Origin of the sequence: Burkholderia sp. PR2 (assembly GCF_052372875.1) — a bacterium.
Classification (GTDB): Bacteria; Pseudomonadota; Gammaproteobacteria; order Burkholderiales; family Burkholderiaceae; genus Burkholderia; species Burkholderia diffusa.
In genome coordinates this window covers 2554966-2598486 of record NZ_JBQRWH010000001.1, presented here as the reverse complement: position 1 = coordinate 2598486, position 43521 = coordinate 2554966, and the positions used below count along the sequence as shown (strand labels likewise).

Here is a 43521-nt window from a genome sequence, read left to right as displayed (position 1 = left end):
GCTCCCGGCAATCGCGCAAGGGGTTTCGTAAAAAATATAAGGCCCCGCACGCTGCCGTGTACGGGGCCTTATATAGAAGCAGCCGAATCGTCAGGCCACACGCACTTGGCGCGCCACTATCTCCATATAGTGATCGAGGCCGGGCGTCACCTTGCCCTCTTCCTTCGCCGTATCGTCCCAGCGGCGCAGACGAAGCGCGTCCTCCGCAAACGGGCGCTGCAGGAATGCCACCGTCTCATCTTCACTGAAGATACCGCCCTGCAGCGCGAGGCTACGCACCGAATCCGGAGACAGGCTCTCGAAGTAGCCGACGTCCGTGCGGCACAGGCAACGCTTCGCGTCGACATGCAGCCGGATCGGTTCCAGCACCGCGTCCGAAAACAGCGGCCGCAGGAACGGCAGCACGAAATACTGATGCAGATCGTCGATACCGCGCGCACTCGGCGTCTCGCCCTGTCGATTCAGCAGATGCCCCAGGTCGTGCAGGAACGCGGCCGCAACCAGCGCTTCGTCCGCGCCCGCCTCTTCCGCCAGCAACCCGCTTTGCAACGCATGCTCGAGCTGCGTGACAGGTTCACCGCTATAGGCCACATGGCCGTGCTCGCGATAAAGCCCATGAATCTCTTCCACCGTCAGTGCCATCCGCTCACTCCCAAGGCAGCGAAAACGTCTTCAGGTTCGTGAAGCTCTTCATCGCCTCCTGAACGCCTTCCTTGTAACCGAGCCCCGAATCCTTGATCCCGCCGAACGGAGAAAGCTCGATCCGGTATCCGGGCACTTCCCATACATTCACGGTCCCGACGTTCAGCTCGTTCACGAAGCGCACGACGGCCGCCGTGCTGTCCGTACAGACACCCGACGACAGCCCGAATGCCGTCCCGTTGCTGATCCGGATCGCGTCGTCGATCGTGTCGAACGCGATGACGGGCGATACGGGGCCGAAGGTCTCCTCGCGCACGATCGTCATCGACGGATCGACGTTGTCGAGCACGGTCGGCGAATAGAGCGCCCCCCAACGCACGTTCCCGATCAGCAAGCGCGCACCCTGTGCGACCGCCTCGCGGACCCGCGCCTCGAACAGCCGCGCCGCCGCGCCGTCGATCACCGTGCCCATTTCGTTCGCGGGATCGAACGGATCGCCATATTTCCATGCACGCGTCTTCTCGACGAGCAACTCGGTGAATGCCGGCGCGATCGAGCGCTGTACCAGGATCCGCTTGACGGCCGTGCAGCGCTGCCCCGAATTCCGGTACGAGCCGAGCACGGCCAGCGATGCGGCACGCTCCAGATCGGCATCGTCAAGGACGATCAACGGATCGTTGCCGCCGAGCTCCAGCACGATGCGCCGGTAGCCGGCCCGCGCAGCGATCGCCTTGCCGATCGACACGCCGCCCGTGAAGGTAATCAGCGATGCGTGCGGATGCGTGACGAGCTCGTCCGCGATTTCGCGCGGGTCGCCGGTCAGCACCTGCAGCATCGGCTCGGGCAGGCCGGCCTCGTAGAGCAGGTCCGCCAGATAGAACGCCGACAGCGGCACCTTCTCCGACGGCTTCACGATCACGCGGTTGTTGGTCGCGATCGCCGGCGCAATCTTGTGCGCGACCTGATTCATCGGATGATTGAACGGCGTGATCGCGACGATTACGCCGTCGAGCGGCTGTCGCTGCGAAAACACGCGGCGCGCCTTGCCGTGGGGCGTCAGGTCGCACGAGAAACTTTGCGCGTCGTCGCGCAGCGCCTCGACCGACGCGAACTTCAGCACGTCGGCAACGCGGCCGATCTCGTAGCGCGAATCCTGTTTCGACAGCCCCGATTCGAGCGTGATCAGGTCGGACGCTTCCTCGGTACGTTCGCGCAGCAGCGCCGCCGCGCGTTCGAGAATCTGCGAACGCTCGTAACGCGTGAGCGCAGGCCGGTACGCCATCGCATAGTCGAACGCGGCGCGCACGTCGTCGACGCTCGCCAGCGGCACCGTGCCGACACGCATGCCGGTGTACGGATCGGTAACGTCGAGAACTCGATCCCGCGTCGCACGCGTGCCGCACCAGCGCAGCGCCTCGGCGCGAAAGGCGAGGTGATCCTGTCGGGGATGAGCCATCATGACGCGACCCGGTTCAGCACGAAATCGAAGACGTCGAAATTGCGCGGACGACGTGCAGGATCGTCCCGCTCGATCCGACGGTTGAACAGCAACGGCACTTCCTGCTCGGACACGCCGCCGTGCGAACGCAGCGGCACGGTCAGGCCGGACAGGTCGTGTTCGCGCTCGCGCGTGCCGAGCGTCATGTCGCGCCGCGCGATCACGACGAGATCGCCGATCCGGTCGGCCGGCAATTCGAAGCGCGCGGCGGCTTCCGCGTTGTCGAGCACGAGCTCGACGCCGTCGATCCCGCCGACGCGCCACATCGCTTCGGTCCGGTCGACGCCGGGTGCCAGGTAGACGGTCGCGAACGAGCCAAGCGCGCCGTGGTGCACGACGTACGGATCGGTGATCGGCAGGATCACGCGCGCGGCCTGCGCGCCGTACCAGCCGTCGAACGCATCCTGCAGATAGATCACATTCGGGCGACCGGTTGCGGGATCGTGCTTCGCGTTCATCCCGTGGTCGGCCGTGAGCCCGATTGCCCAGCCGAGCGCGTCGAGCTGCGCGAGATAGCCGTCCATCATTGCGTAGAACGCGTTTGCGCCGGCACTGCCCGGCTCGCACTTGTGCTGCACGTAATCGGTGGTCGACAGGTACATCAGGTCGACCTGCCGCGTCTGCGCAAGCCGCACGCCGGCCGCGAACACGAATTCGGAAAGCGCCGCGCTATAGACATCCGGCGACGGCAGGCCAACCCAGTCGAGTACGTCGACGATGCCGTTTTCCGCGAGATTCGCCTGCGCGGCCTTCTCCGCGGAAAAGCAGATGCCGTTCATCTGCCAGCCTAGCAACCGGCGCAGCTTGTCCTTCGCCGTCACGACGGCCACCCGCGCGCCGGCGTCGGACGCCGCCGCCAGCAGCGTGCCGGCACGCAGATAGGCCGGGTCGTTCATCATCACTTCGGCGCCGCGCCCGCCGTCGGCGGCCGGATCCCAGAAATAGTTGCCGCAGATCCCGTGGACCGACGGCGGCGCGCCGCAGACGATGGACAGGTTGTTCGGGTTGGTGAAGGTCGGCACGACGCAATCGGCGCGCCACGCCGTGCCTTCCGCGATCATCCGGCCGATGAACGGCGCAACGCCCGCTTCCACCGCACGTTCGAGATAGTCGTACTCGCAGCCGTCGACACAGACGACCACGGTCGGCTCGACCGGCAGCCGGTAGCGCCGGCCGTTGACGTCGACGGAGCGTCCCGCGAGATTCGGCGATGCGCCGCTCGCCGACGCTTCACCCGGATGGCGCAATGCAAACGCGGCGTTCATGATGCCGCCCGCTTGCCGCGCGGCACCCGCGCGGCGATCAGCAGCAGCGCCGCGAGCGACGCGCCGAGCATAAGCAGCGACAGCGCCGATGCCGGAAGGTAATAACCACGCTCGACCTGGCCGATCACGACGATCGGCACGGTCGCGAAACCCGGCGGGTAGACGGTCAGCGTCGCGCCGAGCTCGCCTAGCGACAGCGCGAAGCCGAGCGCGAGGCTCGCACGCAGCGCCGGCACGAGCTGCGGCAGCAGTACGCGGCGCAGCACCATCGCGGGCGGCGCACCGAGGCTCGCCGCGGCTTCGCGCAGCACGGTCAGCTCCGGGCGCAGCGCGGCGGCCGCGCAGCGGTAGCAGAACGGCAGAATCAGCGCGAGCTGCACGAGCACGACGATCGCGGCGGAACTCGACAGGTCGAGCGGCTTCTGGTGATACGCGATCAGCACCGCGAGTCCGAGCACAACGCTCGGCACGCCATTCGGCACCATCACGAGCGCATCGACAACAGCGCCGAGGCCGCGCCGGTCGCGCCCTTCGAGCGCGAGTGCAAGCCACAGCCCGAGGATCGTGCCGATCGCCGACACGCCGAAGCCGATCTCGAGGCTCGTCAGCAGCGCGTCGTATTCGGGCGAACCGAGCCGCTCGAACCAGCGCAGGCTGTAGCCGGCCGGCAGGATCGTGCCCGACCACTGCGTCGACACGCTCGACAGTGCAACGACGATGACCGGCAGCACGAACAGCCAGAAGCACGCGAACGCGGCCAGCGCGAGCGCCGCGCGCGACGCATGCTTGAGCAGCGTGTCGCCCCAGCCGATCTGATGGCGCGGCACGGCTTGCCCGATACGGAATTCAGCGGACATCGTTCCCTCCCGCCGCACGCCGGTTTACCCGACGATAAACCGCATAAAGCGCCAGCGACAGCGCGAGCATCACGACCGCGCCGGCCGACGCGGTCGGCAGGTCGAGGTCGACGGTCGCGCTGCTGTAGATTGCGACCGGCAGCGTCACGAGCCGCGCGCTGCCGAGCACGAGCAGAATCCCGAATTCGTTCAGCGTCAGCAGGAAGCACAGCACGGTGCCGGCGGCGATGCCCGGCCACGCGATCGGCAGCACGACGCGACGTGCAAGCATCCAGCCCGACGCGCCGAGGCTGCGCGCGGCTTCGATCAGGCGCAGGTCGAGCGTCGCGAACGACGCGAGCGTCGGCCGCACGACGAACGGCGTATAGAACACGGTCTGCGCGAGAATCACGCCGCCGATGCCGAACAGGAAATCGAGCGGCGCGCTCTCGAGATGGAACAGGTGCTGCAGCGCGATGCTGATCGAGCCTTGCGAGCCGTACAGGAAGATCAGCGTGAACGCGACGAGGAACGACGGGAACGCGACGTACAGTTCCAGGAAGCGCGTGACGAGCGACGCGCCCGGAAACGGCTTGAAGAACAGCAGCGCGGCCAGCAGCACGCCGAGCACCGATGCGGTGCCGGCACTCGCGAACAGCACGCCGAGCGTCGTCAGCAGCACGTTGCGCGTATCGGGGTTGCCGAAGAACGTCCGGTACGCGGCAAAGCTCAGCCCGTGATCGCCCGATACGCTCAGCAGCACGAGCCGCACCAGCGGATAGACGACGAGCGGGCCGAGCACGACGATCGCGAGCACGGCGAGGTGCAGGTCGCCCATGCGCTTGCGGCGCCGCGCGGCAGCGGCATGCGCGGCGGCCGACGCGAGCACATGCGGCGGCAGGCCGGCTTCAGGGCTCGATAAGGACGACATCGTCTGCCTCGCAATGCAGGGAAACGCGCGCCCCGCGCTCGGGGGCCGCGCCGCGGCCGCGTTGCATCGTCACGCGCACGGGTTCGTCGGGCGCCGCATCGATCACGACCGCGATCGACAGGTCCGCGCCCTGCCATTCGACGGAAGACACCGTGCCGTGCAGGCCGCCCGCCGCGAGCGGCATCACGGTCAGGCGCTCGGGGCGCACGCACGCGACCTTGTCTCGCACTTCGTGACGCGGATCGCCGAGCGGAAAGATCACGTGCGGCGGCAGCAGGTTCGCCGGGCCGAGATAGCGCGCGACGTAGCCGTCCTGCGGCGCGTCGTACAGTTGTTGCGGCGTGCCGAGCTGCGCGATGCGGCCGTCGCGCATCAGCAGCGCGCGGTCGGACAGCACGAGCGCGTCGTCGCGGTCGTGCGTCACGCAGACGACGGTCAGGTTCGGCAGGCGCTCGTGCAGCGCCTTCAGCTCGCTGCGCACCGACGCGCGCAGGTTGGCGTCGAGCGCCGACAGCGGTTCGTCAAGCAGCAGCACGTCCGGCTCGATCACGAGCGCGCGGGCCAGCGCAACGCGCTGCTGCATCCCGCCCGACAGTTGCGCGGGCAGGTGGTGGCCCGCATCGCCGAGCTGCACGAGCTTCAGCGCGTCGGCGACGCGACGTGTCACTTCGGACGAGGCCATCCCGCGGGCGCGCAGCCCGAATGCGACGTTCTCGAACACCGACAGGTGCGGGAACAGCGCGTAATTCTGGAACAATAGACCGAGATTACGCTTGTGCGGCGGCGCATGGGTCAGGTCGCGTCCGGCCACGGTCAGCGTGCCGGTCAGGCCGTCGGCCTTCACGAACCCGGCGATGAAGCGCAGCAGCGTGGTCTTGCCGCAGCCGCTCTTGCCGAGCACGGTCAGAAATTCACCGGCGCCGATCGACAGCGACAGATCTTCCAGCACAGTGCGTGCGCCATAGCGCACGCTCAGGTGTTCGATCTGCACACCGCCCGGCGCGCCGGACCGCAGCGTGGCGTGCGGTTCGGCGGCGCCGAATGCGCCGGGATGGGTCAGGGTGGTTTCCACCGGGTTCATCCTCTTGCTCGCTAATACAGGCGGCGTGTGCCGATCACTTCGGCTTGACGACGTCGAGCTGCTTGCCCGAGCTGCCGATCACGTCCTTCTTCCAGCGCTCGATCCACACCGGCTTCTTCGCCATCACCTGGGTCCAGTCGACCGGGATCAGCTTCACGCCCGCGATCGCCTTCTTGACCGCTTCGCCGTTCTTGCCGGCCAGCGGCACGTCGGTGCGGCCCGGGATGCCGTACATGTCCGGCACCTTCGACTGCACTTCCGTCGACATCAGGTAGTCGATCAGCTTCTTGCCGGCGTCCTGGTTCGGGCCGCTCTTGATCAGGCCGATGCCGTACGGCAGCTGGAACGTGGTCGGCTGGTCGCCGTCCTTCGCGGACAGGAAGATCGGCTTGACGGACAGCGCCCCGTGTTCGGCGTCGTCGAGGTCCATCTGCAGGTCGCCGTTCGCGACGCTGATCTCGTTGCGCGACAGCAGCACGTTCAGGTAGCCCGTGCCCTTCGTGTGGAACTTCACGCTCTGCGACAGCTTCGCCAGGTAGTCGAACGCCTTGTCCTCGCCCATCAGCGAGGTCGTCAGGATCAGCACGGCCATCCCGTCGCCGGCCGTGGCCGGGTTCGAGTACGCGACCTTGCCCGCGTAGGCTGGCGACAGCAGGTCGGCGAACGTCTTCGGCTGGTTCTTCACGACGTCCGGGTTGATCGCGAACGAGAAGTAGTTGTTCACGAACGTCGCCCATGTGCCGTCCTCGGCCTTTGCGATCGCCGGCACGTTCTTGTAGTTCACGCTCTGGTACGGCTGCAGCAGGCCCATCTGGCCGGCTTGCTGAATGAACGGCGGCAGCGTGACGATCACGTCGGCCTTCGGGGAATTCTTCTCGATGTTCGCGCGGTTGACGACCTCGCCGCTGCCCGCCGTCACGATGTTGACCTTGACGCCTTCCTTCTTCTCGAAGGCCGGCAGCACATCGCGATAGAGATTCTCGAGACCGTCCGCCGTATACAGCACGACCGCGTTTGCCGCATGTGCGGGCATCGCGGCGCCTTGCAGCAGACCGGCGGCGCAGGCGGCCAGCGCGAGCTTGCGGAACGCGCCGGCAGCGGCGCGCGAGGAATTCTGCAGTGTCATCTCACTTCTCCGTAGGCGGAACACCAAACGGCCGGGGCACGATCCGGCTCCTTTCAGTCGGACAGACCGACAACCGGCCTGCCTCGCTGCCGCGCTGCGGGTGGTCTCGCGCGGCAACCGAAGGATCACAGCGTTCGATGACAACGCCGTGACGAGTGCCACAATTTCCAAAAAATGACACATTTTGCCAATATCATGCAAGTCACCCGGAAATGCCGCCCCGGCGTTTCGCCCGACCTTTGCTGGAGAAAAAGCCATGCCCGACCCGATTCTGCTCACGCCCGGTCCGCTCACCACGTCCGCCACAACACGCCACGCAATGCAACATGACTGGGGCTCGTGGGACGCCGCTTTCAATCAATTGACGGCCAGTGTCTGCGCGGATCTCGTCGCGATCGCGCGCGGCGGCAACGAATACGTGTGCGTGCCGATGCAAGGCAGCGGCACGTTTTCGGTCGAGGCAGCGCTGGGCACGCTCGTGCCGCGCGACGGCGTCGTGCTTGTGCCGGACAACGGCGCGTATTGCGCGCGCATCCTGAAGATCCTCGGCCGGCTCGGCATCGCGGCGATCGCGCTGCCGTTCGATGAGGACGCCGCGGTCGACCCGGCGGCGATCGAAGCCGCGTTCGCGCGCGAGCCACGCATCACGCACGTCGCGCTGGTGCACCTGGAAACGAGCGCCGGCATCCTGAATCCGCTCGACGCGATCGCGGCCGCGTGCCGACGGCACGGCAAGCGGCTGATCGTCGACGCGATGAGTTCGTTCGGCGCGTTGCCGATCGCGCTGGCGGACAGCGGAATCGACGCGCTGATCTCGGCAAGCGGGAAATGCCTGGAAGGTGTGCCGGGGATGGGGTTCGCGATCGTGCGGCGCGATGTACTCGACGCGAGCGAAGGCAACTCGCCGTCGCTCGCGCTCGACTTGCATGATCAGTACGCATACCTGCGCAAGACGGGCCAGTGGCGCTTCACGCCGCCGACCCACGTGATCGCCGCGCTGCGCGCCGCGCTCGACCAGTACCTGGCCGAAGGCGGCCAGCCGGCGCGCGGTGCGCGCTATGCGGAGAACTGCCGGACCTTGATCGAATCGATGCGCGCGCTCGGCTTCACGCCGTTCCTCGACGCAAGCGTGCAGGCGCCGGTGATCGTCACGTTCCATGCGCCCGACCATCCGGCTTACGATTTCCGCCGCTTCTACGATGCAGTGCGCGACGCGGGCTTCATCCTGTATCCGGGCAAACTGACGCAACTCGAGACGTTCCGCGTCGGCTGCATCGGCGCGATCGGTGCCGGCGACATCCGGCGTGCGGTCGCGGCGATCGCGCAGGCGGTCGAATCGCTCGGGATTGCCGTGCAGCGCGCGTGAGCGCTGACGCATGCCCCGGCCCGCAAGCAGGGACGGCAGAAACAAAAAAGCCCGGCGACCCACAGGTCGCCGGGCGAACGCACCGAGTGTGCGTGGAGCCGGTACTTACAGTTCGATCCGCTTGATGTCGCCGACGACGAAGATATACGACAGCGCACCGATCAGCGCGATCACGCCGATGAACACGAGTGCGCCGACGAACGATCCGGTCGATGCGACGATGAAGCCGACGACGAGCGGCGTGATGATGCCGGCGAGGTTCGCCGCGAAGTTGAAGATGCCGCCGGTCACGCCCAGCAGGCCGTCCGGCGCGATGTCGGACACGAGCGTCCAGCCGAGCGCCGCCATCCCCTGCGCGAAGAATGCGACCGACATGATCGCGATCACGGCTTCGTTGCTCTTCACGTAGTTCGCGAGAATGATCGTCGACGCGAGCAGCAGGCCCGCGATGATCGGCAGCTTGCGCGCGAGGTTCGCGGACTTGCCGCGGCGCAGCAGCCAGTCGGAGAAGATCCCGCCGAACATCACACCGACCGACGCGGCGATGAACGGCATCACCGCGAAGAAGCCGATCTTCAGCCAGCCCATATGGCGCTCGGTCGCGAGATAGGTCGGGAACCAGGTCAGGAAGAACACGAGCGTCGAGTTGCCGGCGAACTGGCCGAGGCAGATACCCGCGAGCTGACGCTTCTTCAGCAGCCGGCCGGCCATCGACCAGCTGAACTTGGCCTGTGCGGGCTTGCCGCTCTTGTCCCCATCCTTGCGCGCGCCGTGCACGAGACCGCCGCCCGCTTCGATGTACGCGAGTTCTTCCGAATTGGCGGCCGGATGGTTGCGCGGCTCGTGATAGAACTTCCACCAGACCAGACCAAACACGATGCCGATCGTGCCGACGACCCAGAACAGCGAGCGCCAGCCGAACGCACCCATCAGCGCGAACAGCACGGGGCTGAAGAACGCGAGACCGATGTACTCGCCCACGGTGTAGGTGCCGGTCGCCATCGCGCGCTCGTTCTGCGGGAACCACGTCGCGACGACCCGGCTGTTGGTCGGGAAACACGGCGCTTCCGTCACGCCGAGACCGAGCCGGCATGCGAGCAACGTCCCGATACCGGGCACGAAGCCCTGCAGCAACGTGCACAGCGACCACAGCGTCATGGACCAGTAATAGGTGATCTTGCTGCCGAAGCGGTCGAGGAACAGCCCGCCGGGCACCTGCATCGCGACGTACGTCCACGAGAATGCCGAGAACATGATGCCCATCACCGCCGCGTTGATGCCAAGCTCCTTGGTGAGCTGCGGCGCAGCCACCCCCAGCACGGTACGGTCGAGATAGTTGATCATCGTGCCGATCGCGAGCAGCGCGAGGATCTTGTAGCGCGCCGAGGTCCGCCGGACCGTGCCGGCCGCCGCGGGCGCGGCGTTCGTGTGGGTGGTGTGCTGCATGGTCGTCTCCTGGTCTCTTTTTCAGCTAGTCGGTAAAAGGTCAGCGCGCGACGAGCGACTGAAAGTGTTCGAACATTCGCTCGTCGTCCGGCGTGCGTCCGGTGAAGATCTCGAACGCATCGACGGCCTGGTACACGGCCATCCCGCCACCCGGCAGCGTCGCGCAGCCGGCCGCGCGCGCGGCGCGGATCAGTTCGGTTTCGAGCGGGAAATACACGATGTCGGCAACCCACATTCCCGCGCGGAGCAACTCGGCCGGCAGCGGCAGGCCCGGATGCTTGGTCATGCCGGTCGGCGTGGCGTGGATCAGGCCAGTCGCGACATGCATCGCGGCCGCGAGATCGCTGCCCGGTGTAACCCGGGCGGCCGGGAAGCGCTGCTGCAGTTCGCCCGCGAGCGTGGCGGCACGCGTGCCGTCGACGTCGAAGATCGTCAGTTCGGCGGCGCCCATCTGCAGCGCAGCATGCGCGACGGCCGCACCCGCGCCGCCCGCGCCCAGCTGCACGACACGCTCGAGCGACACGTCGTGCAACCCGCGGCGGAACGACTTCGCGAAACCCGACCAGTCGGTGTTGTGGCCGATCCGCTTGCCGTCCTTGAACAGCACGGTGTTCACCGCGCCGAGCGCGCGCGCGTCGTCCGACAGCGAGTCGAGGTGCTCGATCACGCGCTGCTTGCACGGATGCGTGATGTTGAGCCCGTTGTAGCCCATCCGCTGCGCGGCATCGAGCAGTTCCGGCAGCGCGTCGGCGGTCACGCCGAGCACATCGAGATCGATGCGCCGGTACACGTAGCCGAAACCCTGGCGGAAGCCTTCTTCCTCATGCATCGCGGGCGACAGCGAACCGCCGATGCCCTGGCCGATCAGGCCGATCAGAAAAGACGGGCGGCTCATCGTGCGGCTCCCTGCGCAAAAAGGGTCGACAGGCGCTGCAGCGCGAATACGTAGCCTTCGGTGCCGCAGCCGCAGATCACGGCTTCGGCCACCGCCGACACATACGAGTGGTGACGGAATGCCTCGCGACGATGCACGTTCGAGATATGCACCTCGATCACGGGTTTCGCGATCGCGGACAACGCGTCGGCCAGCGCGACCGACGTGTGCGTATACGCGGCCGGGTTGATCACGATGCCGTGCGTATCGTGACGCGCGGCATGCAGCCAGTCGATCAGCTGGTGCTCGGCGTTCGACTGGCGGAAGTCGATCTCCAGCCCGAGCCCTTCAGCCGCCGTGCGGCAACGCTGCTCGACGTCGGCAAGGGTTTCCGCGCCGTAGATATGGGGCTCGCGGGTCCCCAGCAGATTCAGGTTCGGGCCGTTCAGTACCAGCACCTTGTGCTTGCTCATGGTGTTTCTGCTCCTAAAACAGGGGCGAATCGCTAGCCGACTGCGCCCCTTGACGTCAAGATTTGGCGCTAGTGTGCGCTTGCGCAAGCGCAATGTCTTTTCGGGTTTTCGCTAATTTGTACCATCTAGTTAGTTTGTATAATTCGCCATACTCCCATAGTAAATTCGGGATGTGGCGCCCGCAGGTAATTCAACGACTGGTTCATTCCGGCCCGATCCGGCCGACGCCACGCCCCGCTCATCCGCAGGATTCGCCCATGCAGCGCTCGATCGCCACCGTGTCACTGTCCGGCACGCTCGCCGAGAAGCTCGCCGCCATCCAGGCCGCCGGCTTCGACGGCGTCGAAATCTTCGAGAACGACCTCGTCTACTTCGACGGATCGCCCGCCGACGTGCGGCGCATGGCCGCCGATCTCGGCCTCGACATCGTGCTGTTCCAGCCGTTTCGCGACTTCGAGGGCGTGAGCCCGGCCCAGCTCGCCCGCAATCTCGACCGCATCCGCCGCAAGTTCGACGTGATGCACGCGCTCGGCACCGACCGCATCCTGGTGTGCAGCAACGTGTCGCCCGACACGATCGCGGACGATGCTTTGCTGGTCGACCAGCTCGGCGCGCTCGCCGAAGCCGCGCGGCAGGCCGGCGTGGTTGCCGCGTACGAGGCGCTCGCGTGGGGCCGCGTCGTGAACCGGTACAGCCACGCATGGCAGCTCGTGAACGCGGTGAACAGCCCGCATCTCGGCCTCGCGCTCGACAGCTTCCATACGCTGTCGCTCGACGATTCGCCGGACGCGATCGCCGACATCCCCGGCGACCGGATCGCGTTCGTGCAGATCGCCGACGCGCCGAAGCTCGCGATGGACGTGATCGAATGGAGCCGCCACTTCCGCTCGTTCCCCGGCCAGGGCGACTTCGACCTCGCGCGCTTCACGGCCCGCGTGATCGAGTCCGGTTATACGGGGCCGCTGTCGCTCGAGATCTTCAACGACGGCTTCCGCGCCGCGCCGACCGCGATCACGGCCGCCGACGGCCACCGCTCGCTGCTTTATCTGGAAGAGCTGACGCGCGCGCGGCTCGCACAGGACGGCCACGCGCCCGCCGCCGGCCAGCCACTGTTCGCGCCGCCGGCGCCGCCCGCGCACGTCGGGTTCCAGTTCATTGAATTCGCGGTCGACGCGCAGGCGGCGGCCACCGTCGGCGAATGGCTCGGCCGGATGCGGTTCCGGCTCGCGGGCCGTCATCGATCGAAGGACGTGACACTGTTCCAGCACGGCGCCGCATCGATCGTGCTGAACGCCGAGCGCGACTCGTTCGCCGACGCATTCTTCCAGCAGCACGGGTTGTCGCTGTGCGCGTCGGCGTTCCGCGTCGACGATGCGAAAGTGGCATTCGAACGCGCGGCCGGCTTCGGCTACGCGCCGTTTTCCGGGCGCGTCGGCCCGAACGAGCGCGTGCTGCCGGGCGTGCAGGCGCCGGACGGCAGCCTCGAATACTTCGTCGACGAGACGCCGAACGCGCCAACGCTATATGAGTCGGATTTCGTGCTGACCGACATCGACGGCCCGACCGAGGTCGGCCCGCTGACGGGCATCGATCACGTCTGCCTCGCGCTGCCGGCCGACGCGCTCGATACGTGGATCCTGTTCTTCAAGACCGCCTTCGGCTTCGAGGCCGAGCGCAGCTGGCTCGTGCCCGATCCGTACGGCCTGATGCGCAGCCGCGCGGTGCGCAGCGCCGACGGCTCGGTGCGGATCGCGCTGAATGCGTCGGTCGACCGCCATACGGCCGTCGCCGAATCGCTCGAACGCTATCACGGCACGGGGCTGAACCACGTCGCGTTCCGGACCGACGACATCGTGCAGACGGTCGCCACGTTCGCGGCCGACGGCGTGCCGTTCCTGCGGATCCCGCCGAACTATTACGACGATCTCGCCGCGCGCTACGCGCTGCCGGACGAGCTGATCGACACGCTGAGCGCTCACCATCTGCTGTACGACCGCGACGAAAACGGCGGCGAATTCCTGCATGCGTATACGGAACTGGTCGACAACCGCTTCTCGCTCGAAATCGTCGAGCGGCGCGGCGGCTACGACGGCTACGGCGCGGCCAACGCGGCCGTGCGGCTCGCCGCGCAGGCCCAGCGCAGGAAATAAGGGAGCAAGCGAATTTCGCGCAGGGGCGAATCGAACGAGAAAACCACGACGACCCTGCGACGTGCGTCGCGCGGACGCACCATCGTGGTGAATGCCGCGGCGGTGCCCCGCCCGGCAAGGCAGGCCGCTCGGGGCCGGAAACGGGGCCGGAAGCGGCCGCCCGACTGGGGTTACATCCCGTAACGCACGCCGCGCTGCAGCATCCGCTCGGCCACCGCGGTTTTAAGAATCGCTTAAGTCTTCGACGGCACCATCCGCTACCAGTACCCGATGGTTATCTCGAAAAGGAGGAAAGCGATGAGCGCCGTAGAAGCACCCGCGGGCCGCCCGGCCGCGCCCCCTGCAAAGAAGACGATGCTGCGCCGCCTGCTCAGTCATCACGAAATCGCGACGTTGCTCGTGCTGCTGCATGCGCCGATCGGCGCGAACGCCAAAGCCGAATTGCCTGCGCTGCAGGAAGCCGGTCTCGTCGAGATGGTCAGGCTCGACCCCGATACGGCCCCCAGCTTCCGGCTGACCGAAGACGGCACGGCCGTCCTGAAAGGGCTCGGCTACCGCTGAGCCACGGTTTTCACCGCTTCCCCGCATCGCCCCGATCCTTCAGACCCGCCGGCCCGCCCGGCGCGACACTTCACCCTGCCCGATCCTGCAGCATCAGCCGGTATTCCGTCGGCGTCATGCCGACCGTCGCCTTGAACTGGCGCGTGAACGCGCTGTGATCCGTATAACCGCATAGCGCCGCGACGTCGGTCACCTTGTCGTGCGTGACGAGCAGCGCCGTGGCCGCGTCGAGCCGCGTTTTCAGCAGCACCTGGCGCGGTGTCAGGTGAAACACCTTGTGGAAGTAGCGTTCGAGCTGCGCGACCGACATCCCGGCCATCTGCGCTAGCTGCTTCAGGTTCAGCGGCTGCACGTAGTGATCCTGGATGTGCTGCACCACGTCGGCGAGCTTGCTGTAGGCCGGATGCGAACCCTCGTGCGCCTTCAGGTCGCGCGAGATGCCCGCGAGACCGACCACCTTGCCGGCCGCGTCGCGCAGCGGCTCCTTGCAGGTCAGGCACCAGCCCGGCTGGCGGCCCGGATACAGATGCAGCTCGAGCTGGTCCATCAGCTGCTGGCCGGCGGTGATCGTCGCCATGTCCTGCTCGAAATAGGTCCGGCCGAAACGGCGCGGAAACACTTCGTCGGTCGTCTTGCCGAGCAGGTCGCGCTTGTCCTTGTAGCCGCAGCGCATTGCCAGCGTGCGGTTGACGAGCGCGTAGCGGCCGTTCGCGTCCTTCACGAAGAATGCGACGTCGGGCAGCGCGTCGAACACCGGCTCGAGCAGGCGGAAGTGCGCGAGCATCGCGCCGAGATCGGCGTTGTCGGGCTGGTAGCGCAGCGTGTCGGACAGGCTCATGGGCGGTGCGGCAAGGAAGGTCGTCATCCCGGCATCTGCGAAGGGAGTGGCTGATGGCGTCGATTATAGGAGCGCGCCCGAGAACACGTCGTGGCGATCTCGGGCAAGCGATCGGGCGGCTCGGCGAACGGCGGTCCGCGCAACGCGCCGCCGATCGGCGACGATCGGCGACGATCAGGTGGCCGCATGCGTCGGCGCATCGTACGCCGTGCTGTTGTGCGCGCAACCACTGCGCCGCGCGCTTGCCGGGCGGCGTCGAATACGCATCGGCCCGCTGCATGGCGCCGGGCATCGGTCGGCAACGTCGGCGATATCGATGCACCCAACTGACGCCGAGACAACCTGCGCCGGACCCGCCATCCTAGAAATGCCGGCGCGTCACGTCTTGGCGCGACTGCGCGTTCTACATGACGATTTCGGCATATATCAGGGTTATCGACGATATGCCGAAATCGTCGCCGGTCGCGCACCGAACGCGCAAGACGCGCGCATTTTCGCTACCTAGACTTCAATCAACGGTTACGAGACGACATCCCGCCAACACCACGCACGCCGATTCCGGCATAACCCGCGCGGCGCATGGCACACCCCGCACGGCTGTCGCACAGGCCTGCAGACCGATACGTCTCGCCCGGTTTACCGCACCGGCCCGCTGGCCGGCGGCGGCCCAACCACGCCATCAAGGGGAAGTGAAAGTGAAGCTGAAGGTATCGCACGTCGCGCTGGCCGCTGCCTGCGCACTGTCGGGCGCACACGCCATCGCCGCCGACGTCGTCAAGATCGGTTTCGCCGCACCGCTGACGGGGCCGCAGTCGAACTACGGCACGGACATGCAGAAGGGCGTGCAACTCGCGATCGCCGATTTCAACGCGACGCATCCGACGATCGGTGGACAGCCGGTCACGTTCCAGCTCGACTCGCAGGACGACCAGGCCGACCCGCGCACCGGCACGACGGTCGCGCAGCGGCTGATCGACGACAACGTCCGCGGCGTCATCGGCCACTTCAACTCGGGCACGAGCATTCCGGCGTCCGACCTGTACGATCGCGCGGGGCTGCCGCAAATCTCGATGGCGACGTCGCCGCAATACACGGCGCGCGGCTACAAGACCACCTACCGGTTGCTGACGAGCGACGCGCAGGCCGGCCGCATCGTCGGCACGTACGCGGTGAAGACGCTGCGCTTCAAGCGCATCGCGATCATCGACGACCGCACGGCCTACGGCCAGGGCATCGCCGACGAATTCGCGAAGGCCGTGCAGGCCGCGGGCGGCACGATCGTCAAGCGCGACTTCACGAACGACAAGGCGCTCGACTTCTCGGCGATCCTGACCAACCTGAAGGGCATCAACCCCGACGCGATCTTCTACGGCGGCGGCGACGCGCAGTCTTCGCCGATGATCCGCAAGATGCGCCAGCTCGGGATGAAGTCCGCCTTCGTGACCGGCGAGATGTCGCGCTCGCCGACGTTCCTGAAGGTCGGCGGCGACGCGGCCGAAGGCGCGATCGTCTACATGGGCGGGCTGCCGAAGGAAAAGATGCCGGGCTTCGCCGGCTACGCATCGCGCTACAAGGCACGCTTCAATGAAGACGTCATCACCTATTCGCCGTACTCGTACGACGGCACGATCGCGCTGCTCACCGCGATGAAGAACGCGAACTCGACCGATCCGAAGGTCTATACGCCGTATCTCGGCAAGGTGTCGATCAAGGGCGTGTCGGCGCCGAGCATCGCATACGACGCGAAGGGCGACCTGAAGGATGCGCCGGTGACGATCTACAAGGTCGAGCACGGCGCGTTCAAGCCGGTCGATACGATCGCCGGCAACTGATCGCGCAGTCCCTGTCACGTGCGGCGCGGCATGCGGTTCACCCGCCTGCCGCGCCGCGTGCGTTTCGGTTCGACGAAGTCCGAAGCATTCCTCGGCGCGGCACCGCGCGCGCGCATTTCGCGCTCCTGTAGAATCCCCCCACCCGCTTTGACGCTTCGTCTGCGTCGTGCCCCATCCCGGTGCGACGGTGCGTGTCGCGTGCCCCATCCGGCGCTCGGCACACGCTCGACGACGCAAGCCGCGCCTTGCCAGTCCATGCCGATAGCGGGTTCTGGAGACGCAGCACCGACAACAACATTCGAAAACCGATCGTCCTGACCATGCAAGCTTCCGAATTGAGCGGCGTGCCTCGCGCCGCCGAACGCGCGCTCACGCGCAGCGACTATAAAACTCTTGGCCTTGCCGCACTCGGCGGCGCCCTCGAGTTCTACGACTTCATCATCTTCGTGTTCTTCGCACCCGCGATCGGACAGCTGTTCTTCCCGCACGACATTCCCGACTGGCTGCGCCAGCTGCAGACGTTCGGCATCTTCGCGGCCGGTTATCTCGCGCGTCCGCTCGGCGGCGTGATCATGGCGCACTTCGGCGACCTGTTCGGCCGCAAGCGGATGTTCACGCTGAGCGTGCTGATGATGTCGGTGCCGACGCTGCTCATGGGCCTGCTGCCGACCTACGACTCGGTCGGCATCCTCGCGCCGGTGTTGCTGCTGCTGTTCCGCGTGCTGCAGGGCGCGGCGGTCGGCGGCGAAGTGCCGGGCGCATGGGTATTCGTGTCGGAGCACGTGCCGTCGCGCCACATCGGCTATGCGTGCGGCACGCTGACCGCGGGCCTCACGGCCGGCATCCTGCTCGGCTCGCTGGTCGCCGCCGGCATCAACAGCCGTTACTCGGGCGCCGAAGTCACCGCATTCGCCTGGCGCATTCCGTTCCTGCTCGGCGGCGTGTTCGGCCTGTTCTCCGTCTACCTGCGCCGCTGGCTGCACGAGACGCCGGTGTTCGCCGAGATGAAGGCGAAGAAGGCGCTCGCGGCCGAGATTCCGCTGAAGGCCGTGCTGCGCGACCACGGCCGCGCGGTGATCGTGTCGATGCTGCTCACGTGGATGCTGTCGGCGGCGATCGTCGTCGTGATCCTGATGACGCCCGCGCTGCTGCAGAAGCAGTTTCACCTGACGCCCGCGACCACGCTGTTCGCGAACAGCGTCGCAACGCTGTGCCTGACGGCCGGCTGCATCACCGCCGGCTCGCTCGCGGGCTGGATCGGCGCGAAGCGCGTGCTCGGCATCGGCGGCCTCGTGCTGGCCGCGTGCTACTACCTGCTGTTCGCGCAGGTCGCGGCCGACGCGTCGACACTGCCGCTGTACTACGGAATTGCCGGCTTCACGGTCGGCACGATCGGTGCGGTGCCGTTCGTGATGGTCAAGAGCTTCCCCGCGGTCGTGCGCTTCTCGGGCATCTCGTTCTCGTACAACGTCGCGTATGCGATCTTCGGCGGCCTGACGCCGGTGATCGTGTCGCTGATGATGAAGTCGAACCCGCTCGCGCCGGTCGTGTACGTCGCGACGATCTGCGTGCTCGGCGCGATCGCCGTGCAGTTCTCGAAGGATGCGAAGGACTTGAAGGACGCACGCTGAACGCCGGCGCACACGCGTCGGCCGGATGAACAAAGGGCCGAATCCCGCGGCGTGCGGAATTCGGCCCTTTTGTTTTGGTTCAGCGCGGCGCGCGACGTGCGTGCGTCGCGTCGTTCAGCCCGGTGCGACTCAGCGCAGCGCGCCGTACGACGAACTCGGCCGGCGCAGTGCGTCGACGCTCGCGCCGCCCGCACCGGTCACGAACAGCAGCAGGAACCCGCCGGCGATCGCGACGTTCTTCCAGAAGTGGATCACCATTTCGTGCTGGACCGCGGCGTCCGTTGCATCCCAGAAATTGTGGCCCACCATCGCGGTCGCGATCGTATAGAACGCCATCAGCAACGCGAGCGGCTTCACCTTGTAGCCGACGATCAGCAGCAGGCCGCCGAGTGCTTCGATCGTGACGACGACCGGGCCCATCACCTGCGGATAGGGCACGTTCAGCCCATGCAGATAACCGATGAAATCGCTGTAGCCGAGCAGCTTCATCACGCCGCCCCACAAGAACAACGCCGCCAGCGCCAGGCGCGCGAAAAAAATGACGCCGGAATCGACGGAACGCGTCATGCCTCTCTCCTCGTATGCAGTTCGGTCGTCCGCGCGGGGTGTGCCCGTGCGGTTCGGCGCCGCGCGGCCCTGTCGGGCCCGCGGCAAATGGGCCAGCATAGAGGGTCTTTTCGCGGTGTCCAAGAAAAAGGTTGTAGCAAATCTTTACGCTGCGGCGGCGACGCAAGCATGACGGCGCCATGAAGAACGACGCCCGGCCGTCGCCGCGAATAAAGGGAACTGGCCCTAACCGGCGTCGCTCAACAGCACGCCTTTCTTGAACAGGAAGCAGCCGTAGCCGCGCAGCTCGCCGGTGACGATCACCGCGTACGCCTGTTGCGCGCGCTCGTAGAACGCGAATCGATCGACGCCCGCGAGCGTCACGGCGCGCCCTTCCGCGCGATCGATTTCGGCCTGCACTTCGCGCTGCACGGGCGGCACCGCGGCGGGGTCGCCGACCACTTCCATCCGCCACGCGGGCGTATCGACGAACGTGTCGAGCGGCAGCACGGACAGCACCGCGCGCGCGACGCGCGCCGAGTCGGCGCCGTCGATGCGCAGCGCGCGGCCGACCACCGTGTGCTCGGCGACGGACTCCGCGGGAAAATTCGCATCGCATATCGCCACTTCATCTCCGTGGCCCATCGCGCGCAGCGTGTGCAGGATGTCGGCGTGCAGCAGAGGATCGAGATTCTTCAGCATGTGGGCAAATCTCCGGGATCGGGAACGAATTGCATAAGTTACCCGATCCCGGCGGCCACCGGGCGTGCATCGCTCACGTCACGATGCCGCGGCCGGCATTTCGTCGATGAAACCCGTGACCGACTTCAGGCGGCCCGACGCATCGACGGTGCCGAAATCCGAACCCTTCACGATCGCCGCGCCGTCGGGCGACACGAGCGCCCACGAGAAGCGCAGGTGCTGGCCGAAGCCGTCGACGTCGGTCGTGCGGCGGAACCGGAACGCGGGGAAGCGCGCCTGCACCGCGGCGATCATCGTGTCGATGCCCGCGTGGCCGTCGCCGGCCATCAGCGGATCGCGATAGGCCGCGTCGCTCGCGTAGGTCGCATCGATCAGCGCGCGCCGGCGTGCGACGTCGGGCTCGTTCCAGGCGTCGAAATAGCGGTCGATCAGGTCTGCGTGAGCGGACTGGACGGTTTGGGCGGTGTTCATGCGAGGCTCCTGGTCTGGATGAAGGAAGGACGGCGCCGCGGACGTTTCGTGTTCGCGTGCCGTCATCGTCACCTGCCTCGCATGGGCGGTCGATTACGTTCGAGGTAAGGAAATCGCGCCGCCGCAATCAAGAACGGGCGCTCGAAGGCGCCCGCATCGTCTGCCATCGCAACCGCGCGTGTCAGGTCACCGGCGCCGGGTTGAACAGCGTCAGCGCATTCGCGAGCTTCCATTGCTCGGCCCAGGTGCGGCGCTTGCCGCTCGCGACATCGAGCATCAGCCGGAACAGCTCCCAGCCCACGTCCTCGATCGAGGCCGCGCCGGTCGCGATCTGCCCCGCGTCGAGATCCATCAGGTCGTGCCAGCGGCGCGCGAGATCGCTGCGCGTCGCGACCTTGATCACCGGCACCTGCGCGAGGCCGTATGGCGTGCCGCGGCCGGTCGTGAACACGTGCAGGTTCATCCCCGCCGCGAGCTGCAGCGTGCCGCAGATGAAATCGCTCGCGGGCGTCGCCGCGTACAGCAGCCCCTTCTGCCGCGCCCGATCACCGGGCCGCACGACGCCGGCGATCGGCGCGCTGCCCGACTTCACGATCGAACCCATCGCCTTCTCGACGATGTTCGACAGGCCACCCTTCTTGTTGCCGGGCGTCGTGTTCGCGCTGCGATCGACGCGGCCGCGCTGCAGGTAGCGGTCGTACCAGTCCATCTCGCGGATGATTTCGCGGGCGACGTCCTCGTTCGCCGCGCGCGACGTGAGCTGCGCGACGCCGTCGCGCACTTCCGTCACTTCCGAGAACATGATCGTCGCGCCCGCGCGCACGAGCAGGTCGGCCGCGAAGCCGACCGCCGGATTCGCGGTGAGCCCCGAGAACGCGTCGCTGCCGCCGCACTGCACGCCGACGACGAGATCGGACGCCGGGCACGTCTCGCGACGGCGGCGGTTCAGCCGCTCGAGGTGCGATTCGGCCATCTTCATGATCGAGTCGATCATCGAGTTGAAGCCGACGTGCGCGGCATCCTGCAGGCACACCACGCCGCCGTTGTCCGTCGCGCCGTCGGCCGCCAGCGGAATCGCGCCGGGTGGCAGCAGGCGCTCGGGCTGCAGCTTCTCGCAGCCGAGGCTCACCGTCATCACCTCGCCGCCGAAGTTCGGGTTCAGGCTGATGTTGCGCAGCGTGCGGATCGGGATGTCGGCATCGGGCGCATCGATCGCGACGCCGCAGCCATACGTGTGCTCGAGCCCGACCACGTCGTCGACATTCGGGTAACGCGGCAGCAGTTCGTCCTTGATCCGCTTCACCGCATGCTCGACGACGCCCGACACGCACTGCACGGTCGTCGTGATCGCAAGGATGTTGCGCGTGCCGACCGAACCGTCCGGATTGCGGAAGCCCTCGAACGTATAGCCTTCGAGCGGCGCCAGCGGCGGCGCGGCACGGGTGGCGAGCGGCAGGTTGTCCAGCCCCGGCGGCTCGGGCATGCGCATCGTGCGCTCGTTGACCCAGCTGCCGCGGCGCAGCTCGGTGAGCGCGTAGCCGATCACGACGTTGTAGCGGACGATCGGGTCGCCGGCCGCAAGGTCGACCAGCGCCACCTTGTGCCCTTGCGGCACGCCTTCGCGCAGGGTCAGGCCGTCGGCGAACGTCGCGCCCTCGGGCAGGCCGCCGTCGTTGACGACGATCGCGACGTTGTCGTCGGGATGCACGCGGATATAAAGCGGGGAAGCAGTCATTGGAATTCCTGGAAGGCCACCAGTCAAATCGTTAGTCATCATACGACATTCAACACCAACCGGGATGCTGAGTAAACCCTTATCCGGAAAGACCCTAACCCCCGCCCGCCAGCAAATCGCTTGCGTCACCTTTTGCCTCGTTGTACGATGACATACAACGACATCGCCAATATGGCTCGGATGCCGTACCCGACGAACCCAGCACTCGCGCTAGACGGACGACCCAACCATGACTTCACCGCAAGAACTCAAACAGATCATCTCCCACGGCCTGCTGTCGTTTCCGCTGACGGACTTCGACGCGGACGGCAGCTTCCGCCCGACCACCTATGCCGAGCGTCTGGAATGGCTGGCACCGTATGGCGCGACCGCGCTGTTCGCGGCCGGCGGCACCGGTGAATTCTTCTCGCTCACGCAGCGCGAGTATTCGGACGTGATCCGCGTCGCGACGGAAACCTGCAAGGGCAAGGTGCCGATCCTGGCCGGCGCCGGCGGCGCGACGCGCGTCGCGATCGAATACGCGCAGGAAGCCGAGCGCCTCGGCGCGAGCGGCGTGCTGCTGATGCCGCACTACCTGACCGAAGCCAGCCAGGAAGGTATCGCCGAACACGTCGAGCAGGTGTGCCGCGCGCTGAAGATCGGCGTCGTGGTGTACAACCGCGCGAATTCGAAGCTGAACGCCGACATGCTCGAGCGCCTCGCCGATCGCTGCCCGAACCTGATCGGCTTCAAGGACGGCGTCGGCGAAATCGAGAGCATGGTCACGATCCGCCGCCGCCTCGGCGACCGCTTCGCGTATCTCGGCGGCCTGCCGACGGCCGAAGTCTACGCAGCCGCGTACAAGGCGCTCGGCGTGCCGGTGTACTCGTCGGCCGTGTTCAACTTCATCCCCAAGACGGCGATGGCGTTCTACGAAGCGATCGCGAAGGACGACCACGCAACGGTCGGCCGCCTGATCGACGAATTCTTCCTGCCGTACCTGCAGATCCGCAACCGTCGCGCGGGCTACGCGGTCAGCATCGTGAAGGCGGGCGCGAAGCTCGTCGGCCACGACGCTGGCCCGGTGCGCGCGCCGCTCGTCGACCTCAGCGACGCCGAAATGGCCGAACTGGACGTGCTGATCAAGAAGATGGGCCCGCAGTAAGCGCGTACGGCCGGCGCGGCGTCTTCAATGGCACCGCGACCGGTTTGTTGCCCGTATTGCATCGCGGCCGGCACCTGCCGGCCGCGGTCGTTTGCAGCGGCGGCCATGCCACGCATCCCGCCGCGATGCGGCGGTCACATCTGCGCGATGACGCCGATGATCCGGTGACGCACGTTGCCGAGCTTGATCCGGGTCGCCTCGATCTGCCCTTGCGCGCCCGCACGCACGCGTGCGTTCGACTCGTCACCGAGAATCTGCCCCAGCACGTCGCGATCGACGACCGCATCGAAGAACCGGCCGACCGTGATCGTTGCCGACTGCTTCGCGGTCAGAAGCGCGCTGTTGGCCTGCATCAGCGCTTCGGTGCGCAGGCCCTGGTCGTGTTCGTCGATGCCGCGGCGATGCTCGAGCGCGAACACCAGCGCTTCCATGTCCTGCCGGAAACGGCGCACGGCGAGGCCGAACATGAGCGAATGCGCGTCGGAGCCGGTAACGGGCCGCCCCTGGTTGATGGTCACGTCGAATTCGCTGCCGCCCAGGTCGCGCTGGAATTCCAGCAACGCATTCGCGAGCACGCGCCCTTCGCTGTACTGGCCGATCCGGCTGCGCACCGAATGCGCAACGTCGCCGATCGCCTTCCACAATCCGGCGGCGAACAGGTGGTCGCCGCGCTTGCTGATGTTCATCGGATGGTTCCCGCTTGGAATGTTGTGGTCTCTCAGGCCCGCCTGCGGGCCGTGCGGCCCGAGGCCCCGCTACTGTAGGAGAAATTCCGGTGACGCGGAAGCCATCATGAAAAAAGCGGAGGCAGCCAGCCGGCCGCCCCCGCTTTCATTCCTTCAGCATGCGGCCCGGCTTCGCGCCGCGCCGCCGCACCGTCACTCCGCCTTCCCGTCCCGCAGCCGCGGAATGCCGAGCGGATTGCTTTCCTGCAGCCCCTCCGGCAGCAGGTCGTCCGGGAAATCCTGATAGCACACGGGCCGCAGGAAACGCTCGATCGCGGTCGCGCCGACCGACGTGACGGCCGGGTTCGACGTCGCCGGGAACGGCCCGCCGTGCACCATCGCGTCGCACACTTCGACGCCGGTCGGATAGCCGTTGACGAGCAGGCGCCCGGCCTTGCGCTCGAGGATCGGCAGCAGGCGGCGCGCGAGCGGCTTGTCGTCGGCGTCCATCTGCAGCGTGGCCGTCAGCTGGCCCTCGAGCGCGTCGAGCACGTGTGCGACTTCGTCGAGATCACGGCAGCGCACGATCAGCGATGCCGGCCCGAACACTTCGTGGCTGAACGCCGGCTCGGCCAGGAACGCCTGCGCGGCGACTTCGTACAGCGCGCCGCCTGCCTGGCATTCGGTCTGCGCCGCCTCGCCCGCGCCGATTTCGCGCACGCCCGGCAGTTCGGCCAGCTTGGCGCTGCCATTGCGATACGCGTCGGCGATGCCGCGCGTCAGCATCACGCCGGCAGGCTTCTTCGCGAGCGCCTGCGCGGCGACGGACTCGAAGCGGTCGAGGTCGGGACCGTCGACCGCCAGCACGAGGCCCGGGTTCGTGCAGAACTGGCCGGTGCCGAGCGTCAGCGAATCGACGAAGCCGGTCGCGATCGCGTCGCCGCGGGCGGCCAGCGCGGCCGGGAACAGCACGACCGGGTTGATGCTGCTCATTTCCGCATAGACAGGAATCGGCTGCGGGCGCGCGTTCGCGAGCTGCACGAGCGCCATGCCGCCCTGCCGCGACCCGGTGAAGCCGACGGCCTGCACCGCCGGATGGCTGACGAGCGCCGCGCCGATCACGCGGCCGGGGCCGATCAGCAACGAGAACACGCCGGCCGGCATCCCGCATTGCGCCACCGCGGCGCGAATTGCGCGGCCGACCAGCTCGGACGTGCCGAGGTGCGCCTCATGGGCCTTCACGATCACCGGGCAGCCGGCCGCGAGGGCCGACGCGGTATCGCCGCCGGCCACCGAGAACGCAAGCGGGAAGTTGCTCGCGCCGAACACCGCGACGGGCCCGAGCCCGACCTTCTGCAGCCGCAGGTCCGAACGCGGCAGCGGCGTGCGTGCGGGCTGCGCGGGATCGATCGACGCGGCGAGGAAGCGCCCGTCGCGCACGACGCGCGCGAACAGCCGGAGCTGGCCGACGGTGCGGCCGCGCTCGCCCTGCAGCCGCGCGACGGGCAGCCCCGTTTCGGCGTGTGCGCGCTCGATCAGCGCGTCGCCGAGCGCGACGATCTGGTCGGCGATCGCTTCGAGAAACGCCGCGCGGGCCGCGAGCGGCTGCGCGCGGTACGCATCGAAGGCGTCGCGTGCGAGTTCGCACGCGCGCTCGACGTCGGCCTGCGTCGCGACGCCGAAGGCCGGCGCATCGATCGGTGCGCCCTTCGTCGGGTCGAACGCGTGCAAGGTACCGGCCGAGCCGGCTACCGCTTCGGCGCCGATCAGCATCTCTCCAGTCAGTTGCATGGGGTGTGCTCCGTGTTTCGGGAATGATGGTTCATTGTAGCTCAACAGATACGATGTCTGCTGACATCATTTCATAAATCGTGCCGCCCGTCGATCTTGCCACACCCTGCATGAATCCCTTATTGATTCAGCTTTTGCCCACACTTTGACCAATTTGCATGGCTCATCAAGGGAAAACCCGAGGTTTCTGAGCGCGACCAACCCTCATAAACTTCCACCCATGTTATACGACGACGTACATTAAAGTGCCCAATCAAACCGCTCCTCGCGATCTTCCGATCGACCTTGCGCGCACCGCGCGCCGCACCGCCGTGCGCTACTGGATCCTGGCGATGCTGTTCGTCGTCACGACGCTCAACTATGCGGACCGCGCGACGCTGTCGATCACCGGCACGCCGATCCGCAAGGCTTTCGGCATCGATCCGGTGACGATGGGCTACATCTTCTCGGCGTTCAGTTGGGCGTACGTGCTCGCGCAATTGCCGAGCGGCTGGCTGCTCGACCGCTTCGGCGCGCGCCGCGTGTATGCGACCAGCATCTTCCTGTGGTCGGCGTTCACGCTGCTGCAAAGCACGATCGGCCTCGGCGGCAGCGCCGCGTTCGCGGTGACCGCGCTGTTCGTGATGCGCTTCGCGGTCGGCATCGCCGAGGCGCCCGCGTTTCCCGCGAACGCGAAGGTCGTCGCGAGCTGGTTCCCGACCGCCGAGCGCGGCACGGCGTCGGCGATCTTCAATGCCGCGCAATATTTCGCGGCGGTGGTTTTCTCGCCGCTGATGGCGTGGCTCACGCATGCGTACGGCTGGCACCACGTGTACCTGTGGCTCGGCCTCGCCGGCATCGCGCTCGCGTTCCTGTGGCTGCGCGTGATGAAGGATCCGGTCGACCATCCGGCGGTGAACCGCGCGGAACTCGAGCACATCGAGCAAGGCGGCGGCCTCGTGCGCACCACGGACCGATCGACCGGGGCGCGCGGCGCCGGCGCGGGAACGGCATCCGGAGGCCGCCGCGTCGCGGGCTGGTACTACGTGCGCCAGCTGCTGTCGAACCGGATGCTGCTCGGCGTCTATCTCGGCCAGTACTGCGTGAACGTGCTCACGTATTTCTTCCTGACGTGGTTCCCCATCTACCTCGTACAGGCGCGCGGAATGTCGCTGCTGAAGGCCGGCTTCATGACGTCGCTGCCGGCGATCTGCGGGTTCCTCGGCGGCGTGCTCGGCGGGATGCTGTCGGACATGCTGATCCGCCGCGGCGTGTCGCTGACGCTCGCGCGCAAGATCCCGATCGTCGGCGGAATGCTGCTGTCGATGGTGATCATCGGCTGCAATTACGTCGACAGCGAAGCGCTGGTGATCGTGCTGATGGCCGTGTCGTTCTTCGGCAAGGGAATCGGTTCGCTCGGCTGGGCCGTCGTCGCGGACACCGCGCCGAAGGAAGCGATCGGCCTGTCGGGCAGCCTGTTCAACATGTTCGGCAACACGGCCGGCATCGTCGCGCCGATCGCGATCGGCTACCTGGTCGGCGCGAGCGGCTCGTTCAACGGCGCGCTCGTGTTCGTCGGGCTGAACGCGCTCGTCACGGTGCTCAGCTATCTGGTGATCGTGAAGGACATCAAGCGCGTCGAGCTGCGTCATCGCGACGCGTGACCTTCGGCGGGAATGGCGGGAAAACGACGGCGGCCGCGCATGAGCGGCCGCCGTTCTTACATCGCTCAGGCTGCAGAATGGGCGACGCGCAGCATGTCATGCACGCCGGACGTCATCAGCGCGAGAAACGCGAGCAGGCCGACGTAGAAAAGCGCGTAGGTCGTCTTCGTCTCGACCGACGTCGTGTAGTACGCGCGGTTCTCCGGCGCGTCGGGATCGTAGCGCCACGCACGCTTCAACTGCGGCAGCGCGAGGATCGCCATCACGATCAGGAGCGGGCTCGGCCGGTACGCGAACAGCGCGATCAGCACGGGCACGCCCGCGAACCAGATGCGCGGCGACAGCACCGCCGTGATGCGCCCGCCGTCGAACGGCGACAGCGGAATCATGTTGAACAGGTTCAGGAAGAAGCCCGTATAGGCGAGCGCGAGCAGCAGATTGCTGTCGTAGTGCCGCGCGGCCGCGTAGCAGGCCAGCGCGCCGAGCGTGCCGACGAACGGCCCGGCCAGCCCGACGTACGCTTCGGTTTCGGCGTCGTGCGGCATCTCCTTCAGCTGGATCCACGCGCCGACGAACGGAATGAACGTCGGCAGCCCGACGTCGAGCCCGCGCCGCTGCGCGGCCACGTAGTGACCGGCTTCGTGGACCAGCAGCAGCGCGACGAAACCGGCTGCGAAGCGCCACCCGTAGAACAGCGCGTAGACCGCGATCGACGCCAGCATGGTGCCCGCCGACATGAGCACCTTGCCGAGCTTCAGGCCGCCGAAGATCAGCAGCAGCAGCTTCGTCATTCCTTGCGCTCCGTGCCGGACACGGCGGCTGCGTCGGTTGCATCGGCGACGACCGGCACGGCTGCCGGCTTCGGCTTGCGCCCGAAGAAGCGCTTCAGCGCCGCGCCGCCCGCCAGCAGCGCGACCGCGCCGATCTTGAAGAACTTCACGGCGAACGCGCCGATCAGCGCGAGCAGCCCGAGCTTCTTCGCGCCGACGCCGACGATCAGCGCCGCGAGCCCGTACTCGGCGACGTGGTCGGTCGACTTGTTGAAATCGGCATAGCGCTTGCCGTCGTTGAAGCGGATGTTCGCGAGCAGGCCGTCGGCCGAGGCCTTGTACTTCGGCAGATCGGCGAGCGTCGACGCCATCGTCAGCGACAGGTAGCCGTCGCGGCCGAGCACGAGCGTCCGGTAGTTCACGCCGTCGCTCTCCGCGTTCGCGGCCGCGCCCTTGTCGCGGATGATCGCGGACCACACGAGCCGGTGCGTGGCGGCGTCGTACGCGGGCGCCTGCGCCCAGCCGACCACCTCGGTCTCGGGCAGCCCGCGCTCCTTGCGCGCCGGGTTGTTTTCCTCGGTGCCGGCCTGCAGGCTCTTCAGCAATTCGTCGGGTTTCCAGTCCTTCGCGTCGTCGTCGCGAATGTAGCCGCTCGGCTCGAAGGACACGACCGAGATCCAGTCGGCGTCCGGGTCCTCGGGCAGCACGAGGCCGACCAGCTTCGATTCGTCGATCGAGTTGCCCATCGAGCGCAGGTAACGGCCGGCTTCGGCAGCCGGCACGAACGATTCGCCTTCCTTCAGCTTCAGCACGGCTTCGTGCTTGACGTCGATATCGGCCGGCCCGTTCACGACGGCCTTGTTGGCGGCCGCGGCGGCGGCCCTCATTTCGACCTGCGCGGCTTCGGTCTGCGCATGGCCGCCGGTTGCGGCGAGCGCGAGCATCGCCATGCAGGCGACGCGGACGGCGAGTTTTTTCATTGTTGGATTCCCCTGGAATGCCTTGTTGTGAATGTGCGCGGCATCCGGCCCGGGGCGTTGTGGTCGCGGGTCCGGTACCGCCTCTCAGGTGGCACGGGGGCTATGGTATCGCAGCGTCGGGGCCGCGCCGGGCACGAAATGCGGGGGCGGAAGGGCGCCTCGGGCGGCAGCGGGCGGAGTCGGCGATGCACACCCGATATACATCGATCCGGAATGCTTACGTCGCAGGTAATGTCCGGGGCGCGCGGGATTGCCTATCATCCTCGTCATGAACTCGACCGCCGCCCTTCAATCGCTCCCCCCGTCAGCCGGCCGCGCGTCCGACATCGGCTCGCTGCTGCGCACCTGGCGTCAACGCCGGCGCCTTAGCCAGATGGCCCTCGCGCTGGAGGCCGAGGTGTCCGCGCGGCACCTGAGCTTCGTCGAATCGGGGCGAGCACAGCCGAGCCGGGAGATGGTGCTGCATCTCGCCGAGCGCCTCGACGTGCCGCTGCGCGAGCGCAATGCGCTGCTCGTCGCGGCCGGCTATGCGCCGCTGTTTCGCGAGCGGCCCTTCTCCGATCCGCAGCTCGATGCGGCGCGCCACGCGGTCGAAGCCGTGCTGCGCGGCCACGAGCCCTACCCGGCACTCGCGGTGGATCGCCACTGGACGCTGCTCGCCGCGAACCGGATGCTCGGCGCGCTGGTCGCGCAGGCCGATCCGGCGCTCCTGCAGCCGCCCGTCAACGTGCTGCGCCTGAGTCTGCATCCTGACGGCCTCGCGCCGCAGATCGTCAACTGGCACGAATGGCGCGCGCATATCCTGCACCGGCTGCAACGGCAAATCGACGCGAGCGGCGACCGCACGCTGCACGCGCTGCGCGACGAGCTCGCCGCCTATCCGGCTCCGGCCGGCCAGCCCGACGATTCGCACGCGCGCACCGATTTCGCGGATATCGCCGTGCCGCTTCGGCTGAGCACGGCGAGCGGCGAGCTGACGTTCTTCAGCACGACGACGGTGTTCGGCACGCCGGTCGACGTGACGCTGTCGGAACTCGCGATCGAGGCATTTTTCCCGGCGAATCCGGAGACGGTGGATGCGATGCGGGCGCTGGCGGACGCGCTGCCGGCGCAGTAACGCCACGACAACACCGACCAGGCGGTTTCGACGCATGGATACCTGCGTCGAGTGGACGGCCTGCAAGCGAAGGTCGATGCCGCCTGTCGCGTGAGCAAATGCGTTCGGGCAGCGCCGCCCTCTCCTCGTCACCGGCCCGCCCGTGATCATCGGGCAACCGGCTGCTCGGCACGGGGAATCCCTTGCCGTTTCCTCATGCACACCCCCGAACGAATGTCCGCCGAAACATAGCGTTCAGCGGCTGCGGCAAACATGTGCGCCACTCAAACCCATCAAAATGCGTCGTCGCGACCCGAGCTTCGGATTCGCGAAGTTTTTGACGTAGCCGTGACGACAGCAAGCAAGTAACCGCAATCCGTGCCCGGCTCCCATCGCGTCGAGACCGACGAATGTTCAATTTTGTTAGTAGACCTTTCATTTTTACAGATCGAAAAATCGATGCCTGTCACGAAAGAGACACGAACGAATCGATGCGACCGGGATATCGCGAGCGGAGCCATGCAAACCGCAACACGATTTTTACATCGAGCTCAGGAAAACAAATGAACAAGCATCAACGAGGGTTGGGAAATTCCGTACAACGCGCACCGCGCAAGTCGAAGGTCGCGCTTGCCGTCACGGTCAGCGCAGCCATGGCCGCATTCGCCGTTTCCGCGCCCGCGCGAGCCGACTATGTGCAGAACGGCACGTCGACCGAAACGTCGGCGGGCTGCGTCGGCAACATCGCCATTTCGGGCAGCAGCACGTATCCGGCCGCGGCAACCGGCTGCGACAACATCGCGATCGGCACGGCGGCCGTCGCGAATTCGGGCTCGTCGACCGGCGCCTATAGCGAGACCGTCGCGATCGGCCGCATGGCGGCCGCGACCGGGACGTTCGCGACGGCCGTCGGCGGAAACGCCGTGGCAACCGGGGACCAGGCGACGGCGATCGGGACGGCTTCGAGCGCAGTTGGCACCCAGGCCACGGCGGTCGGTAACGGCGCGATCGCGAACGGCGCCACGGCGTCCGCCTTCGGTCAGGGCGCATTCGCCGTCGACCAGTCGACAGCGGTCGGCCAAAGCGCGAGCGCCACCACGACGTTCTCGACCGCCGTGGGCAAGGGCAGCATTGCAGCGGGCGGTACGGCCCTCGGCTTCCAGGCAAATGCCGGCGCGGCCGATGCGGTCGCGCTCGGTGTCGACAGCTCGGCATCCGCGACGGGCAGCGTCGCCATTGCCCGTGCGACGGCCTCCGCCGTGAACGCGGTCGCCATCGGCGAAGGGGCGAACGCCGCCGACGCGAATTCCGTCGCACTGGGCTCGAATGCGACGACGCGCGCCTATACGACCGTCAACAGCGTGGCGCTCAACGGCGTGACCTACAGCGGCTTCGCGGGCACGCCGGTGGGCGTGGTCAGCGTCGGCAGCGCGGGCGCCGAGCGTCAGATCGTGAACGTCGCGGCCGGAGCAATCAGCGCGACCAGCACGGATGCGGTGAACGGCTCGCAGCTCTTCTCGATCGCCAATCAGGTGTCGACGCTGACGACGGACCTGGCCAATCTCACGACGACCGTCGGCAAGATCTCGTCCAGCGTCCCGAGCGGCACGGTGACGGACCCGACGGACACCGCGATCGGCCCGAATACGTCGGTCACCGCGGCGAACGGCACAGCGGTCGGCAACGGCTCGAACGTCTCGGGCGACAACGGTACTGCTGTCGGCGTCAATTCCACGGTCACCGCAACGAACGGAACGGCCATCGGCACGAATTCGAAGGTCACGGCGGCAAACGGAACGGCAATCGGCACGGGCTCGAATGTGTCCGGCACGGACTCGACCGCCATCGGCACGAACAGCCGGGCCACGGCGAACAACGCGGTGGCGCTGGGCGCGAATTCGGTTGCCGATCGGGACAACACGGTGTCGATCGGTTCGCCCGGTGCCGAGCGCCAGTTGACCAACGTGGCGGACGGCACCGCGCCGACGGATGGCGTGAACGTGCGCCAGTTGAACGGGGCGATCAACTCGGTGCGCGAGGAAATGTCGAAGTACCGCAAGGACGCGAACGCGGGCACGGCGAGCGCGATCGCGATGGCGAACCTGCCGCAAGCCGTGCTGCCTGGCGAGAAGGTCGTCGCGCTCGGCGGCGGCACGTACGGCGGTCAAAGCGCCATGGCGGTCGGCTTGTCCGTTGCGACGACGAAATGGCTCGTCAAAGGCTCGGTCACGACGGCGGTATCGGGTCACGGCTCGTTCGGTGCCGGCGCGGGCGTCGGCTACCGCTGGTAATCGGGCTGCGGCAGCGACGCGTCAGGACGCTGTTCCTGACGCCGGGCGGTCAGCCATCGGCGCCACGGCGCAGATGGCTGACCGTCGTCACGTATACAGCGACGCCTGCGGCAATTCCCCCGTCAACGCGAACCGGCCGACGTCGCGCAGCCGGTAGTCGAGCGGATCGTGCAGCGTATGCGTGCGCGCGTTGCGCCAGAAGCGGTCGAGGCCGAGCGACGCGGCCGTCGCGCGCGCGCCGCACGCATCGAACAGCGCCTCGCCGTTGTCGAGCGCCGCGCGCTGCGCGACGATCTTCGCTTCCGACACCGCGAGCGCCACTTCGGCACGTTCGTCGGCCGTCAGCGCGTCGCGCCGCGTCCATGCGCGCTGCAACGCGACAGCCGCGCGATCGGCCAGCGACGCCGCCGCAACCGCCTGCACGTGCATGTTGCCGAAGCGCTGCAGCGTATAGGGATCGTCGCCCGCCTGCGCGACGCCCGAGTTGATCCACGGCCGGCCGTGCGCCAGCACGTATTCGCGCGCCTCGGCCAGCGCGCCTTCCGCAAGCCCGACGAACAGGTTCGTCAATACGAGTTGCGACACCAGCGTGCGCAGCGTCGCGCGCGGCGTCGGCGGCGTCTCGGACCGGTGCAGCACCTCGTCTGCCGCGAGCGTCACGCCGTCGAAGCGCACGCTGCCGCTGTCGGTCTGGCGCTGGCCGACGGGATCCCAGTCGTCGTTGACGGTGATCCCGTCGCGATCGGTCGGCACGACGCCGAATACGGCGCGGCCCGTTTCCGGATCGTGCGCGGACACGGTCATCCGCTGCGAGCCGCGCGTGCCCGAGCAGAATCCCTTCACGCCGTCGAGCCGGTAGCCGCCGTCCGGCGTCGCGGTCGCCACCAGCCGCGTGTCGAGCGGGTTCACCGCATTGCCCCACCACCAGCGATGCTCGACCGTGCCGCGCAGAAAGCGTTCGCGCTGCGCCGCACTGCCCCACACGTCGACGCTCACCACCTGCAGGATCTGGAACCCGACCAGATGCGCGAGCGCGCTGTCGACGCGCGCGATCCGCCGGATCGTGTCGTAGATCGCGGGCCACTCGGCTTCCTGTCCGCCGAATTCGCGCGGCACCGCGAGCGTCAGCAGGCCTGCGTCGGCGAGCCGCTGCTTCTCGTCGGCCGCATGACCGCCTGCGCGGTCGCGCGCGACGGCCGTCGCACGCAGCGCGTCGATCGCACGCGCCAGCGCATCGGCGTTGATCGCGCGTGCGTCGGCGTCCGGCGCCAGCTTCGCCAGGCTGCCAGGATCGTTCATGCGACGGCTTCCTGTGCAAGCGATGCGTGCGCAACGGCGTCGTTCGACAGCGGCACCAGCGCGCCAAGCTCACGGCCGGTCAGCCGCGACAGGATCTCGCGCCGCCAGTCGTCATCGATCGCGCGGTATTCGGCGATATCGGCACCGAACACGTGCGCGGTATGCGCGTATTCGTCGTGCAGATAACCGTCGAGCCGTGCCTGCGTTTCCTCGTCGGCAGCGATCACGCGATCGATCAGCGCCTCGCGCTCGACGGCCGGCAGCGTCTTCAACCTGTCGAACCACCACTGGACGATCTGCACGCGATGCCACTCCTCGTCCGGGCGAATCCGGTTTTCGCCATGCTCGCGCATCGCGCCGTCGGCGATGCGGCCGGTCTTGCGCTGGATCCACAGCTTCGCGAGGATGTGCAGTTCGTAATGCCATTCGAACGCGAGAAAGCCCGCGACGTCGCGCACCGCGATATCGCCGATGCGTTCCCAGTGCGCGGCGACGAGCCGCTCGACTTCCGGCAGCGGATCGCGGCCGGTCAGTTGGGTCACGCGTTCGCGACCAATCACGGCGTGCGCGCCGTCGTCGCCGAGCTGACGCGACAGGATCAGCTGGAAGTGCGGGTCGTCGCGGAACAGCGTGTCGATCGCCTTCGCGACGACCTGAACGATGAACAGGTCGTGCGACGCCATCTTCGTGTAGTAGTCGGCGACGGCGGCCAGTTCGTCTTCATCGCGCGGCTCGCGCGGCGGTGTCGCCAGCTTGTCCGGGAAGCCGGGACGATGACGTCGCGCGACGTCCAGAAACAGCGCTTCCTCGAATTGCCCGTTCCATTCGCGCGGCGCGCCGGTGGGTAAGGTCATGGGTATCGTTCTCTCAGGGTCTTCAATGAAAAGAGCCGGCGCTCGTGGCGCCGCTCAGGTACGCCGGGTCACGCGTCGGACCAGGCGGTCGCCCGTGATTTGCACGGCCGAAACGAGTGCGATCAGGATCACGATCACTGTCACCATGACGGTAGTGTCGAAGCGCTGATAGCCATAGCGGATCGCGAGATCGCCGAGCCCGCCCGCGCCGACGGCGCCCGCCATCGCGGTCGAGCCGATCAGCGCGACGACGGTGATCGTGAAGCCGCCGAGCATGCCGGGCAGCGCCTCCGGCAGCAGCACGTGCCACACGATGTGACGGCGTTTCGCGCCCATCGCGAGCGCGGCCTCGATCAGCCCGCGATCGACTTCGCGCAGGCTCACCTCGGCAATCCGCGCGAAGAACGGAATCGCGGCGATCGACAGCGGCACGACGGCCGCCCACACGCCGATGGTCGTGCCGATCAGCACGCGCGTGAACGGCAGCAGCGCGACGAGCAGGATGATGAACGGCGTCGAGCGGAACACGTTGACGAGCGCGCCGAGCACCGCGTTCACGCCGCGCCGCGCGTAGATGCCGCCGGGCGCGGTCGTCACCAGGATCACCGCGAGCGGGATGCCGATCAGCGCGGCGATCGCGGCCGACGCGGCGACCATCGACAGCGTGTCACGGATCGCGTCGAGCAGTTCGGGCCACCAGAGTTCAAACATAGCCGAGCACCTCCGCGTGGTTCGCGTGGCGGCGCGCGCGTTCGAGCAACGCGGCGACCGCGCCGCCGCGAGCCGGCGACTGGCCGGCTTCATCCGCGCGCGGTGTGGCCGCGATCACGAGCCGCCCCTGCGCATGCCCCTGGATCCGGTCGATCCCGCCGTGCAGGAAGCGCACGGAGCCGCCGAGCGCCGCCGCGAGCGCACCGACGTCCGGCTCGCCGCCGCTCTCGCCCGTATAGCGGACGTCGAGCACGACCTGCGCGCCGTCGGGCAGCGCGGCCTGCTCGGGCAACGGCCGCACGCGCGCGGCCAGGTCGGCCGGCAGGTCGTGCACGATCGTGCTGAGCAGCGCACGGGTCGCGCCGTGGCGCGGATCGCCGAACACGCGCCACACGGGGCCCGTTTCGACGACCTCACCCTGTTCGATCACCGCGACCGTGTCGCACACCGCGCGGATCACTTCCATCTCGTGCGTGATCAGCACGATCGTCAGCCCGAGGCGGCGGTTGATGTCGGCAAGCAGCGCGAGGATCGACTGCGTCGTCTCCGGATCGAGCGCCGACGTCGCCTCGTCGCACAGCAGCACCTCGGGATCGTGCACGAGCGAACGGGCAATGCCAACGCGCTGCTTCTGCCCGCCCGACAGGCTGGCAGGATATGCGTCGCGCTTCGAGGTCAGTCCGACGAGTTCGAGCAGCGCTTCGACCTTGCGCACGCGCTCGGCCTTCGGCACGCCGGCGATCTTCAGCGGCAGCGCGACGTTCTCGAACACCGTCTTCGCGGACAGCAGGTTGAAATGCTGGAACACCATGCCGGTGCGACGCCGCAGCGCGACGAGCCCGTCCTCGTCGAGCGCGCCGACATCGACGCCCTGCACGCACACGCGGCCCGAACTCGGCCGTTCGAGGCCGTTCATGAGCCGCAGCAACGTCGACTTGCCTGCACCGCTGCGGCCGATGATCCCGAACACCTCGCCGCGCCGCACGTCGAGCGTCACGTCGCGCAGCGCGGCGGCCTGGCCGCGCGGCGTCGCGAACACCTTGCCGACGTGCGCGAGCGACACGGCGACTCCGTCAGCACGTCCGGCCGCTTCGTCATGCGCCCCATGTGCGTGCGCGCCTGCGCCGGCCCGCACGGCCGAAGCCTCGATGAAACCCAGCGTATCGAACAATTGCGTCATCGCTTCGCTCCGTCACGTTCAGGCATGCGCGGGATGCGCGGGTTCGGGCACGGCGGCCGGCCGATGCTGCGCGCCGGTGTGCCACGCCGGCAGGCGCGCACCCGCGCCGAACAGCTTCTCGCGCAGCGTCGGGGCGGGATCGTAGTCTTCCTTGTAGATGCCGCGGTTCTGCAGTTCCGGCACGACCCAGTCGACGAAATCCTCGAACGACTCGGGCATCACGGTGCGCGTCAAATTGAAACCGTCGATGCCCGTCTCGTCGATCCACGACTGCAGTTCATCCGCGACCTGCGACGGTGAACCGACGATCGGCGCATAGCGACCGCCCAGCGACATCTGTTCGAGCATCCGGCGCACGGTCCACGTGCCGGTCGTGCTCTTGCGCGAGATCGCGTCGACGGCCGACTGGATCGAGTCGGTCTTCACGTACGAGATCGGCTCGTCGAGGCCGTACTTCGCGAAGTCGATGCCGGTCGAGCTCGCGAAATGCGCGAGGCCGGCTTCCGGGCTCGCGTAGCGCCGGTATTCGTCGAACTTCTCGCGCGCGAGAAGCTCGGTCTCGGCGGTGACGACGCTCACGCCGGCGAAAATCCTGATCGACGCCGGGTCGCGGCCCTGCCGTGCGGCAGCCGCGCGAATGTCGAGCGCGGCCGCGCGCGCGGCGGCCTTGCTCTGCCCGTTCACGAACACGCATTCCGCATGTCGCCCCGCGAACTCGACGCCGCGCGCGGACGAGCCGGCCTGGTACAGCACCGGCGTGCGCTGCAGCGACGGCTCGCTCAGGTGAATCGCATCAACCGAATAGAACGGCCCGTCGTGCTTCACGCGCCGCACCTTTCCCGGCTGCGCGAACACGCGCGCGTGCGCATCGCGGATCACCGCGTCGTCGTCCCAGCTCTGTTCCCACAGCTTGTAGACGACATCCATGTAATCGTCCGCGCGTTCGTAGCGGTCGTCGTGGCCGATCTGCTGCGCGAGGCCCATCCCGCGCGCGGCGCTGTCGAGGTAGCCGGTCACGATGTTCCAGCCGATGCGCCCCTTCGTCAGGTGGTCGAGCGTCGACATGCGGCGCGCGAACAGGTAAGGCGGCTCATAGGTCAGGTTCGCGGTCACGCCGAAGCCGAGATGTTGCGTGACCTGCGCCATCGCGGGCACGAGCAGCAGCGGATCGTTGACGGGCACCTGCACGGATTCGCGCAGCGCGGCGTCCGGGCCGCCGCCGAACACGTCGTATACGCCGACGATGTCCGCGAGAAAGATCCCGTCGAACTTGCCGCGTTCGAGCGTCCTCGCGAGGTCGGTCCAGTAATCGAGATCGGTGTAGTGCGCGGAGCGGTCGCGCGGATGCGTCCACAGCCCGTGGTTGATGTGCCCGACGCAGTTCATGTTGAACGCGTTGAGCAGGATCTTCTTGCGGTTCGCCGTCGTCATGTCGCCTCCGTCACCACGCGATCGCGTATAGCGAGCCGAATGCGTTGTCGAGCGCCCGGCGCACCGCCGGCGAGTGCTGGTAGATCGCGATGAACTTGCGGATGCGCGCGTCGTTCACGCTCTCCGGCCGCACGACCCACTGGATCGCGAAGTTCTTGTTCTCGGTGCCGTCGAACAGCAGCGCGCTGTTCGGGTCGGTCGTGCCGGCGAGCTTGATGAAGCTCGGGTAGCCCTGCGCGAGGTCGACGTCGTCGAGCGAGCGCGCGAGCTGCGACGCTTCCAGCGGGATGATCTTCAGGTGCTTCGGGTTGGACACGATGTCGTGCGTCGTCGCGCGGTAGTCGGCGCCCGGCTTCAGCGTGATGAGGCCCGCGCGCTGCAGCAGCAACAGCCCGCGCCCGCCGTTCACCGGATCGTTCGCGATCGCGACGCGCGCGCCGTCCTTCAGCTCGTCGAAGCGCTTCACCTTCTTCGAATAGAGGCCGATCTTCATGATCGTGCCGGGCGCGATCGAGATGAAGTTGTAGCCGCCTTGCTTCTTCGCGTTCTCGAGAAACGGGATGTGCTGGAAGTAGTTGACGTCGATGTCCTTGTTCGCGAGCGCCGCGTTCGGCGTATTCCAGTCGGTGAACTCGACGATCCTCACGTCCAGGCCCTGCTCCTTCGCCTCCTTGGCGGCAATCTTCAGCGCCTCGATCTGCGGGCTCGTCGAGATGCCGACCTTCAGCGGCGCGGTGTCGGCGCGCGCGCCGTTCAGCAGCGCGACGCTGAGCAGCGCGGCCGCCAGCAGGCGGACCAGGCTGGCCACGCGGCCGGCGGAAAAGCGGGCGGAAAAAACGGGATGCAGCATGGAAACCACTCTCCTGTCCAAAGACGGTATCGACGGATGAGCGGCGCCGCGGCGAACGCGCGGGCGTTCTCCGGACAGTCGTCGTCGCATCGGAAAAAGATCAGCCGATGATAGAGAGCGGCGGGAGGGCGGTCTACGAAGCGATTGTGCGAAGAAAATCGCGTGCGGCGATATGGCGGGCGGCGGACATGGCCGGCTGCCCGGGCCGCCGCCAGGCCGAAATTTCGGCCTGCCCGCCGCGCCGATTCCGAAATCTCGGCCATCCCGTCTGGCAAACCCTTTCCGCAGACGAAATAAATCCCTTATGAATCAATGCATTGAAAATATTCCGGCAGGCCGGAATCCTGGCACGGGGGTTGCGTAATAGACGGCACACGATGCCGCGAAGCGATGCAGGCATTCCAAACATCAGGAGACACGTCTTGCAGACCTCTATCCATACCCCGTCCCAACCCGAGCCGATTGCCGCAGCCGGTCCCGCCACGCGCGAGCGCTTCTGGCCGGAAGGCTGGTGGAAGCTGATGGAAATCCGTATCGGCATCATCCCGCTGCCGGTCTACGTGATCCTGTTCGGGCTGATCGTCGGCTTCGCGGTGACGGGCAAGGTGCCCGGCGAGATCTCGATGGCGATCGCAGTGCTCGCATTCTTCGGCTTCACGTGCGCGGAACTCGGCAAGCGCCTGCCGCTCTTGCGCAACATCGGCGCGGCCGCGATCTTCGCGACCTTCGTGCCGTCGGCGCTCACCTACTACCACGTGCTGCCGAAGCCGGTGCTGAACCTCACCGTCGAGTTCACGAAGTCGACGAACTTCCTGTACCTGTTCATCGCGTCGATCATCGTCGGCAGCATCCTGAGCATGGACCGGCGCGTGCTGATCCAGGGCTTCGTGAAGATCTTCATTCCGCTCGCCGCCGGTTCGGTCGCGGCCGCGATCGTCGGCACGGCGGTCGGCACCGCGCTCGGCCTCGGCGCGCGCCACACGCTCCTGTACATCGTCGTGCCGATCATGGCCGGCGGCGTCGGCGAAGGCGCGATCCCGCTGTCGATCGGCTATTCGGAACTGATGCACCTGCCGCAGGGCGAGATGTTCGCGATGGTGCTGCCACCGGTGATGCTCGGCAGCCTGACCGCGATCATCCTGTCGGGCGCGCTCGACATGCTCGGCAAGCGCCTGCCGCACCTGACCGGCAACGGCCGCCTGCAGGTCGGCGAATCGGGCGACATGACGCCCGAGAACGAGGAAATCCGCGGCCACGTCGACGTCACGCACATCGCGGGCGCCGGCATCACGGCGATCACGCTGTACCTCGTCGGCCTGATGGCGCACAAGCTGTTCGGCCTGCCCGCACCGGTCGCGATGCTGTTCCTCGCGGTGCTGGTGAAGCTCGCGCGCGCGGTGTCGCCGCCGCTGCAGGAAGGCGCATTCGTCGTCTACAAGTTCTTCTCGACCGCCGTCACGTATCCGCTGCTGTTCGCGATCGGCGTCGCGATGACGCCGTGGGACAAGCTGACCGCCGCCTTCACGATCGTCAACGTCGTCACGATCGTGTCGACCGTCGCGACGCTGATGGGCACGGGTTTCGTGGTCGGCCGCCTGCTGAAGATGTACCCTATCGACACCGCAATCGTGAACGCCTGCCACAGCGGGCAAGGCGGCACCGGCGACGTCGCGATCCTGACCGCCGCGAACCGGATGCAGCTGATGCCGTTCGCGCAGATCGCGACGCGCATCGGCGGCGCGATCGTCGTCACGGTGACGCTGATCCTGGTCGCGCACTTCGGATGACGCGCCGCTGCGCGCACCGTCGCGCAGGCTGCTTCGCACGCGCCGCCGCCGGCCTCGCCGGTGCGCGGCGCGCGTCGTTCGTGGCGTCGTTCGTGGCGTCGTTCGTGGCGTCGTTCGTGGCGTCGTTCGGGGCGTCGTTCGGGGCGTCGCTCCGGGCGGCCGGTCGCGGACGACCGGTTGCGGACGACCGGTTGCGGGCTTCGATGAGGGCGAACGTGCAGAAGAGCTTCAAGGGAATCCCGTGGTGGGGCTGGGCGTCGGCCGCCGTGCTGTATGTCGGCGTGGCGGGCGCGGCCGTCGATTTCGCGTGGGAACGCGCGATCGACGCGCTCGAGGAAACCGGCGCGCATCGGCTCGACCTGTATGCGTCGAGCCTGAAGAGCGAACTCGGCCGCTTCGAGATCCTGCCCGGCCTGGTCGCCCGTCAGGACGGCGTGCGCGCGCTGCTGCGGGCCGCGCCGCGAGACCGGCCCGCGCTCACGCACTCCGTGAACACGTATCTCGAAGCCGTGAACCGCGACGCGGGCAGCGGTGCCGTCGACGTGATCGACTTGCAGGGCGAAGTGATCGCCGCCAGCAACTGGAACGAGACGATCAGCTTCGTCGGCACCAACGTGTCGTACCGGCCGTACTTCAAGGATGCCCTGGCACACGGCAGCGGCCGCTTCTTCGGAATCGGCACCAACACCGGCGTGCCCGGCGTCTACTTCGCGAGCGCGGTGCGCGACGATGGCGTGCCGATCGGCGCGACGGCCGTGAAGATCAGCGTCGACCCGCTCGAGTCCGCGTGGCGCGCGCCGGGCGTCGCCGCGATGGTGGTCGACGGCAATGGCGTGGTCGTGATCTCGACCGAGCCGGCGTGGAAATTCACCGCGCTGCGTCCGATCACCGCGCAGCAGCAGCGCGACATCCAGGCGTCGCGGCAATACGCGGGCCGCACGGTCGACGTGCTGCCGTACCGCCACATCGGCGACCGCAGCGCCGCCGCCTGGTTCGGCACGTTCCCCGATCCGCGTCACACCGGCCGCAGCACACGCTATCTCGTGATGTCGCGGCCCGCGCCGCAGGCCGGCGATTCGCTGATGGTGCTGCTCGACATCGCCAGCGCGCGGCGCCAGCAGCAGACCGCGTTCGTGTTCGTCACCGGCGCGTTCCTGATCGCCGCGCTGCTGGTCGGCTACGCGATCCAGCGCCGCCGGGCGATCGTCGCGCGGTTGAACGCGCAGGACGCGCTGCGCCGCGCGAACGACCAGCTCGAACTGACCGTCGCGCAGCGCACGGCCGCGCTGACGGCCGCGAACGAGCGGATGCAGCGCGAGATCGTGGAACGCGAACGCACCGAGCAGCGGCTGCGCGATTCGCAGCAGGAAGTCGTGCACGCGGGCAAGCTCGCGGTGCTCGGGCAGATGGCCGCCGGCCTCACGCACGAGCTGAACCAGCCGCTCGTCGCGATCCGCACGTTGTGCGACAACGCGCGCACGTTCTTCGAGCGCGGCCAGCCGGCACCGGCGTACGCCAATCTCGAACGGGTCGGCAAGCTGGTCGACAGCATGGCCGTGCTCACCGGCGAGCTGAAGACCTTCGCGCGCAAGCCCGACGTCGAGCGTGTCGCCGTGTCGCTGAACGAAGCCGTCGCGCACGCGCGGCTCATCTACGATGCGCGGATCCGCGACGAAGGCGTGCAGCTCGAGGTGAACATCGCGCCTGGCACGACGGTGTCCGCGGAGTCGAGCCAGTTGCAGCAGGTGATCGTGAACCTGCTCGGCAACGCGCTCGACGCGGTGCATGACGCGCCCGTGCGGCGCATCGTGATCGAAGCCGCCCAAGCCGACGATGCGGACGAAGGCGGCCGCGTGCGCTTCACGGTCGCCGACAGCGGCGCCGGCATCGCGCCCGAGGTGCTGCCGCACCTGTTCGAGCCGTTCGTCACCACCAAGCCGCGCGGCCAGGGCCTCGGCCTCGGCCTCGCGATCACGTCGCGCATCGTCGAGGCGTTCGGCGCGAAGATCGCCGCGACGAACCGCGACGCCGGCGGCGCGCAGTTCACCATCGAATTCGCGGCGGTCACGCCGCAACAAAGGACAGAGCATGGAAGATGAGATTCGCGTGCTGGTCGTCGAGGACGATGAAAACGTCCGGATCGGCGTCGAGCAGGCCGTCGCGCTCGCCGGGTTCCCGGTCGACGCATTCGCGTCGGCGGCCGACGCACTCGCGCACGTCGCGCCCGGCGCACCCGTCGTGATCGTGTCGGACGTGCGGATGCCGGGCATCGACGGGCTGCAGCTGCTCGAACGCGTGATGGCCGTCGATGCGCAGATTCCGGTCGTGCTGATCAGCGGCCACGCCGACATTTCGACGGCCGTCGGCGCGATGCAGGACGGCGCATACGACTTCATCGAGAAGCCGTTCTCGTCGGACGTGATCGCCGGCCGCGTCGCGCGCGCGGTCGAGAAGCGCAGGCTCACGCTCGAGGTGCAGGGGCTGCGCGCGGCGCTCAACAACTGGCAGGGCATCGAGGCGTTCGTGCTCGGCAAGTCGCCCGCGATGGCCGACGTGCGCAAGAAGATCCTGCGCCTCGCCGATACGTCGGTGTCGGTGCTGATCACCGGCGAGACAGGCACCGGCAAGGAGCTGATCGCGCGCAGCCTGCACGACTTCGGCGGCCGGCGCGATGCGCATTTCGTCGCGCTGAATTGCGGCGGCCTGCCCGAGCAGGTGTTCGAGAGCGAGCTGTTCGGTCACGAGGCCGGCGCGTTCACCGGCGCGATCAAGAAGCGCATCGGCAAGATCGAATGGGCGCACGGCGGCACGCTGTTCCTCGACGAGATCGAGACGATGCCGATCCCGCTGCAGATCAAGATGCTGCGCGTGCTGCAGGAGCGCGTGGTCGAGCGGCTCGGCGCGAACGAACTGATTCCGGTCGATTGCCGCGTCGTCGCCGCGTCGAAGGCCGATCTCGCCGAACTCGCGGCCGACGGGCGCTTCCGCGCGGACTTGCTGTATCGGCTCGACGTCGCACAGATCG

37 protein-coding genes (1 of these 37 only partly in view) are annotated in these 43521 nt (G+C 67.6%); 12 read left to right on the top strand and 25 right to left on the bottom strand.

The annotated features are described in order from the left end of the window. Nucleotides 1-90 precede the first annotated feature (90 nt). From ACT2FV_RS11580 to phnS, 7 genes are read right to left on the bottom strand one after another with little or no spacing between them, the layout of a single operon-like run. Complete coding sequence (locus ACT2FV_RS11580) at nt 91-642, bottom strand: phosphonate degradation HD-domain oxygenase (protein ID WP_124624158.1); 552 nt, start codon at nt 640-642, stop codon at nt 91-93. Between the two features lie 4 nt (nt 643-646). After that, entirely contained in the window at nt 647-2101 is a 1455-nt protein-coding gene (gene phnY / locus ACT2FV_RS11575) for a phosphonoacetaldehyde dehydrogenase (RefSeq protein WP_444503883.1), read from the bottom strand. Further along, on the bottom strand, nt 2098-3405 hold the full coding sequence (gene phnA, locus ACT2FV_RS11570; RefSeq protein WP_444503882.1) for a phosphonoacetate hydrolase: 1308 nt from the start codon (nt 3403-3405) through the stop codon (nt 2098-2100). Before phnA ends, phnY begins: the two co-directional genes overlap by 4 nt. Continuing rightward, nucleotides 3402-4262, bottom strand: coding sequence for a 2-aminoethylphosphonate ABC transport system, membrane component PhnV (phnV, locus tag ACT2FV_RS11565; protein ID WP_124611544.1), 861 nt, complete (start codon nt 4260-4262; stop codon nt 3402-3404). The genes phnA and phnV overlap by 4 nt, the downstream gene beginning before the upstream one ends. Then, nucleotides 4252-5172, bottom strand: coding sequence for a 2-aminoethylphosphonate ABC transporter permease subunit (locus tag ACT2FV_RS11560; RefSeq protein ID WP_444503881.1), 921 nt, complete (start codon nt 5170-5172; stop codon nt 4252-4254). Before ACT2FV_RS11560 ends, phnV begins: the two co-directional genes overlap by 11 nt. Further along, on the bottom strand, nt 5150-6253 hold the full coding sequence (gene phnT, locus ACT2FV_RS11555) for a 2-aminoethylphosphonate ABC transport system ATP-binding subunit PhnT (protein WP_059599124.1): 1104 nt from the start codon (nt 6251-6253) through the stop codon (nt 5150-5152). Before phnT ends, ACT2FV_RS11560 begins: the two co-directional genes overlap by 23 nt. Before the next feature lie 34 nt (nt 6254-6287). After that, on the bottom strand, nt 6288-7379 hold the full coding sequence (phnS, locus tag ACT2FV_RS11550) for a 2-aminoethylphosphonate ABC transporter substrate-binding protein (RefSeq protein WP_059599123.1): 1092 nt from the start codon (nt 7377-7379) through the stop codon (nt 6288-6290). Between the two features lie 256 nt (nt 7380-7635). Between phnS and ACT2FV_RS11545 the strand changes: the two genes are divergently transcribed. Next, nucleotides 7636-8745: a 2-aminoethylphosphonate--pyruvate transaminase gene (locus tag ACT2FV_RS11545; protein WP_444503880.1), complete on the top strand. Its 1110-nt coding sequence runs from the start codon at nt 7636-7638 to the stop codon at nt 8743-8745. A 105-nt stretch (nt 8746-8850) separates the two neighbouring features. Here ACT2FV_RS11545 and ACT2FV_RS11540 read toward each other — a convergent pair whose 3' ends face one another. The 3 genes from ACT2FV_RS11540 to aroQ are packed head-to-tail and all read right to left on the bottom strand — an operon-like array spanning nt 8851 to nt 11538. Then, nucleotides 8851-10191: an MFS transporter gene (locus ACT2FV_RS11540; RefSeq protein ID WP_444503879.1), complete on the bottom strand. Its 1341-nt coding sequence runs from the start codon at nt 10189-10191 to the stop codon at nt 8851-8853. A gap of 40 nt (nt 10192-10231) precedes the next feature. After that, nucleotides 10232-11086, bottom strand: coding sequence for a shikimate dehydrogenase (locus tag ACT2FV_RS11535; RefSeq protein ID WP_444503878.1), 855 nt, complete (start codon nt 11084-11086; stop codon nt 10232-10234). Continuing rightward, a complete protein-coding gene (aroQ, locus tag ACT2FV_RS11530; protein ID WP_059528374.1) occupies nt 11083-11538 on the bottom strand; it encodes a type II 3-dehydroquinate dehydratase in 456 nt (151 codons plus the stop codon). The genes ACT2FV_RS11535 and aroQ overlap by 4 nt, the downstream gene beginning before the upstream one ends. A gap of 257 nt (nt 11539-11795) precedes the next feature. Here aroQ and ACT2FV_RS11525 point away from each other — a divergent pair, with 257 nt between their 5' ends. After that, entirely contained in the window at nt 11796-13688 is a 1893-nt protein-coding gene (locus ACT2FV_RS11525; protein WP_444503877.1) for a bifunctional sugar phosphate isomerase/epimerase/4-hydroxyphenylpyruvate dioxygenase family protein, read from the top strand. Between the two features lie 297 nt (nt 13689-13985). Then, entirely contained in the window at nt 13986-14249 is a 264-nt protein-coding gene (locus ACT2FV_RS11520) for a hypothetical protein (protein ID WP_059599117.1), read from the top strand. Nucleotides 14250-14319: 70 nt separating this feature from the next. On the opposite strand, the gene ACT2FV_RS11515 is transcribed toward ACT2FV_RS11520, so the two are convergent. Beyond that, nucleotides 14320-15114, bottom strand: coding sequence for an AraC family transcriptional regulator (locus tag ACT2FV_RS11515; RefSeq protein ID WP_059528381.1), 795 nt, complete (start codon nt 15112-15114; stop codon nt 14320-14322). Between the two features lie 668 nt (nt 15115-15782). On the opposite strand from ACT2FV_RS11515, the gene ACT2FV_RS11510 reads away from it, so the two are divergent. After that, entirely contained in the window at nt 15783-16919 is a 1137-nt protein-coding gene (locus tag ACT2FV_RS11510; protein WP_444503876.1) for a branched-chain amino acid ABC transporter substrate-binding protein, read from the top strand. A 320-nt stretch (nt 16920-17239) separates the two neighbouring features. After that, nucleotides 17240-18550: an MFS transporter gene (locus ACT2FV_RS11505; RefSeq protein ID WP_059599113.1), complete on the top strand. Its 1311-nt coding sequence runs from the start codon at nt 17240-17242 to the stop codon at nt 18548-18550. A 129-nt stretch (nt 18551-18679) separates the two neighbouring features. Here ACT2FV_RS11505 and ACT2FV_RS11500 read toward each other — a convergent pair whose 3' ends face one another. From ACT2FV_RS11500 to garD, 4 genes are all read right to left on the bottom strand, one after another. Then, entirely contained in the window at nt 18680-19117 is a 438-nt protein-coding gene (locus tag ACT2FV_RS11500) for a DoxX family protein (protein WP_059599112.1), read from the bottom strand. 225 nt (nt 19118-19342) lie between these two features. Further along, nucleotides 19343-19798: an RbsD/FucU family protein gene (locus ACT2FV_RS11495; RefSeq protein WP_059599111.1), complete on the bottom strand. Its 456-nt coding sequence runs from the start codon at nt 19796-19798 to the stop codon at nt 19343-19345. 78 nt (nt 19799-19876) lie between these two features. Continuing rightward, nucleotides 19877-20269 (bottom strand): nuclear transport factor 2 family protein, encoded by a 393-nt coding sequence (locus tag ACT2FV_RS11490; protein WP_124624192.1) that lies wholly within the window; start codon nt 20267-20269, stop codon nt 19877-19879. A gap of 181 nt (nt 20270-20450) precedes the next feature. Beyond that, nucleotides 20451-22004 (bottom strand): galactarate dehydratase, encoded by a 1554-nt coding sequence (gene garD / locus ACT2FV_RS11485; RefSeq protein WP_059599109.1) that lies wholly within the window; start codon nt 22002-22004, stop codon nt 20451-20453. A gap of 229 nt (nt 22005-22233) precedes the next feature. Between garD and kdgD the strand changes: the two genes are divergently transcribed. Beyond that, on the top strand, nt 22234-23148 hold the full coding sequence (gene kdgD, locus ACT2FV_RS11480; RefSeq protein ID WP_444503875.1) for a 5-dehydro-4-deoxyglucarate dehydratase: 915 nt from the start codon (nt 22234-22236) through the stop codon (nt 23146-23148). Nucleotides 23149-23282: 134 nt separating this feature from the next. Here kdgD and ACT2FV_RS11475 read toward each other — a convergent pair whose 3' ends face one another. Together ACT2FV_RS11475 and ACT2FV_RS11470 are read right to left on the bottom strand one after the other, a co-directional pair. Then, nucleotides 23283-23834 carry a hypothetical protein gene (locus tag ACT2FV_RS11475; RefSeq protein ID WP_124624195.1) on the bottom strand — a complete coding sequence of 184 codons (552 nt, stop codon included), beginning with the start codon at nt 23832-23834 and terminating at the stop codon, nt 23283-23285. Nucleotides 23835-24026: 192 nt separating this feature from the next. After that, on the bottom strand, nt 24027-25604 hold the full coding sequence (locus tag ACT2FV_RS11470; protein ID WP_444503874.1) for an aldehyde dehydrogenase (NADP(+)): 1578 nt from the start codon (nt 25602-25604) through the stop codon (nt 24027-24029). Between the two features lie 245 nt (nt 25605-25849). Here ACT2FV_RS11470 and ACT2FV_RS11465 point away from each other — a divergent pair, with 245 nt between their 5' ends. Then, complete coding sequence (locus tag ACT2FV_RS11465) at nt 25850-27247, top strand: MFS transporter (protein ID WP_151048064.1); 1398 nt, start codon at nt 25850-25852, stop codon at nt 27245-27247. A 65-nt stretch (nt 27248-27312) separates the two neighbouring features. On the opposite strand, the gene ACT2FV_RS11460 is transcribed toward ACT2FV_RS11465, so the two are convergent. Together ACT2FV_RS11460 and ACT2FV_RS11455 are read right to left on the bottom strand one after the other, a co-directional pair. Beyond that, entirely contained in the window at nt 27313-28038 is a 726-nt protein-coding gene (locus tag ACT2FV_RS11460; protein WP_059508586.1) for a site-2 protease family protein, read from the bottom strand. Further along, nucleotides 28035-28997 carry a DUF2167 domain-containing protein gene (locus ACT2FV_RS11455; RefSeq protein ID WP_444503873.1) on the bottom strand — a complete coding sequence of 321 codons (963 nt, stop codon included), beginning with the start codon at nt 28995-28997 and terminating at the stop codon, nt 28035-28037. The genes ACT2FV_RS11460 and ACT2FV_RS11455 overlap by 4 nt, the downstream gene beginning before the upstream one ends. Nucleotides 28998-29265: 268 nt before the next feature. Between ACT2FV_RS11455 and ACT2FV_RS11450 the strand changes: the two genes are divergently transcribed. Continuing rightward, a complete protein-coding gene (locus tag ACT2FV_RS11450) occupies nt 29266-30114 on the top strand; it encodes a helix-turn-helix domain-containing protein (protein WP_444503872.1) in 849 nt (282 codons plus the stop codon). A 542-nt stretch (nt 30115-30656) separates the two neighbouring features. Further along, nucleotides 30657-32384, top strand: coding sequence for a YadA family autotransporter adhesin (locus ACT2FV_RS11445; RefSeq protein ID WP_151048068.1), 1728 nt, complete (start codon nt 30657-30659; stop codon nt 32382-32384). 87 nt (nt 32385-32471) lie between these two features. Here the strand turns inward: ACT2FV_RS11445 and ACT2FV_RS11440 are convergent, their stop codons facing one another. From ACT2FV_RS11440 to ACT2FV_RS11415, 6 genes are read right to left on the bottom strand one after another with little or no spacing between them, the layout of a single operon-like run. Continuing rightward, nucleotides 32472-33683, bottom strand: a complete 1212-nt coding sequence (locus tag ACT2FV_RS11440) for an acyl-CoA dehydrogenase family protein (RefSeq protein ID WP_444503871.1) — start codon at nt 33681-33683, stop codon at nt 32472-32474. Next, nucleotides 33680-34537, bottom strand: a complete 858-nt coding sequence (locus ACT2FV_RS11435; RefSeq protein ID WP_444503870.1) for a hypothetical protein — start codon at nt 34535-34537, stop codon at nt 33680-33682. The genes ACT2FV_RS11440 and ACT2FV_RS11435 overlap by 4 nt, the downstream gene beginning before the upstream one ends. A 54-nt stretch (nt 34538-34591) precedes the next feature. Beyond that, nucleotides 34592-35248, bottom strand: a complete 657-nt coding sequence (locus ACT2FV_RS11430; RefSeq protein ID WP_047902352.1) for a methionine ABC transporter permease — start codon at nt 35246-35248, stop codon at nt 34592-34594. Next, the gene (locus ACT2FV_RS11425) at nt 35241-36428 is read right to left on the bottom strand and encodes a methionine ABC transporter ATP-binding protein (protein WP_444503869.1); all 1188 of its coding nucleotides are present in this window, start codon (nt 36426-36428) and stop codon (nt 35241-35243) included. The genes ACT2FV_RS11430 and ACT2FV_RS11425 overlap by 8 nt, the downstream gene beginning before the upstream one ends. An 18-nt stretch (nt 36429-36446) precedes the next feature. Further along, nucleotides 36447-37859 (bottom strand): LLM class flavin-dependent oxidoreductase, encoded by a 1413-nt coding sequence (locus ACT2FV_RS11420; protein ID WP_444503868.1) that lies wholly within the window; start codon nt 37857-37859, stop codon nt 36447-36449. A 10-nt stretch (nt 37860-37869) separates the two neighbouring features. Then, entirely contained in the window at nt 37870-38709 is an 840-nt protein-coding gene (locus tag ACT2FV_RS11415; RefSeq protein WP_444503867.1) for a MetQ/NlpA family ABC transporter substrate-binding protein, read from the bottom strand. A gap of 422 nt (nt 38710-39131) precedes the next feature. Between ACT2FV_RS11415 and ACT2FV_RS11410 the strand changes: the two genes are divergently transcribed. From ACT2FV_RS11410 to ACT2FV_RS11400, 3 genes are all read left to right on the top strand, one after another. Beyond that, a complete protein-coding gene (locus ACT2FV_RS11410; RefSeq protein WP_124624225.1) occupies nt 39132-40496 on the top strand; it encodes a 2-hydroxycarboxylate transporter family protein in 1365 nt (454 codons plus the stop codon). Between the two features lie 203 nt (nt 40497-40699). After that, entirely contained in the window at nt 40700-42595 is a 1896-nt protein-coding gene (locus tag ACT2FV_RS11405) for a sensor histidine kinase (protein ID WP_444503866.1), read from the top strand. Then, nucleotides 42585-43521, top strand: the 5' portion of a protein-coding gene (locus ACT2FV_RS11400) for a sigma-54-dependent transcriptional regulator (RefSeq protein WP_444503865.1). Its footprint extends 425 nt past the window's final position; the window shows 937 of its 1362 coding nt (coding positions 1-937); it begins with the start codon at nt 42585-42587; the stop codon falls past the right edge of the window. The genes ACT2FV_RS11405 and ACT2FV_RS11400 overlap by 11 nt, the downstream gene beginning before the upstream one ends.

What these genes read in the sequence shown, in the direction of transcription:
- ACT2FV_RS11440 (WP_444503871.1), bottom strand. Translation starts at nt 33,683, where the DNA reads ATGAACGATCCTGGCAGCCTGGCGAAGCTGGCGCCGGACGCCGACGCA.
- phnA (WP_444503882.1), bottom strand. Translation starts at nt 3,405, where the DNA reads ATGAACGCCGCGTTTGCATTGCGCCATCCGGGTGAAGCGTCGGCGAGC.
- ACT2FV_RS11560 (WP_444503881.1), bottom strand. Translation starts at nt 5,172, where the DNA reads ATGTCGTCCTTATCGAGCCCTGAAGCCGGCCTGCCGCCGCATGTGCTC.
- ACT2FV_RS11475 (WP_124624195.1), bottom strand. Translation starts at nt 23,834, where the DNA reads ATGAACATCAGCAAGCGCGGCGACCACCTGTTCGCCGCCGGATTGTGG.
- phnS (WP_059599123.1), bottom strand. Translation starts at nt 7,379, where the DNA reads ATGACACTGCAGAATTCCTCGCGCGCCGCTGCCGGCGCGTTCCGCAAG.
- aroQ (WP_059528374.1), bottom strand. Translation starts at nt 11,538, where the DNA reads ATGAGCAAGCACAAGGTGCTGGTACTGAACGGCCCGAACCTGAATCTG.
- ACT2FV_RS11500 (WP_059599112.1), bottom strand. Translation starts at nt 19,117, where the DNA reads ATGACGCGTTCCGTCGATTCCGGCGTCATTTTTTTCGCGCGCCTGGCG.
- ACT2FV_RS11580 (WP_124624158.1), bottom strand. Translation starts at nt 642, where the DNA reads ATGGCACTGACGGTGGAAGAGATTCATGGGCTTTATCGCGAGCACGGC.
- phnY (WP_444503883.1), bottom strand. Translation starts at nt 2,101, where the DNA reads ATGATGGCTCATCCCCGACAGGATCACCTCGCCTTTCGCGCCGAGGCG.
- ACT2FV_RS11545 (WP_444503880.1), top strand. Translation starts at nt 7,636, where the DNA reads ATGCCCGACCCGATTCTGCTCACGCCCGGTCCGCTCACCACGTCCGCC.
- ACT2FV_RS11505 (WP_059599113.1), top strand. Translation starts at nt 17,240, where the DNA reads ATGCAAGCTTCCGAATTGAGCGGCGTGCCTCGCGCCGCCGAACGCGCG.
- ACT2FV_RS11515 (WP_059528381.1), bottom strand. Translation starts at nt 15,114, where the DNA reads ATGACGACCTTCCTTGCCGCACCGCCCATGAGCCTGTCCGACACGCTG.
- phnV (WP_124611544.1), bottom strand. Translation starts at nt 4,262, where the DNA reads ATGTCCGCTGAATTCCGTATCGGGCAAGCCGTGCCGCGCCATCAGATC.
- ACT2FV_RS11535 (WP_444503878.1), bottom strand. Translation starts at nt 11,086, where the DNA reads ATGAGCCGCCCGTCTTTTCTGATCGGCCTGATCGGCCAGGGCATCGGC.
- ACT2FV_RS11525 (WP_444503877.1), top strand. Translation starts at nt 11,796, where the DNA reads ATGCAGCGCTCGATCGCCACCGTGTCACTGTCCGGCACGCTCGCCGAG.
- garD (WP_059599109.1), bottom strand. Translation starts at nt 22,004, where the DNA reads ATGACTGCTTCCCCGCTTTATATCCGCGTGCATCCCGACGACAACGTC.
- ACT2FV_RS11520 (WP_059599117.1), top strand. Translation starts at nt 13,986, where the DNA reads ATGAGCGCCGTAGAAGCACCCGCGGGCCGCCCGGCCGCGCCCCCTGCA.
- ACT2FV_RS11435 (WP_444503870.1), bottom strand. Translation starts at nt 34,537, where the DNA reads ATGACCTTACCCACCGGCGCGCCGCGCGAATGGAACGGGCAATTCGAG.
- ACT2FV_RS11420 (WP_444503868.1), bottom strand. Translation starts at nt 37,859, where the DNA reads ATGACGACGGCGAACCGCAAGAAGATCCTGCTCAACGCGTTCAACATG.
- ACT2FV_RS11445 (WP_151048068.1), top strand. Translation starts at nt 30,657, where the DNA reads ATGAACAAGCATCAACGAGGGTTGGGAAATTCCGTACAACGCGCACCG.
- ACT2FV_RS11540 (WP_444503879.1), bottom strand. Translation starts at nt 10,191, where the DNA reads ATGCAGCACACCACCCACACGAACGCCGCGCCCGCGGCGGCCGGCACG.
- ACT2FV_RS11455 (WP_444503873.1), bottom strand. Translation starts at nt 28,997, where the DNA reads ATGAAAAAACTCGCCGTCCGCGTCGCCTGCATGGCGATGCTCGCGCTC.
- ACT2FV_RS11430 (WP_047902352.1), bottom strand. Translation starts at nt 35,248, where the DNA reads ATGTTTGAACTCTGGTGGCCCGAACTGCTCGACGCGATCCGTGACACG.
- ACT2FV_RS11470 (WP_444503874.1), bottom strand. Translation starts at nt 25,604, where the DNA reads ATGCAACTGACTGGAGAGATGCTGATCGGCGCCGAAGCGGTAGCCGGC.
- phnT (WP_059599124.1), bottom strand. Translation starts at nt 6,253, where the DNA reads ATGAACCCGGTGGAAACCACCCTGACCCATCCCGGCGCATTCGGCGCC.
- ACT2FV_RS11490 (WP_124624192.1), bottom strand. Translation starts at nt 20,269, where the DNA reads ATGAACACCGCCCAAACCGTCCAGTCCGCTCACGCAGACCTGATCGAC.
- ACT2FV_RS11495 (WP_059599111.1), bottom strand. Translation starts at nt 19,798, where the DNA reads ATGCTGAAGAATCTCGATCCTCTGCTGCACGCCGACATCCTGCACACG.
- kdgD (WP_444503875.1), top strand. Translation starts at nt 22,234, where the DNA reads ATGACTTCACCGCAAGAACTCAAACAGATCATCTCCCACGGCCTGCTG.
- ACT2FV_RS11450 (WP_444503872.1), top strand. Translation starts at nt 29,266, where the DNA reads ATGAACTCGACCGCCGCCCTTCAATCGCTCCCCCCGTCAGCCGGCCGC.
- ACT2FV_RS11415 (WP_444503867.1), bottom strand. Translation starts at nt 38,709, where the DNA reads ATGCTGCATCCCGTTTTTTCCGCCCGCTTTTCCGCCGGCCGCGTGGCC.
- ACT2FV_RS11425 (WP_444503869.1), bottom strand. Translation starts at nt 36,428, where the DNA reads ATGACGCAATTGTTCGATACGCTGGGTTTCATCGAGGCTTCGGCCGTG.
- ACT2FV_RS11460 (WP_059508586.1), bottom strand. Translation starts at nt 28,038, where the DNA reads ATGACGAAGCTGCTGCTGCTGATCTTCGGCGGCCTGAAGCTCGGCAAG.
- ACT2FV_RS11405 (WP_444503866.1), top strand. Translation starts at nt 40,700, where the DNA reads ATGAGGGCGAACGTGCAGAAGAGCTTCAAGGGAATCCCGTGGTGGGGC.